Raw genomic sequence first — 57,671 nt, forward strand, 5'->3', positions numbered from 1 at the left:
CTTTTATAGTACTAATGTCATTATTCAATAATTCTATATTATAATTGACACTTTTCTCTATATCATCTTTTACTTTAGTTTCAAGCTCTTCAAACTTATCTGATAATATATCAACATAGTTCATGCTGTTCTTTAAATCATTTAAACTATTTTCCAAATCTTCTAATTTAGAGAAATCATTTTTAAGTGAATTAAATGAATCTTCTAATGCCTGTCTTTCCAATACTAACTGAGAAACAGTATCATCTTCTTTCAAATTATCTACTTCTTCAGTTAAGTTATCTATTTTTTCTAATAATAATGATTTATCTTCAGACATTAAATCTTTCAAGTAATTTACATCGCTTGACATATCTAATACATCTTCAAAATCAGTACTCAATTCTTTATATTTATCTTTAACATCAGCTATTTCTGAATCTAATTTTGAATTAATATTATATATTTCATTATCTATTTTAGAATTAATAGAGCTTAAATGCATTTCTAATTCTGCTATATACTCTTTATAATCAAATAATCTGTCTGATGATTCTTTTTCCAATTTGGCAACTACGTCATTTATCTTATTATTTGATTCTTCATCAAATTTAGATATAGCATTATTCAAATTAACATTCAATGTATTAAATGAATCTTTTATCATCTCATCCAACTGAGTTTTAGTGTCATCCAATATATTGATTTTCTCAGCCATTCTGTCATCTAATTTTTGAGAATATTCTTTTAAATATTCATCTATATAATTTTTCTCATTAGATAAATGTTTATTTTCTGATTCCTCTCTTGCTTTCTCTATTTCTTCTTTTATTTTGTTAGTATAATCTGATAAAGAAGATAATGAATTTTTGTATGCTGAATCTATCAAATTAGAATAATAATCATATCCTGATTTTATATCTTCCAATAATTTATTTCCTTCTTCAGCTCTAACATGTTCTATATTTTTTATCTCTTCATCATATTTAGATACAGCTTTATTGATTATATCATGTACCTCTTCCAAACCTCTTGCCATATCATCTGATATTTTAGTGTCTGCATCGGATAATCTGTTTTCTATATCTTCTATTTTGGAATCTATTTTTTCATATATAGAGTTTTCTTTTTCTTCTATTTTAGAAAGTATATCTGAGAATATCTCTTCTTTTTTGTCTTCTGAAGATTCTAAATAGCTGTTTATACTATTCTTAGCTTCTTCTAATTTAGATAATAACTCATTGATATTGCTCTCTTTCCAGCTTGATATATCATCATTCATAGATAATATTTTATTAGTTAAATCATTTAGATAATCAGCAAATTTAGCTTCTGTTTCTTTTTGAACTTCCTCTAATTCATTTCTCATTTCAGCAGCATATAAGTTTCTTATTTTAGAACTATCAGACCAAGTGTCCTCAAAATAAGTTATGCGTTTTTCTAATCTGTCTTTGAACTCTGCATTATCCGTTTTGAAATTATTGAAAAGCTCATCCAATTTATTCACTTCTTCTGTAAATAAATTCTCCATACTCTCATTTTTACCTAATACATTAGATAAATTTTCTCTTATAGAAGATAATTTATTTTCTAATTCTTCTTTTTCTCTAAGTATATTATCTTCCAATTCTGATGACTTATCCATAGATTTAGATATGCTGTTTCTAATAGAGTCCATATCTCTATTTAATACTTCAATATTATAGCTTATATTATCTTTTACTCTATTCTCAAGCTCTTCAAACTTATCAGTATTTTTTAATTCATTTAAGCTATTTTCCAAATCTTCTAATTTAGAAAAATCATTTTTTAGTGAATTAAATGAATCTTCCAATGCCTGTTTTTCCGATACTAATTGAGCAACTGTATCATCTTCTTTCAAATTATCAACTTCTATTCTTAAAGCATCTATTTTTTCAAGTAATGATAATTTATCATCGGATATTAAATCTTTCAAATAATTAATATCGCTCTCTGAAGTATTTACTCTGTACAATAGATCATTAGTGAAATCTTCAAATGCTTTTTCTATCTTTTGCTTCTCTTCTTCAAATAGGGTAGGTATGTCCTCTTTGTTTGAGATTAAAACTTCTTCTTTGAAATTATCAAAGTCTGTTTTTAATTCATCTATTTTTGAAGATAATAATTCTTTTTCAGTTTTCTGAAGTTCTATTAATTCATCTCTATCTAATATAGAACTTTTTACTATATCTAAAGCATCTTCAAAATCTATAGTTAATTCTTTATATTTATTTCTTATATCTGATACTTCTGAGTCAAATTTTGAATTAATATTATATATCTCATTATCTATTTTAGAATTAATAGAGCTTAAATGTGTTTCCAACTCAGCCATATATTCTTTGTAATTGAATAATTTATCTGATGCTTCTTCTTCTAATCTTGAAACAGCTTCATTTATTCTCATATCTGCTTCTTTATTGAATTTAGCTACAGCATCATTTAAATTAGAGTTTAATGTATTAAATGATTCTTTTATCATATCATCTAACTGAGTTTTGCTTTCATTTAATATATTAATTCTCTCAGCTATTTTATCATCTAATTTTTGAGAATACTCTTTTAAATATTCATCTATATAATTTTTCTCATTGGCAACATGCTTATTTTCTGATTCTTCTCTTGCTTTCTCTATCTCTGCTTTTATTCTGTTAGTATAATCTGATAAAGAAGATAATGAGTCTTTATATGTTGAGTTTATCAAATTAGAATAATAATTGTAGCCTGACTGTATATCATCTAATAATTTGCTTCCTTCTTCAGCTCTGAGATGCTCTATATTTTTTATATCCTCATCATATTTAGATACAGCTTTATTGATTATATCATGTACCTCTTCCAAACCTCTTGCTATATCATCTGATACTTTAGCATCTACATCAGATAATCTGTTTTCCATATCTTCTATTTTGGAATCTATTTTTTTATATATGGAATTTTCTTTTTCTTCTATCTTAGAAAGTATATCTGATAATATCTCTTCTTTTTTATCTTCTGAAGATTCTAAATAGCTGTTTATGCTATTTTTAGCTTCTTCCAACTGTGATAGAAGATCATTTATATGTCCGTCTTTCCAACTTAATATATCCGTATTAATATTATCTAATTTTGATTTGAAATCTAAAATCTGCTCTTCTTTCCAATTAGATAAACCGCTGCTTATAGATTCTACTTTGCTATTAAAGTCATTAAAGTAATTATCTAATTTTACTTCTGTTTCTGATTTTATACTCTCTAATTCTTCTCTTAAATCTGAAGCATATAATTCTCTGATTCTACCGCTGTCAGACCATATATCTTCAAAGTAATCCATTCTCTTTTCTAATCTGTTTCTGAACTCTATATTGTCAGTTCTAAAATCACCAAATAGTTCATTTATCTTTTTAACTTCTTCTTTGAATAGACCCTCAATATTTTCATTGCTGCCTAATACATTAGATAAATTTTCTCTTATAGAGGATAATTTACTTTCCAATTCTTCTTTTTCTCTAAGTATATTATCTTCCAATTCTGATGATTTTTCTATAGAATCTTTTATATTATTTCTGATTCCGTCAATATCTTCTGTTAATACATCATATTTGTTTTCAAATTTACTGTATAAATTCTTAACATCTTCTTCAATATTATCTCTTAATTGATAAATAGTATCTTCCAATTCTCCTAATTTAGAAAAATCTGATTTTATTGTATTGAAAGAATCCTCTAATGACTGCTTCTCAAATACTAACTGAGCTATTGTATTATCTTTTACAGAACTTATCTCTGACTGCAAATCATCAATCTTTTCTAAAAGAGCTGATTTATTTTCAGATATGGCATCCTTAACATTATTTATATCCTTCTCAGAATTATTTACTCTCTCTAAAAGATTATAGCTTAATTCATCAAACATATCCTCTATTTTCTCTTTTTCTTTTTCAAATAGGGCAGGTATATCCTCTTCATTTGATTTTAATAATTCATCTCTAAATGAAACAAATTCTGTTTTCAATGAATCCATTTGTTCTGATAATAATTCTTTTTCAGAATTTTGTAATTCAAGCAATTCATCTCTTTCAAGCAAAGAGCCTTTTATCATATCCAATGCTTCATCAAAATCAGTACTTAAATCTTTATATTGAGATTTAATATCAGTAATTTCTGTATCTAGTTTAGAAGAAATATTATAAAGCTCATTATCTATTTTTACACTGATAGCTCTTAATTGATCCTCTAATTCAGACATATATTTCTGATCATTAAATAATTTAACAGCAGCTTCTCTCTCCAATCTCTCAATAACAGAAGTTACTCTATTATTAGCATCTTCATTAAATCTATTAACAGCCTCATTCAAATTAGAATTCAATGTGCTGAATGATTCTTTTATCATATCATCTAACTGAACTTTGCTTTCGCTTAATATATTTAATTTATCATTAACTTGTTCTTCAACTTTAGAAGAGTACTCTTTTAAATATTCATCTATATAATTTTTTTCATTAGTTAGATGTTTATTTTCTGATTCTTCTCTTGCTCTTTCTATCTCACTTTTTATATTTTCAAGATGAGTTTCAAGTTCAGCAACAGCATCCTCATATATCTTATCTATCATCAATGAATATTCTTCATAATCCTCGCGTATACTGTTTCCTAAATCTTCAATATCAGATATAAGCTCTTCTGTTTCATTCGCTCTATGATGCTCTATTCTTTTTATCTCTTCATTATATTTTTCTACGGATTCATTTATTCTATTATGTATATCCTCTAAACTAGTTCCTATAGCATTATTTAATTTTTCATCTATAGTAGAAAGTTTCTTTTCTGCTTCTAATATTCTTTCATCTATACGTGAGTATATTTCATTTTCTTTATTCTCTATAGTACTTAGCATATCAATAAGGAATTGATTTTTCTTGCCTTCAGATCCCTCTATAAAGCTTTCTATACCTTTTTTAGCTTCATCCAACTGAGAAAGCAAATCATTCAAATTACTGTTTTTCCAATCATATATTTCCTGCTCTATTTTATCCATTTGTTTTTTAAGCTGTGCTATATGATTATCAAATTTAATATCAGCTTCTTTTCTTATGTTTTCAACTTCTTCTCTTATATCAGAAGCATATATACTTTTTATTCTAGTATTGTCAGACCACATATCCTCAAAATAAGATATTCTTTTTTCAAGTCTGTCTTTGAACTCTTCATTATTTGAAGCTAAATTATTAAATATAGAATCTAATCTCTCTTTTTCATCATTTAACATTTCTTTAGCTTCATTCTTATTCAAAAGGCTAGACATGTTATTTTTGATGCTGTCTATTACAGAATCTATAGTATTTCTTTCTCTTGTTATTCTATCTTCTATTATGGAAGTTTTATTTATAGAATCTAATAAACTCTCTCTTACTGTATCAAAGTTTCTATTAAGAGTTTCTAAATCTCTATATATACTGTCAGAATCTTTTTCTATTTTATCTTCTAAATTTTCTTTAAATCCTTTTAATTTTTCAGACAAATCTTTAACATCATCTTTTAAACCAGAATCAATACCTTCCATTCTGTTTTTTAGATTAATAAAGTCTTTTTCTAAATCTATAATTCTTCCAAAATCATCTTTCAAAAGATTCAAAGAATTTTCTAATACAGCTTTTTCTTCTGATAAAACTTCAATAGTATTGTCATCTTTTATAGCATCAACATCATTTCTCAAAAGTTCTACCTGAGATATTAAATGATTTCTCTCTTCAGATAAAATGTCTTTAATGTAATGTATATCGCTTTCACTGTCAGCAAGTCTAATAAGAAGGTTTTTACTAAACTCATCAAACATATTTTCTATTTTTTCTTTTTCTTCATCAAATAGGGCAGGTATCTCTACTTCATTTGTTCTTAATATCTGATCTTTGAATAATTCAAATTCTTCTTTTAAATCATCTATTTGATTTTTTAGTAATTCCTTCTCACTGTTTTGAAGTTCTATTAATTCTTCTCTGTCAATTATAGAAGATTTTATATCATCTATTATATTATTAAATTCTTCTTTATCATCTAATATTCTTGATTTTAAATCTTCTATCTCACTAGATAATACATCTTTAACATTTTCTATTATGCAGGCAATATCTCTCACTTGCTCTAATCTGTCATTATGCTCATCCAATATAGCAAGTACATTTTCATTGTTAGAGATTAATCTGTCAGCCTGTTCTCTTAATTTATCATCAACATTATCTTTCAATGATATAAACTCATTTCTCAAATCTTCTAATGTTAATCCAATACTATCTCTAACTTCCAAAGCAGCTTCAGATATAACTTTTTCAGCATGCTCTTTTATATCCTCTATAGATTTTAATGCTTTCTCATCATTATCTCTTCTTATATTGGCTAATATATAAGAGAAGCCTTTATATAAAGTATTGAATGAGTCATTTAAATTTTCATTTAAGCTATTAACTTCTTCATCTATTTTTGATGATGTTTTGCTTAAATATTCATCTATATAATTGGCTTCATTATTAAGATGTTTAGCTTCAGATATTTCTCTAGCAGCCTCAATCTCATTTTTTAATTCTTCAGCATAATCATTTAAAGAAGATTTTTCATTATTGTAGAGGTCTTCAAGCATATTAGTATACTGTTCATAATCTCTTCTTATTCCAGCACCAATATTTTCAATATCCTCTATTATATTTTGGTTCTCTTCAAGTCTGTAAGTTTCTATCTCTTTTATTTCTTCTTTATATCTGTCTATAGCACCGTCAATTAATGTTCTAAGCTCGTCTAATTTTTTGAAAGTATCTTCTTCTACATTGGCAAATATATCTTCACATCTTTTATCAAGTGCTTTCTTTTTATCTTCTATATAAGAATCCATTACGCCAGTTTTTTCATCAATAACAGACTGCATATTATTAGCATTATCAATTATCTGACTTATTCTCTCACCCAAATTCTCTATACGAATTTTATATTCATCAGTCATTAAAGAAGCATGATGTTTTAATTCCTCATAATCATCTTTTAAATCATTTGAATACTTTTCAAGCATAGCATGATACTCGGCACTTATAGCATTTAAATCAGCTCTTCTTTCATCGAGTACTCCATCTATTCTCTTTCCTAAAGAGTTATACTTATCTTCAATATCAGACATCAACTCTTTTTCTTTATCTTCAGCATTCTCATAAACTTTATTTATAGTACGTTCAAAAGCATCTTTTCCGCTTTCAACTCTATGCATAATATCTTCTATTTCATCTTTTATTTTGCTCATGCTATCTCTTTTTTCATTTAAAAGATTGTCAAAAGATTCTGTAGCCTGGCGAAGTTCATTATGAAGCATATCAACTACTTCATTTTTGTTTTTGTCATTGATTCTTATATTTTCATCTATAACATTATCTATTTTATTTTTAAACTCATCCAAAGAGTTTTCCATATCGTTTATAAAAGCATCATGTCTTTTTTCGCTTTCATCAACTTGATTAAGTACAGAATCAATACTGTCTGTTATAGCTTTCATTTTTGTTTGTTCATAATTATCCAAAACATCTTTTAAATGCTTTTTCAAACTATCTATATAAGCTTCGCTGTATTCTGACAATTCTTTCTTGATACCGTCTATTTTATCTTCAGCATCTTTCATTCCAGTATCTAATCTTTCATTAGCTCTGCTTACTAATCCGTTTATCTCAGTTGATGATTTTTCTAATATTTCTAAACGTTTTTCTATATTTTCTTTTATATTATTTTCTGTTTCTTTACTTAAAGTATCTATATCAGATGAAGCTCTGTCATACTGTTCTTTTAAGCTTGATAATTTTTCATCCATAGCACCTAAATCATGAGCCGTATTTTTGATATAAGTATCTATATTTTCTTCTAATTCATTTTTTATAGTGCCGAATAAACTATCAAGTTCTCTTACTTTATCATTTGCCTGAGCTTCTAAATCTTTATATAAATACTCTTTTTGCAAACTTAAAGAATCTAGTATTTCTTCCTGTTTATTATTAAGTATAGATATTATCTCAGAAGTTTGATAATGAGTTTCATCTATTTTATCTCTTAAAAGATTAGTTTCTGTTTCTACATCATTTCTAAGCTCATTGATTTCAGCTATTAAAGAACTTCTGGCATTATCTATAGAATACTCCATATCATCCTGAGCTCTTGCCAATATATCATCTTTTAATTTATTGATATCATTAACTATATCATCAAATCTGCTCTCAGCTTTAAGCATAGTTTCTTCACTCATGCCGTCTATAGATATGATCAAGTCATTAAGTTCTTTAGTTTTATTTCTGTAAAGAGTTATAACTCCATCATCTTCATTTTCAAGTATATTTCTTATATGATTAGAGAAATTTTCAACTTCAGCTATAAATCTGTTATTAATATCATCTTTCAATGAAGTGAACTCATTTTCTAACTGATGAGCTTTTTCAGCATAATCCTGACTTATATAATCAGCCTTATCTTTTATATCATCTATAGATTTTTCTAAAGAATGTGCTTTCTGTTCTATAGAATCTAAGAACTCTTCTCTGTCCTGAGTTATTTTTTCAAGTCCTTCTTTTAGGGTAGAGTAGAGCATCTCTTTTGTTTTTTCCATCTCATCTTTGAACTCTAATACGCTTGATTCTGTTATAGAGTTCAATCTGTCATGTATAGTATCTCTTAAATTGTTTAATTCTGTTTCTAATCCGTCTTTAGACTGACTTAAAGTTTCATAACGGTTTTCTATATCTTTAGATTTTATATCGATTTCATCAGCAAATGATGAATATTTATTAATAAGTTCATCTCTTCCTTTCTCAAATAGTTCAGCTAATTGTTCTATATTATGACGGGCTGTTCTTTCAGCAAGCTGAGTAAGCTGATTTGTAAATAATTCTTCTTTTTTAGCAACATGAAGTTTGAATTCCTCTGTAAGAGCAGATATTTTTTCTTTTTCCTGTTCTGCCATAGTACTGTAATGGGCATCTCTTGCTAAAAGATTAGTAGTAAGAGCATCAAATCTCTTATAAAGTTCGCTTTCAAACTCATTTAATTTAGAATTATAAGATTCTATAAGTTTGTCCTGTATAGAACCTACATTTTTTTCTAATTCTGTCATTTTAGATTTGACATCAGATATTCTTTTATATGTTTTTTCTATGGTATTACGCTCTTTTAATACAGTATCTACTTTATTAAGTATTTCAAGATATGCCTCTTCAAGAGAATCAACCTGCTCCTGATACTGTGATACAGCAGCTTTATAGTCTTTATATGATTCTATTCTTTTATTTAATTTAGCTAAATCTTCTTCCATAGATTTGCTTATAAATCCTGCTTTTTTAACAGCTATTTCCAAATCTATGGCATTATCCCTAACTTCAGATATTTTTTCTTCAACAATACCCTCAATAGCGGCCTTTTCTTCAGCAAATAAATCGTTCAAATCGTTTCCATAAGGATTTTTTTTCTTATCTATTATTCTAGTAATTCCGACAATAGCAGTAGGTACAACGAATATTAGTACAAGATATAGGATAGACATAAAAACTCCGTGAATATAGTATATTAACATAATTCTATATTATGTTAATATATATGTCAAGGGTTCTATTATGCTTAAATTTCTGTATATAGAAAAATTTTCAAAAAAATAAAGAATTTTTACTAATTATCATAATTTTTTCTTATGTAAACTTTGATTTTTTAATTATTTTTGTTATATTTATTGTCATATTAATAATATATTTTGATATCGGTACTATTATATATTCTTATGAATATAAATTAATATTAACTATAATATTAAGAATTTCAAAGAACAATTAAATACTTATATATATTAATATTTATAAGCATATATAAGATTAACTTAATTAGAGTTATTTATAATTATAATATAGAAAATATAAATATTATAGTATAATATAAATAAAAGGCTATATATATAGATATATAATGGTATATAAAAAACAAAAAATATATGTTCCGATAATGTATATTATGTTAACTTATACATGTTATTTTTTTATACTTTATTATTATAATTAATAATAAGCCAAACAATAAAAAACATAACTAACATAATACCAATATATACTAGAATTTTACATTTTTAATCCTTAAAGTTGTTAAGTGTACGGCATATATATGCTAATAATTTTTATTGGTAATTGAAGTTTTTTATATATTATAGTATAATCTATCATTAATAAACAAATAAAAATTATGGGTATACAATTAATGAAAAAAATAATACTTTTAATATTAAGTTTAACAACGATTATAATATCATGCAAAAATGACGGCGGTTCTATATACGCTATGGAAAAAAGATATAAAAATTTCTTGAATATATTGCCTAATGATATTAGAAATGATTATACTTTAGAATCTGATAAATACGGTAATATGTATAAAGAATGGATTAATGAGTTTAATACTTGGACTGAAAATACTCTTAATACAGAAGTACAGAAAGAACAAGAAATATCATCTAGGATTACACCAGATAAGATAGAATACGCACTTGAAACTTTAACTAGCAAAGACTATGAAAGAAATTTGCCTGTAGAACTTATGTCTAAAGTAAAAGAACATACTGATGAATTATCATTAAAAATAGAAGAATTAGAAAAAGATGAGGCTTTCTCTAATGCTATGGTAAAACTAAAAAAAGATGAAGCTGTAGAAAACTTTACTACAAAAGATACTATATTTTACTATGTTTGGGATTATTTAATAACAATAGAAAGACCAAGACGCTTTCAATAATGTTAATATTTATTAGTTATGATTAAATATGTTTTATGTTTTAATAATATTTTTTAGTATTATTTTATACAGTTATATTTTTGTATAATATATAATAAAATACTGGTATAAATAATGTAATTGTTAGCATCTATTGTTTTTTAATCATTACTTATATTATTATAATATATATGTCAGCTCTATAAATCATATACTTTAAATTTTCAATTTCATTTATAGTCATTTTTATCTTTATAAACTTTACAATTTTAAAACTAATTTTATTTATAATTGTATTAACTAACCTACTCTACCAACTATATAAAAATATTATAAAGAAGCAAAAAAAATTTATTATACAATATACTTATTTTAAAACTATTTAATAATTAAAAATATGATGCGGCTTTGCTGAAAAGCACTAAGTCAAGAAGTATACTAAGAAGTAAAGAGTATATATTTATACAATAAAATAATAAATTATACAACATATAAAATATTATATTTAATCTTCTCAAGTATTTTTAAATTATATAAATATAACTAATTAATTTAATAAAAAAGGCTTCTCATAATATGAAAAGCCTTTTATTTTATTATAAACTTTTATTATGGTATCACATATCCTGATTCTTCTTCTCCATACATATCCCTATACTGAACCCTAATATTAAGACCTCTAAACTGCCCAGACTGAGATATATTTCTAAAACTATTATAATATATAAAATATCTTCCAAAATCAATATTCTTCATTCTATTAAGTTCACCAGTATAATCTATAGACAAATCAGCATTTATAATATAACCGTAAGTATTCTGAGTCATTAAATCTAAGAAATAATTAGATTTATTAGTACCGATATAAACTTGATTCAATGATACAGCATTATTTTTAGCAAAGCTTGCAATATCATTAAAGTTCATCATATCAAATACTCTGTCGTCAGGACTGCTTACTGTAAAGTGTATAATAGCTGTTTTCTTAAAGCTATTTCCTGCAAGTCTTACAGCTTCATAATAAGCATCATCCAATGCAGATATTCCGCCAGTAAAATGGAAAGTATTGGCATTTTCAAGTATTCTCAAATTTCTAGCATCATAATTGTCAGACTTATAAACCTGATCATTATAATGTATGACAAGAACTTCATCATTATTAGTTAAGCTTCTTGTAAAATTGCTTATCTCCTCTTTCATTCTAGCTTCATAAGGTCTTGCCGCTGCACTGTCCTCTATCAAATATATAAATCTATATTCATGAAGTTCAGGAGCATCGTATAATCCTGCTTTCAAATCAACAGTTCCATTCTCTGTAACAAAGAAATTTTCAGCTGTTAATCCTACTACTGGATTAGTAAGTCTATCTCTTACAGTAACAGAAGCTACTACAACAGGAAATCTATTTAAATATTCTCTATCTACAAATACATCTAAGTTAGCGTAATACTCTTCTTTTCTAGTATAAACATCTACCCTTCCAGACATAAAATCAGTAAGATATATATCACCATTAGGTCCTTCTGATACATAAGTAGGCGTAGCTGTATATCTTTCAGAGTTATTAAATAGTGTAAAATTCTTAGAATTTATATCATAATAAAAAACTCTATTTCCATCAGCTATATATAAATTTCCGTCAGAAGCAAAAGAAAGCCCCCTAGGCTCATTAAACATTTCATGTCTTATAGTTTCTACATAATTTCCGCTTAAATCAAATTTCTGTATTCTTTTATTGCCCATATCAGCAACATATATATTTTCATTATTAACTACAATACCAGCAGGTGAAAAGAACTCTCCCTCATTCTCTCCAAGTCTTCCAAAATTATATAAAAAATTACCATCAATATCAAATACAGCTACCCTATTGTTTCCAGTATCAGAAACATATAAATTTCCTTCATTATCAATTACAACAGAAGAAGGTCCTAAAATCTGACCATTGCTAACCCCAGATACACCTATATTAGTTATATAACTGCCATTAGAGTCATATTTAAATATCTTATCTCTTTTTGTATTAGCTATATAAATATTTCCGTTTCTGTCTATAGTAAAACCTCTAGGATTTTCAAGTTTTTCATAAGGATAAACTCTAGCTATAAACTGCAAAGCTTTTCTCCACCAGCTTGTCTGAGGAGTTTCTAATCTTTTTCCATGAGAAATTTTACTAATCATATTTCCATTTATATCAAATCTCTTTAAAGAAGAATCACTGTAATCAAGTACATACAAAGTTCCGTCAGACATTACCTCAACCTGTATAGGCTGATTAATATTTTTTAAGAAATTTGCATTAGTAGAAAAAGCTTTTAAATAAATAAAATTACTAAGTACTTCATCTTTAGTTTCTGTCATATTAGCAGAATCATATTTATTAATCTTAGAAAGTACAATAGGATCCTCATATCCCATTCTTGCAATATTAAGCCATTCATTAACAGCCAAAGACATATATCCTGCTTTATATAAAGACTTGCTGTACCAATATCTTATAAACTTATCAGTAGGATTTGTATTAAGAGAGTTCCTAAAACTAGCTATAGCAGCATCATAACGTTCTTGATTATAATAATGCACCCCTCTTAATAACTCTCTGTATGAGTCATAAGTTTCTGTGTTTACATAATACGGAGTTTTATCGAAAGTGTATGAAAGCGATACGGTCATTAAAAATAATACCATAACCGCTAGAAGTTTTATTCTCATAAATCCTCTTTTATAATATATGATATTTTTTTTGTGAACAAAAGCCCGCTATCGGGATTGAACCGATGACCCTCACCTTACCATGGTGATGCTCTACCTGCTGAGCTAAGCGGGCGATTTGTAAAACATTATAAAATTACAGAATAAAAAAGTCAAGCAAACATATAAATATTTTATTATGTTAACTCTATTTTATGTATCCTATAATATTTTTAACATAATTTTTAGTTTCTTCAATATTAGGAATTCTTTGAAGTCTATCAACTAAAGCAGGACCTGCATTATAAGCTGATAATGACAAATCAAGTCTTCCATCATATCTGTTTAACATTTGAGATAAATATCTGCTTCCAGCCATAATATTAGTATATGGATCTTTAAGCATTTCTTTATCTGTGATGCCTAAACCAACGCCAGTTTGCGGCATTATCTGCATCAAACCGACAGCACCCTTATGACTAACAGCATCGGGTACATAATTTGATTCCTGTTTTATAACTGCCTTAATCAAATTTTCAGGCAAAGAATATTTTTCTGCAGCTTCCTTTATTATATCATCATATTTAGTAGGGAAATTAGCTGCAGAAGCCTTTTTATAAGCATTAAGAGCCTTAGCAAAATTATTTGTAGAATCATCATATACTCCAAATGAAATTTTACCATTAAACCCTTCGCTGTCTATCACCTTACCATTATCTAGTTTTTTATTACTGCCATTAACAATAGAACCATCTAAATCTACATTATTAACTTTATTTTTACTGCTTGCCATAGCTTCATTTAAATGTTCAGCAAAAGGCTTTACAGGAAGCTGAGTATTAATAGGAGCAAAACCAAGTTTATTAAAAGTTTCCTGAATCTCCCCTATTCTTGCTTGTATTCTTTGTACAGATTCTATCATAAATAACATCCTCTTTATTTATACTTTAATATTCATAAGCATCACTGGAAACATACTCTTTCTTCCATTCATCCAGTTTAGCCTGTTCTTCTTTATTCATCATTTTCTTATATTCTAATAATTTCTTCTCTTTTAAAAGTTCAACTGCCCTTCTCTGCCTTGAAGCCTCTTGTAAAATTTCCTGTCTTTTTCTAAGTTCTATACTAATTTCTGCCATATTATCTTCATGTATCGCTATCTGTGAGTTTAAAGCATTTATATACTCACCTAAATATATACTCATAGAAAGCATTTCATCACTATTTTCCATATTATCAACATACTTTATTCCGTCATCTATCTTTAATAAGCAGCTTTCTTTTCCATCTCTCTCTTTATTATATTCAGCAGAAACCTCAGCTACCTCAGCCTGTCTTTTCTTCTCTATATTTTTTCTAAGTTTATATAAAGGCTCAAGTTTAAAATTAAATCTCTTCATAATATTACCAACAATTACTTATAGTTTTACAATATAACATCATTATTAGCATACTCTACATTGTCGGAAATATTTACTCTGTCATCTGCTTTTTTTACATCTCCGCTGTTTACTAAATCCTCTTCTATCTCTTCCTGCGAATAGAACATAGATAGAAGAGCCTCTTTACTGTCAGCAAAACTTGAAACTTCATATACATCCTGCTGCAAATATCTGTCCATCATAGGCTTATAATCAATAGCCCTATCAACATCAGGCATGCTTCCCTTAGCATAACCTCCAATCATTATAAGTTCTTTAGCCTCATTATAATCAGCACTCATCTTTAAAAATTCTCTAGCCGCCTTTTTATGCATATTAGAAACAATCTCAGTCATAATTCTCGATATGCTTTTATTAACATCAATAGCAGGGAAATGACCTCTGTTAGCCAAATCTCTCGATAAAACAATATGACCGTCTAATATACCTCTTACTGTATCAGTGATAGGTTCATCCAAATCATCCCCTTCCACCAATACATTATAGAATGCTGTAATAGTTCCTTTATTAGAAGTACCTGTTCTTTCCAATAATTTAGCAAGCTCTGAAAATACGCTCGGAGTATATCCTCTGGTAGTAGGAGGTTCGCCTCTTGAAAGCCCAATCTCTCTTTGAGCCAAAGCAAAACGTGTTACAGAATCAACCATAAACATAACATTTTTGCCTTTATCTCTAAAATATTCAGCTATAGTAGTAGCAGTATAAGCAGCACGTACTCTCAGAAGCGGGGCATCATCGCTTGTGGCAACTACCAATATACTTCTCTTTAATCCCTCTTCTCCAAGATCCCTCTCTATAAAATCTCTTACCTCTCTTCTTCTCTCACCAATCAATGCTATAACATTAATATCAGCATTAGTATTTCTTGCTATCATAGATAAAAGCGTAGACTTACCGACACCAGTACCGCTCATTATAGCCATACGCTGACCTTGTCCTACTGTAAGAAGTCCGTCAATAGCTCTCACACCAGTTTGTATATGCTTGTTTATTCTAGGTCTGTTCATAGGGTTTACAGATGAATGAGAAACAGGAACAGGGGTTTCATAAAAATTATGTCCGCCTCCAGCAAGAGGTTTGCCTCTAGCATCAAGTACTGTTCCTAATATTTCATCGCAGCACATAACTGATAAAGGCTTATCAAAAGAATATACCATGTTTCCGAAAGTTATTCCATTTACAGGTCCGTAAGTAGCCAAAAGTATATCCTGATTTCTAAAACCTATAGCCTCAGCATCAACATAGGAATTATCATTCATATATATACGGCACATATCGCCAAGTTTACAGAAAGGTCCTTCGCTGATAACCAGTGAACCTATAACCTCTTTAACTTTTCCGTAAGATTTTAACAAAGCAATATCATCTACAACTTTTCTATATTTTTCAAATGTTTTTTTTACTTCTTTATTAAAATCTACATTCTCTTCTTTTATCATAAATTAAACCCTATAATAAATATTAATTATTAGAAACCTTTTATAGGCTCAACTTCTTTAATTGCTGTTTCAATTTCATTTAACTGAGTATTTATTCTAGCATCAATATCGCCGAAGTCTGTTTCTATCATACATCCGCCTACATCAACATTAGGGTCTTCAAGAACTGTTACACCTTCAATTTTATCAAGCATTTGATAAAACTCATCTTTATGCCTAGCAGAAACTTCCAAATCATCAATATTAACTCTAATAGTGATTTTTGTTCTGCCTTTAATTCTTCTTAAAGCCTCCTGAATATTCCTTATAACTATTCCTTTATCTCTTTCTGTAAGCATTTTTACAACACGCTTAGCTATAAGTACAGACACTTCAATAACCTGTGCCTCTGCTGCATCTATTATTTCATTTCTTTTATTAATAGTTTCAGCAAGTATTTTTTTCATTTTCTCTGTTAATTTAATCAAATCATTATTGCTGTCAGAAAAAGACTTTTCAAATCCTTCATCATATCCTTTAGCATAACCTTCTTTATAAGCAGCATCTTTTATAGATTCTGATTCGCTTTGTATCTTTTCTTTTTCTGCATTGGCATTCTGTATTATTCTGGAAGCATCAACCTTAGCCTGTTCAGAAATAACATGTGCCTCATTTTGTTTAGATTTAAATATCTCAAAAGCCTGTGTCTTAGCATCTTCAATTATTCTTTCTGCCTCATCAACAGCCTTTCTTCTCATATCTCTTAAATCATCTTCCCATTGAGCTCTAAGTCCTGCAATCTCTGCTTCAATCTCTTCAATGGAAGGACCTTTATATTCTTCCTGTGCTTCCTCATAATCCAATTCTTCCTGAGATTTATGATGCGGTACAGCAATATTTACTTTTTGAGTAAGTTCTACAATACTTTTGGATTTAAAAACCTTTTCCGGCATAATTAAAACTCCTAATTAATAATCAAACATATATAGTTAACATCAAACAACCATTTCATCTTCACCAGCACGGGCAACAACAATATCGCCTTGTTCTTCAAGCTTACGTATGATATTAACGATTTTTTGCTGAGCTTCCTCAACGTCTTTAAGACGAACAGGTCCCATAAAGTCCATATCCTCTTTAAGTAATGCAGCAGCACGTTTGGACATGTTTCTATAAACTTTATCCTGAGCATCCGTATCAACACTCTTAAGTGCTTTTGCTAAGTCGCTTGAGTCAACCTCACGAAGTACTTTCTGTATAGCTCTGTCATCAAGTAAAACGATATCTTCAAATACAAACATACGTTTCTTAATCTCTTCTGCAAGTTCAGGATCATCCTCTTCCAAGCTCTCAATAATACTTTTTTCTGTGGATCTATCAACACTATTAATGATTTCTACTATAGAGTCAATACCTCCAGCAGAAGTAAAGTCTTCACTGGCAAGAGTAGAAAGTTTTCTTTCAAGTACCCTTTCAACCTCTCTTAGTACCTCAGGCGATGTTCTGTCCATTATAGCAATACGTTTAGCTACATCAGGCTGTATTTCTGTAGGCAAAGCTCCTAATATACTTGCTGCCTTTTGTGCCTCTAAATAAGCCAAAATAAGTGCTATAGTTTGAGGGTGTTCACCTTGTATGAAGTTAAGTAAGTGTGCTGGGTCTGTACGGCGTATAAAATCAAAAGGTCTAACCTGTAATGAAGATGTTAATCTGTTGATTATATCGCTTGCTTTCTGACTTCCTACAGATCTTTCAAGCAAATCTCTTGCATAATCTATACCGCCTTGAGTTATAAAATCCTGAGCTATCATCATCTCTTGGAATTCTCTGAATACTGCATCCTTATCGGCTGCTTCTATATTTTCAAGTCTAGCAATGTCAAATGTTATTTGCTCTATTTCTTCCTCACGTAAGTGTTTGAATATTTCACTGGATGTTTCCATACCAAGTGATACTAGAAATATAGCAACTTTTTGACGTCCGCTTAAAACACGTTGCTTTTTATCTTTTTCTTTCTCTGCAGGCATAATCTTACTCCTAATTATTTTTTATTTATAACTCAATTTATATTTTAACTCTTATCATCAGCCATCCAAGTACGCAACAACTGTGCTACATCTTCAGGTCTTTCATGGCTTACACGTATAACTTCGTCCATAAGTTTCTTACGTGCCGCATCTTCCAAACTCATCTCGCTTATAGGCTCTTCATTAGCATTCATCATAGCCTGTCTGCGCATTTCCATTTGTTTGCGTTCAAGCTCTTCTTCTCTAAGTCTGCGTCTTCTAGCAAGTTCTTTCTGTATAGCTCTTATTGCCAATGCCAATACAAACAATATTAGTAAAGAAATCATTGTTATTATCAAAGTTTTCTTTATAAATCTATCACGCATAAGTTTAGCATCTTCAGCATTGAATCTGTCCCAATGGTCAAACTGAATATGTGTTACACTTACTTGGTCGCCTCTTTTCAAATCATAGCCAATAGCAGCCTGTACCAAAGATGTAACGTTATTTATTTCTTCTGTTGTTACTGGGTGATATTCTCTTACATAACTGTTACCGTTAGTAATTACAGGGTCCCCATTAACATCATAAACTTTTGTCCATCTTCCATCTAAAGCAACAGCAGCTGATATTTTTCCTATTTGATAACTTCCTTTTTTGATAGCTTCATATCTTTTGCTTAATTCATAATTGTCCTGAGCATCAGTTTTTGTATATGTCTGCCATCTGTCGCTTTTATCTTTATATCCAGGAGGTACATTCTCTTCTGCTCCTGCAGCACCTTGAGGTATAAATTGCTGTCCTTTCCAGTCTTCTGTTACTGTACGGCTTGATACTTGAACCTTATTAGTAAATTGACTGTCATCATAAGGTGTTGTAGGATCATCTTCTTTTAATATTATTGGAAGAACTAAATTATTTGTTATACTAACATCATCCCAAATAAGTTCTAATGCTATTGTTGTTTCTACTCTGTTAGTATATATTCTTCCTAATGTCTGTCTTATTTTATTTTCTATCTTTTTTCTTTCTCTGTCAACTATTTTTAACTCTTCCTGAGCAACTTTTAATTTCAAGTTTGCAGCTTCATCTGTAAAGTCAGTTAATACATAACCAGTACTGTCTGTTATTGTAACAAACTCTGGTTTTAATTTATCAACACCCATAGCTATTAATTGCTGTAATCCTCTAACTGTTTTAGGATCTCTTAAAACATCTTCTTTGAAAGGCTGAGCCCTAATAACTACTGAAGCGGTTACTGGAGAATCTATATCTGTTAAGTATTCCTTCTTTGGGAAGGCCAAATCAACTGTAGCTTCCTGAACAAAATCTAATTTAGTTAAAAGCTGAGTAATAGCTTTAGTTAATGATCTTCTTTTGTTTATATCAAGTTCAACATCTGTTATACCAATACGAGGAGCATCAAATAATTCCCATCCGTCTACTCCTGTAGGCATTCTTCCCTCTTTTACTAATTCTAATTCTGCTCTAGCTTTATCATTTAAATTATTAAGAGTTATGAAGCCATTTCTGTACTGGTATTTTATGTTATTAGCATCCAAAACTGCTATAACATTTCTGGCATCCTCTTGAGTTAAAGCATTCTGAAATAGTAATGTTCCTGTTCTTCTTGATGTCAGCATTATTGTAGCTATTATTGCACCAAGCCCTATAACTAAAACACCAATTAAAATTGCTTTTTGTAATGTTGTTGTTTTAGCAAAAATATTTTTTATTTGACTTGTCAATTTATTTATAAAGTCCTGCATTAGAATACCACCTAATAAAAGTTATCTTTAGAATTTATCGGTTATAGTTATGTTTACTTTATAAAAAAATTATGTTTATATAAAGGTTACATAATTAATTTATCTTTTTTATGAATATTAGTTTACATAATTATTTTTGTCAAGGAGTAAACATAATATTTTAGACTTTATTGATTGACTTTTTACATTTTTTTATTAAATTTACTATTTTCAAGTACATGTTAGTATAGACTAACATTTTTTTATGAAATTTAGAACCAAATCCAAGGCAAAGCATACACTTTTTTCTCTTACATCATCCCTATTTCCGCTGAATATATTTTTATAAGCCTTTATATAACCATCTGCTGACAAACATATCCATACCAAACCTACTGGTTTATCTTCACTTCCTCCAAAAGGTCCTGCTATACCGCTTATTGCTATTGAAATATCGCTATTCATTATTTTTCTGCTATTTTCTGACATCTCCAAAACGCATTCTTCACTAACAGCACCATATTTTTTTAATGTTTCTTCTCTGACATTTATGATTTTATGTTTTATTTCATTGGAATATGTTACAAAAGAACCTTCAAAACATCCTGATGAACCGCTTACTGATGTTATTGATGCTGCAAATAGCCCTCCTGTACATGATTCTGCTGATGTTATTTTTAATCCCATTTCTATCAATAATTTTACAGTTTCATTAGATTTTTCTTTTATTTCATTGTTAATATTCATAAGCATTAAACTCTTTTTTATATTTTTTATATTAAAACTATATTTTTATTGCTTAGTCAAAATATATAAACCTAAAACTATATTTGTTACTGCTAATTAAATCTATTTTATAATACATTACTGTAAATAATCACTTTTCCAGAATCTATTATTTTTTTGAAATCATTACTTATATTATTATAATCTATTATATCAACTCTGTAAGTCAAATTACTTTCTTCAAAATCATACTTTAAATTTTCAATTTCATTTATAGTCATTTTTCTATTTATATCAACAGCTAAATCCAAATCAGAAAATTTTTTATTAGTATGTTTATATCTAGAACCAAAAACATAAACTTTACCATATTCTATATTATCAGATAAAATCTTATTTATTATTTTCATATCATCATCAGGTACAGATATCATTCTTTTCTTTCCATTAAATTATTTAAAAGATATTCCGCATATTTTGGAAACTTTAATGCATACTCTAAAACTTCATTTGATAATTTTCCAGAGTATCTATGTGAAGTATTATTCCTCGCATTATGAAATTCTATCCATATATTTACATCGTCTATTAAAAAATACTCTCCAGCAAGTCTGAATAATCCTTTTCTTGTAGTTTTATGAGATATATCAGCAGATACATTTTCATCAAGCCATCTGCTTATTAATTTACAGCTGTTTTCATAGGCTATTTCAAAATTTTGTATTACTCCAGATGATATAGTATCAACCAAATCGTAATTTTTGTCTGTTTTATAGCTATAGTATACATTGATAGATTTTTCTAAAGCTGTAATTGATTTTTCTAATGATTCAATATTCAAAGACATATTAATCCTATTAGATTATAAAATAAAAAATATTCAAGAATTACCCAAAAAGCTGCTTCCTATCCTAACCATATTTGAACCATGCTTTATAGCAAGTTCATAATCTGATGACATACCCATAGAAAGAACGGATAAAGTATTATTATATTTTTTATTTATATCTTTATATATTATGTTAAGTTTCTCAAATTCTTCTTCAATAATAACTGTATCTTCTGTATCTTTTCCTATTGCCATTAATCCCTTTAATGATATATTAGGCATTTTTATAATATTATTATATACATTTATATAGTCATCTAATATAAATCCGCCTTTTTGATTTTCATCGCTTATATTAAACTGAATTAATATATCCTGTATTTTATTATTTTTTTGAGCTTCTTTATTTATATATTCTGCTATCTCAATAGAATCAACACTCTGTATCAAATCTGCATATTTTACTATATATTTTACTTTATTGCTCTGTATGCGTCCTATAAAGTGCCATTTAACATTATCTTTTAAATTCGCAATCTCCCCTGCCCTATCTCTTAAACTCTGTGCCTTACTCTCTGCTAATGGCAAATCTATATTTAATGACAAAAATTCTTTTATAGTTTCAATGGATGAATATTTACTAACTGCTATTATATTTATATCATAGCCTATATTATACTTTTCTTTTATTTTTTTTATATTTTCATTTATTGAATTATATCTTAACAAAATCTCTTCTTTCTTCATTGAAAAACCCAACATAAAAATTATAAATCTTTTATTTTTTTTTGCAATAAAATATTATACTAAAATTAATAAACATTTATAGTATTTTATTTTTATGATTTTCTTTGAAAGGTTATAGATTTTAATTATCTACTGTAAAGATATATTTATTATAAAATCGTACCTAATACAACATATAATACATTATTTTATCATTAAATTGTAAAACATCCATTGTATTAAGATAAAAATAAAATAATAAAGCAAAATTATAAAAATACGATTTATAATATATTGAAATTTTATCTGATTCATGTTAAGTTAACATAATATATTTTAAGTTAACATAACTTTTGAAATTATGGAGAAAAAAAATGAGAGTTCAAGAAAGAATGAATAGAGAGATGAATTTAAACAACATATTGATGACCTCGCCTGAAGCATCAATGAAAGTATCTGTAGCTTCATCTCCATTCGCTGCTATGCTGGAAGAAGACAAAGAAATAAAAAAGTATTCTTATGAATTAGATGAATTAAAAAGACAAATATATGATGCAGGTAATATTTTAGACAGAAGTGCAAATATAAAAGATTTTCAAAGGTTTAGAGATTTAATAAGATCATTGACAGATAAATTAATAAAAGATGCATACAGAGTTAGAGAAGTTTCTGTATTTAATAGAAGCAGATCAATGTACAGCAGCAGACAGTATAAAGTAGTTGCCAAAATTAATGAAGAACTTGACTCTCTTTACACATTAATCATGGAAGAACAAAAAAATCATATAGCAATAGCAAATAAAGTTATGAGGCTTAAAGGTTTAGTACTAGATTTAATGTCATGAATATACTAGCATTTGATACAGTATCAAGCAATTTCTCAATAGCTCTTCAAAAAGATGATGATACAATTATAGAACATAATAAACAAAATATAAAAAACCATAATGAAATATTGCTGCCTTCTATACAGTTATTACTTGATGAAAACAATGTGTCATTGGATGATATAACATATATAGCATTAGGAATAGGACCTGGTTCTTTTACAGCCCTTAGAATAGCATTTGCAACAATAAAAACTATATGCTATGCCAAAAACATACATATAATAGGCATACCAAGTTTAGATGCATTATATGAAAACATAAAAAACTATGATGGAATAAAATCATCTATGATAGATGCAAGAAAAGGAAGCATATATGCTAATATATATTATAATAATGAAAAAATAAAAGAAAATATGGACCTAACATATAAAGAATTTATAGATATTATTAATTCAATAGAAACTACAAGTAAAAATATAACATTATGCGGAGATGGTTTTTACAATAATAAAGATTTTTTTATTGAAAATCTAAAAAATTACAATATAAAATTATTAGATAATGATGCTAATATCATAAAAGCATCAAACATAATTTCTTTATCAAAACATAAATTTGATAATAAGCAATTTGATGATATACATTCTTTATTACCTCTCTATATAAGAAAAAGTGAAGCAGAAAATAAAAAAAATTAGATTTTTAATATATAATAAATGCATTTAAGTAAAAAATAAGTATGAAATACACGATAATTTATACAATATGTAAGAAATATATCTTGACTTCGTAAAAAATATTGTTATTATATATAAGAATAATATTATAAATAATATTTTTTCATGTAAATAATTTGTTGGAGTTTGAAAGTGAGAAAATTGCAATCATTGAAGGTGAAAATACCGTTTTTCGTAATGCTTCTTGTTACAGTGATGACAATTATATTGGTTACACTTCTTATTAGAATAGGTTCTCAAGGTATTAGAAGTTCTGCCATATTTGGATTTGAATCTACTACCAAAGTATATTCTAGAATGATAAATGTATGGCTAGAACAGTCAATATTTACATCTGAAGCTATAAGCAGAGGATATCCTCAATTAATAACATTCCTTCAAGATAGAACACCAGAAAGTAGGGCTGCTCTTGAAACAAGTCTTAAAAATGTTGTGGCAAATAACAGTAATATACAAGGTATTGTGGTATTAGATGCTAATGGTAGTGTTGTATCTGATAGTTTAGATGGAAAGGTAGTTAATTCTTCAAGCACAAGAAATTTTAGCGGAACGGAAATATGGCAGAAAATTATGTCAGGGCAGTCTGCAGTACTTCCTACAGTGGATCCTTCTCCTGCTGATAATAATAAATATGTAGTAAAAATTTTCTCCCCTATAAAAAACTCATCTGGAAATGTAGTTGGGGCAATATCAACAATGATAGATTGGCTTGGTTTTATAGACAAGGAATTAAATCTTGTTAAATTTGGAAATACTGGACACCCATTTATTGTAGATCCTGACAGATGGGTTATTGCTGACCCTGTTCCTTCGCATGTAAGAAGCGAAGTTTTAAGAAATGCTGATTATATACAATATGCAGTTGCAAATGAATCTGGATATTATGAGTTTAAATCTCCTTTCAATGGCAAAGATTCCATAGCAACATTTTATAAAGAACCTATATCAGGATGGTCTGTTGTTATGAGTATAGAATCTGATGAGTTATTCGCACATATAAATACTATGAAAAAATACGCAATTATAGGTACAATAGCAATACTTATTTTAGCATCAATAGTAATAGTATTCTATATAAATAAAATAACTACTATACTTCATCTATTGGCTGTTGATTTGAAAAGTCTTTCTAAAGGAGATATTAGTTGGTCTATTCCTGTTGGACTTGATAAAAGAAAAGATGAATTTGGAGAGATAGCAACTTCTATCGGAGAAGTATTAGATCAGTTAAATGATAAAGTAAGATTAGTATATGATAGTGCTTATACAGTAAAAGCATCAGCTAATGAGGTAGCACAAGGCAATATAGATTTATCGAATAGAACTGAAAATCAGGCATCAGGACTCGAAGAAACAGCTTCTTCTATGGAAGAGATAGCTTCTACAATAAAATCTTCTGCTGAACATACTTTAGAAGGTAATAATATGATGATTACTTCTAAAAAAGCTATTGAAGAGGCTGGAAGAATCATAGAAGAAAGTACTCAGAATATTGAGGCAGTATATGAATCAAGTTCTAAAATTAGTGCTATTACTAAAATAATTGAAGATATAGCATTCCAAACTAATATACTTGCTCTTAATGCTGCTGTTGAAGCTGCACGTGCAGGAGAACAAGGAAGAGGTTTCGCTGTTGTTGCTTCTGAGGTTAGAAACTTGGCTCAAACAACTCAAACATCAGTAAAAGATATTACAAGTTTGGTAGCTGATTCTGAAGAAAAAATTGCTGCTGCTACAGAAACAGCAAGAGAATCTAAAGAAATATTCCAAAATTTGAGAGTTCAAATAGAAGAAACTGCTAAAATCATGCAGGATTTAAGTTCTACTGCTATGGAACAGCAGGCTGGGGTTGATCAAGTTAATATAGCTATTACTCAAATGGATATGACTACTCAGCAGAACGCTGCTTTAGTAGAGGAATCTACTGCCGCTTCTGAAGCTTTATTCTCACAAGCTGAAGAATTGGTAAGAGCTATGGAATTCTTTAAATTGAGAGGAACAAATACTAAAAAGAACATACAAAAAGTAGAAAAAAATAAAAAATCTGATACTGCACCAGTAACTCCTACTACAGATAAAAAGGCTGTTCATGAAAGCAAACCTATATCACCTGTTAAAAAACCAGAATTAAAAAGTCCTTTGAAAAAACATCATGAAGAAAAGCCAGCAAGCAGTATACCTGTTAGTTCAACCCCTGTTAAAACTGTAAAAGATAATGAATTTGGAAATACATTTGATACTTCTAAAGATACTTCTGATGGTTTTGAATCATTTTAATATTAAGTAAATCAATAAAATAAATAAAATCGAAGGTATTTTACCTTCGCTTTTTTATATATTAAATATTTCAAATATTTACTTTGCTCAACATCAATTTAACAATATTATCAAAATCCTGATTATCACATTCTACTTTTATAACTTTATCATCCTGTATGCTGAGTTTATACGCCTTATCATAATAATAAAGCATATTCAATACACATTCATACATATTGCCGTTATCAAGCAATTCTAATGATTCTTTTAATTTTTCTCCTCCCAAACGGTTTTTTATTTTCATAATGGATTCTTTCAAATCATCAATACTATATTTGCCGTAAGTATTAACAATATACTCTGCCCTGCACTCTTTTGGTATGTCCAAATATATTATTTTTTCACTATCCCTCATCCTATTAAATAAAGCTTTGGGTATAGCTCTTTTACCTATAAGCAAACTCTCATCTTCAAACCATAATATAGAATTAATATCATATTTTAGTAATTCTGCAGATAAATTATTCTCAAATTGTTCCTGACTAGGCTGTTCGCCCTCATTTATCCATCCGAATGCTGAACCTTTATGCTTAGCTATTTTTTCTAAATCTATAACATTATAACCGTATTCTTTGAGTTTATTCAATATCAAAGTTTTTCCGCTGCCTGTTCTTCCAGTAAGCAAATATATTCTATAATCCCTATCAAATGAATCTAATACATAATGCCTATATCTTTTATAACCGCCATCCAGTACGCATACATCATATCCGTAACTGGAACAAAGCCATGCTACCGATTCGCTTCGCATTCCTCCTCTAAAACAATGCATAAGTATTTTATTAGTATTATTATAATTTTTAGCTATATTATCAATAGATTTCAATATATCAGTCATTCTCAAAGACACATACTGCAAACCTCTTAATACAGCTTCCTTTCTACCTATTTGCTTGTATATAGTTCCAACATCTTTTCTCTCTTCATCATTAAATAAATAAACATTATAAGCATCAGGTATATGTGCATGTTCATATTCTATAGGCGAACGTACATCTATAATTGGCAATCGTTCTTCCTCTTTTAGCTTAAAAAACTCATCTATATTAATACGCCTAACCATTTATACTCCATATATATTAATTAGATTTAATATATAATATAAATAAAATAAAAAATGTAAAGTCATTTATACTTAAAAATTATAGTAATCTTCCTATTACATCGATATCATTCCAATCTATTTCATGTTCTGTAGGTATAGGATAGGATTCCCAATCAGCACTTACTGAAGGAAGCCATTCGCTGCCTCTGCCATATCCATTTTTTCTCATCCAGTGACGAAGCCTATCTTTATAATCTGATGAGTAATTTTGTGCTATATATAAAACATCATCTTTAACCATTAATCCTATGGACAAATAAATACTTCTATCTGGAAAATTTCTGCTTATATAATATGAAAGTTCTGTATATAATCTATCATAAACATTCTTTTTTACTGTATCTTCATATAAGTTGAATGTAGGAAGACTTTCTATTATATAACTTTTAAGCGTTGTATTTTTATAATAAAATGCCTGATTTTTTTCTTTCATCAAGAATAATGTATACTTTATAGGAGATTTATATCCATATACGGTTAAAGTCATATTTGATTTATCATCAAATCTATATATATTTTGGTAGATATCAGATGCCATTTTATTTTTTACAATATTTTTCCAATAATCAGCATTATTAGTTTTTAAATAAATTTCTGGCGTACTTAAACATGATAATGTCATAAATAATAGCGGAAATAAAAAAAACAGCCTCATAAATAATTACACATAACCTTCAAACATATATAATATACCCTAATATTATATTTATCAATATATTTTTATAATTTTATACTATATAAAAAAATAATGCTTGCAATAATATCAACTTAAAAATAAAATATATTATCTTTAAATTATGTTAAAATAAAGTAGATTTGGAGTGTATTAATGATAAAAAATATAGCCCATGTAAAATTTAGGGGTTCCAATATAGGTAAATTTGAGCACTTACATATAGAAGATGTAAAAGTAAAAGATACATGCGTAATAGAAACGGATGAAGGTATAGAAATTGGGTATGTTCTAAATTTTGAAGATATAGATGTAGATTCATTAAATAATGAAGAAAATCAAAATAGTGATTCTAATGAGAATAATGAATCTATAGAACAAAATGATGAGGATGATAATAATGACGGCGGTGCTAATGAAGAAATATCTGAAGAATTAAAGGACATAGCAGCAGATGAAGAACCTAATATAAAAACAAAAAATAATAAAAATAAAATATTTAATATACTTAGAATAGCAAATGAGAAAGATTTGGAACAGCATAGAATAAATATAGAAGATGCTGAAGAAGCTTTTAAGATATGCAAAGAAAAAGTTAATAATCATAATTTAGATTTAAAATTAATCAGTTCTTATTATTTTCTTGACAGGGCAAAGCTTTTATTTGAGTTTATTGCTGAAGAAAGAATAGATTTTAGGGAATTAGTAAAAGATTTAGCGGCACATTTTAAAACAAGAATAGAATTAAGGCAAATAGGAGTAAGAGATGAAGCCAGATCTATAGGCGGATGCGGAATATGCGGAAGAGAATTATGCTGTAAAGTTATAAAAGGCAAATTTGAAACTATAACTATAAAAATGGCTAAAGAACAGGGAATGCTTTTGAATACAATGAAGATATCAGGACAATGCGGAAGATTAATGTGCTGTTTGGGACATGAATATAAAGCATATTGTTCATTAAAAAAAGATTTGCCTAAAGTAGGAACAAAATTAGTATTTAATAGTGTACCTGCTGTAATAAAAGAGGTAAATCCATTAAATAAAAAATTATTAATAGAAACAGAAGATAAAAGACTTATATACATTAATGTCAGCGACTTGAGAAGTGAAGAAGGTTTTCTTGTCGCTAACATAAAAGCAGAATAAAAACTATCAAAATAATTTACGGAGTTATAATATGTCAGAAAAAGTTATGTTAAGCGGAATACAGCCTACTGGTTCTCTTCATATTGGTAATTATTTAGGGGCATTAAAGAATTGGGTTGATATACTTGATGAGTATTACGGATTTTTTTGTATAGTGGATTATCATGCTATAACAATAGAATATGATGTTTCTCAAATGCAAAAAAGAATAATGGACGCTGCTGTAGAATACCTTGCATGCGGACTTGATCCTAAGAAATGTTCTATATTCGTGCAATCAGATGTAAGAGCTCATACTGAACTTGCTTGGATATTTAATTCTATTATTCCTGTAGCGGAGCTTGAAAGAATGACGCAGTATAAAGATAAGTCAAGAAAGAATGCTGAAAATATTAATGCTGCTCTTCTAACCTACCCTTCTTTAATGGCTGCTGATATTTTGCTTTATCATCCTGATATTGTACCTGTAGGAGAAGATCAGGAACAGCATGTAGAATTAACCAGAATGATAGTTAGAAAATTTAATAACAGATACGGAGAATATTTTAAAGAACCTGATACCTATCATGGAAAAGTTTTAAGAATATTAGGATTAGACGGTCAAAATAAGATGAGCAAATCTTTAAATAACCACATAGCTTTACGTTTTACTCCTGAGGAAACAGAGAAATTAATTTTACAAAAAGCTATGACTGATACAAACAGAAAGCTTAAAACGGATGCTGGAAATCCTGATATATGCAATGTTTACAGCTATCATAAAATTTTCTCTTCAGAAGATGAACAAAAAGAAGTTTGTGAAGGATGTAAAAATGCTTCTATTGGATGTGTACAATGTAAAAAAATGTTAGTAAAAAACATAAATAATGAACTTGCACCTATAAGAGAAAATATTGAAAAATTATCTAATGATAAGGATTATGTTTATGATGTTCTAAAAGAAGGAGCAAAAAAGGCATCTGAAGTTGCTGAAAAAACATTATATGAAGTTAGAAATTTAATGGGGCTAGTAGACGATAAGAGAAAATAATTTATATAATAAAAACTATACTATAAAAAAGACTGTTAATTTTTTATTAGCAGTCTTTTTTTATAGTATTTAAGCATATTCAATTTCTATAAGAGATCTCAATGCATTCTTTGTTTCATTTAAAAATCTCTGATTAGGATCAACTTTATAATCCTCGCCTATTTTAAATATCTCAGTACCGCTTTCTGATTTTAATTTTAAAAATATAGTATATTCGCCAGGATTGCTGGATATAGCATTTTGTAAGCATAATAAATCCATGTCATCGAATATATTTTTATTAACATGCAAAGATAATTGCTTTTTACCAGTATTTGAATGCTTAATTATTATATTATTATTAGTAAATGAATCGCTGGAAACAATATTATCAGAACGCTTTATATCTGATTCTTTATTTGAATTTTTAAATGGTGTATCATTTTTATTAGACTGAATTTGTACAGTTTCTAATATATTATCCCTTTTTATATTATCTCTTTTAACTTCTTTAAGTTTTATATTTTTATCATTCAAATAATCATCTAATAATTTTACTTCTATTATATTAGTATACATTTTATCAGAGAATCTGTTTTTTTCTCTTCGTCCTTTTATTAATATGCCTGTCTGTTCATTAAGTATATCTTTATATTTATCTATTTGATTCTTAGCTGTTATATAAAACATATACTCAGTAAACAAATCCATAACTTTTAATGTAATCATAGGAGTATTTTTCTTTGTAGTTGTTTCTGCAGCCGACATAACAACACAAGGAAGAATAAATTCATCTTTATCTTTTAATTTATCAATATCCAAAATATTATTAAAGTATTTATAATCAATTTTAGTAATATATCTTGCAAAAGGATGATATTTTAGAGAAAATCCTAAAACTTCTTTTTCATTTTCCATTAAAATATTATTAGAATATTCAATTTGTTTTTCTATAACTAAAGAAGCACTTCCGCTGTCATCTTCAGACATAGAATCAAAAAGCATAGTTTGTCCTGATAAAGTTTCCTTTTGATAATTAGATGCATGTGCAAGTATGGCATCAAGAGAAGCAAGCAATGCACTTTCAGTATGACCGAATTCAGCAAAAGCACCGCATTTTATTAATGTTTCATATACTTTTCTATTTACAAGATGAACATCAACACGTTTTACAAAATCTTCTAAATTTTTGAATTGTCCGTTTTTTTCTCTCTCTTCCTCAATAGCCAATGCAGCATGAAGACCAACACCTTTAACAGCATGCAAAGCATATACTATTTTACCATCTTTTTGAGAAAATAAAGCATCGCTTTCAAAAACGCTTGCTGTAACTATATCTATATTTTTTTGTTTGATTTCATTAAGATATAATGCTATTTTATCTGTATCAGCAATAACCGTGTTAAGTAAAGCAACATAATATTCCATTGGATAATGTGCTTTTATATAAGCCTCCTGATAAGCTATCAAAGCATAGCAAACAGAGTGCGATTTATTAAATCCATACTCAGCAAAACCTTTCATTGTATCGAAAAGGTAGGTTAATAACTCTTTATCATAACCTCTCTCAAGTCCGCCTTTAATGAATTTCTCTTCCATAGAGTTCATTTTCTCTACGATTTTTTTACCCATAGCCTTTCTTAAATCATCAGCTTCAGCAGCAGTAAACCCTCCTATAACTCTGCTTATTGCCATAATCTGCTCTTGATATATTAATACTCCCTGACTTTCTTTAAGTATAGGCTCCAAATCTGAATGTTTGTATACTATCTCTTTTCTTTTGTTTTTCCTGTCGGCATAATCTTTATCCATACCAGAGTTTAAAGGACCCGGACGGTATAATGCAACGCTGGAAACCAAATCGTCAAAACCTGTAGGCTGAATATTAATAAGCATCTGACGCATACCAGGACTTTCAAACTGGAATACTCCTCCAGTATCAGCTTTTCTAAATATTTCATAAACAGCTTCATCATCTAAAGGAATTTTATCTATATCTATTTCTATTGCGTATCTTTCTTTTATATCTTTGACAGCATCTTTTATGAGTCTTAAGTTCTTAATACCTAAAAAGTCCATCTTTATAAGCCCTGCACTTTCAACATAATTCATCTCATACTGGCAGGCTCTTGTACCTGTTTTAGAATCCTGATATACAGGAGCTAAATCCATTATAGGATGAGAAGATATAATAACGCCAGCAGCATGTAAACCTACATTCCTAACCAAACCGTCAAGTCTTGCAGATATTTCATACATATTTTTTAATTCTCTGCTGCTCTCTATTTCTTTTATAAACTCTGCACATTCAGGATCATCATATATATCAACTATCCTTATATTATTAGGTATACCTTTAGCAAGTCTGTCTGCAGTAGCTAAATCTATACCCATAACACGGCAAACATCTCTTATAACAGAACGTCCGCCCAAAGCACCGAATGTAGCAATCTGAGCAACATTGTCTTTACCGTATTTTTCTTTTACATAATCTATTATTACTTCTCTCTTATCGTCTTGGAAGTCAACATCTATATCAGGCATGCTTTTTCTCTCGGGATTTAAAAATCTCTCAAAAAGCAAATTATAATCAAGAGGATTAACCTTAGTAATTCCAGTAGCAAATGCAACTATTGAACCAGCCGCACTTCCCCTTCCAGGACCTACAGCAACATCATGATTTCTAGCATAGTTAATAAAATCCTGAACAACCAAGAAATAACCTTCAAAACCCATTTTAGCTATAACACCTAATTCCATTTCAAGTCTTTCCATAGCTTCTTTTGGTATATCATTATTATAATGTTTATTAAGACCTTCTATACACATCTTCCTTAATGCTGTAGTTTCAGTTTCTCCATTAGGAAGTTCATAATTAGGCATATAATAAGTTTTAGTCATTATATTCAAATCTTTGCATTGCTCTGCTATTTTTACAGTATTTTCAAATGCTTTAGGAATTTTTGAAAATGACTTCATCATCTCTTCTTCGCTTTTTAGATGAAACTCATTACTTGGAAATTTATACCTTCTAGGAGAATCTAAAGTGGCTTTAGTCTGTATTGCCAAAAGTATCTCATGTGCTTTAGCATCTTCTTTTGATACATAATGAACATCATTAGTAACTACAAGCTCTATATTTTCATGCTTAGCAAGTTTGTACAAATCATTATTAAGCTGCTTTTCTTCAGCTATTCCATGATCTTGAAGCTCTATATAAAAATCTTCTCCAAATATAGATTTATAATACTTAGCCAATTTTACAGCCTGATTATAATCTTTTTTTCTTAATGCTATAGGTATTTCTCCTCCCATACAGGCTGAAAGACAAATTAATCCATTATTATATTTCTCTATTAATTCATGATCTATTCTAGGTCTATAATAAAAACCTTCAGTATATCCGAAAGTTACTAGTTTACATAGATTATCATACCCCTCTTTATCTTTAGCAAGAAGAATTAAATGCATAGCACTTTTTTCTTCAGAGTTTTCTATCTTTTTATCGAATCTTGTTTTAGGGGCAACATATACCTCGCATCCTATAACTGGTATAATACCTTTATCTTTAGCCTCAGAAAAAAATTCCATTACCCCAAACATATTACCATGATCCGTTATTGCAATAGCAGGCATTTCCAGTTCTACTGCTCTGTCTATCAAACCAGGTATAAGTCTTTTCTTTTTATCCTTTTTGGAATAAAGAGATTTTATACGGGCAGCTCCGTCTAGTATGGAATATTGTGTATGTACATGCAAGTGAACAAATGACATATTAAACCCCTATTTACTTGTTTTATTCTATACCATTTAGGTTAAATATCAAGTTAAATTCATAAAAAATATATAATTTTCACTATAAATATTTACGGTATTTATATATAAAAATTAATATACTTATTTAATAATTATTATATATTATTTTAGTATTTTTATTTTGAAATTATAAATTCACCAGTAAAAATATGATAGACTTACTCCAAAACTACTTGAGAAGATTATATTAAAATTTTTATATTTATAAATTATAAAAATAATGTTGTATAGTCGTCATTTTGATATATAAATATGCAGTCACGCTTCGCGAGGCGGAAGTGGAGTTCCAAAGGCACGAATGTATGCTTTGAAGCAAATCCCAAACTATAATAAAAAATATTAAATCAAAAAAATATAATGTATTAAGAAATTGAGTTTTGAAACAAATCTAATATTACCTGCTTTTTAATTTAGGATGAAGTATTTTATCTAAAGCAAAGCCCAAAAATGCAAATGACATACCTAAAACAGCAATCAATATTCCTGGAGGTATTATCCACCACCAAAGCCCAGATAAAACGGCAGAACCTTTCATAGCATCATGCAGAATCTGCCCCCAAGTAACTATAGAAGCATCTCCAAGTCCAAGCAAAGATAAAGAAGATTCATAAACTATCGCAGAAGGTACAGCCAAAGCCATAGAAGCAAATGAGAAAGGTAAAAGTAATGGAGCTAAATGATTAAATATTATTCTAAAATGCCCTGCCCCTATTGTACGTGCTGCCTCAATATAAGTTTCTTCTTTAAGCTGCATAGCCATAGAACGAACTGTCATAACAGAACCTGTCCAAGAGAAAAATATCATCATTGTTATCATAGTCCATATACTTGGCTTGAATATTGCACTCATAACTATCATTACTGGGAGAACTGGAATACCTATAAATATCTGATAAATAAACTGCATAATATTATCAACTATTCCTCCGAAATATGCTGACACTATTCCATACATTACTCCAATTATAACCGATATAAAACTAGTTGCTATTCCTATAAATAATGCCCACTTAAGCCCAGATACAAGTCCAGAAAATATATCACGCTTCATATTATCCGTACCCATTAAACCAGACATAGAACCAACCAACACCATATACGGTTCATCAAAACTAGCATTATCTACTGAAAAGCTGCCTGTAACTTCAAATCTGTAAATGCCTTTTAATGCTTTAAAATCTTTAGCCATATCATCTTTTTTAGTATTAAAAAGTATTTTCATAGGATTAGTAGTAAGAGTATCAATTTGCCTTGCAAGTATTCTAGGAACAGAATCTCTATAAAACCTAAATATTCTGTTCTTTGAATCATTAAAAGCTGATATCCTTAAATCACCTTTTATATTATGTAAACTATCTGATAATGTAATAATTGCTCCGTCTGGTCTTGTAACATTCCATACCAAACCAGTAGAACCATTAACATTAGCATGAAAAATTAAATCCATAGGAGATTTATCAAATTGATAATCATATTCAAATACTGCTTTATAAACTAATTGATTATCTATATTATTAGTTTCAATGCTTATAGCTTTAATATCTGTTGTAATAGCTGACTTTTCTTTTTGAAAAAAATTAAGCCACTCTGGAGCTGCTGAAGCTGGATTATCCTGCCAATATGTTATATCTCTCCAGCGTTTAGGAGATTCTTTATAAGTTAAAAGTAAAGGCTCGAAAATAGATACTAATATTGCTAAAATTAATATGCATAGACCTATGACACCTGTTTTATCTTTTTTGAACTCTTCAAAAAACTCTATTAATGGAGCAAGTTTTTTACTTAAAATATTTTTCATTATAACTTGCCTCCTACTTTTATTCTAGGATCTAAAAATCCGTAAGATATATCAAGAACTACGAGTCCGAATTGATAAAGTGCCGTTGTTATAGCTAGATTACCCATAAGTACAGGTATATCATTTTGCTGAACTGATATCCAATATAAATTACCTAAACCAGGCCAAGAAAATATACCCTCAAATATAATAGAACCAGCAATAGAACCAAGAAGACCTAATAATGTTATAGTAACTATAGGAGGAGCGGAACTTCTTAAAGTATGTCCAAGTAAAACAGATTTTTCTGATATTCCTCTAGCACGTGCTGCCATTATATAATCTTCCTGCAAAGTAGACAATACTATATTTCTCACTACAAATGAAAGCCCCCAGAAACCTATTAAAGTTAACGTAATTAAAGGCAAAGACATGTGCCATAACATATCCAAATAATACATTATACCTGTAGGAACTGGTATTGAATGAACACCTCCAGAAGGAAATAAATTAAACTTATAAACAAATATCATTATAAGTATCATAGAAAGCCACCAAGTAGGCATTCCATATACTATCATAGTTATAATGCTTGTAGTTCTGTCGAATATACCTCCTGCTTTTCTTGCTTTTATAAGTCCTATTATTAAACCTATTATCATTTGTATAATAGAAGCTGTTGTAAAAAGTATTATAGAACGCGGCAGTGCTTCTCCTATTATTTTTATAACATCTCTATTACCATTTGAATCCATCATAATGGCTGATTTTCCGAATTGAAAAGTTATCGTATTAATTGCTCTTATAAATATTCTTTCACCTATGCTTCTATTAAGCCAATATATATCATAGTAATATGCCCTTCTCTCTTTAATAAAATTATCCACATCTTCAGTACGCATATTGCTAAGCCCTCTAACCTCGGCATTTATACTTTCTTCAATCTGAGATTTTAGAGTTTTTTCACTTACAGTATTGAATATAGCAGAAGACATAAACATGAGTATAACAAACATAATTATGCCTTTTAATATACGTTTAATAACAAAATAAGTAAACATAATATAATCCTTTCAAAATATTATACTAAAAAGAAGAAAAATTGTAAAGTATTATTATGTTAATTCATAAAAAAGAGAATATAATTATTACAAAAGATGCATTTGAACTATAATAAATTATCAATAAAAATTAAAGATAATAATTAATAAATCATTGCTTTATAACCTCTCTAAATTTTGAAACATCAAACATTCTTGTTGTCTTGCTCTTTTCAAGAGAAGCTCTTATTATAAGCATATTTGAATCAATTAAATTATCATATACATAATTTGAATCTAAAACTATAGAACTTAATCTGTTTTCACCTGCTTTGCATTCCAAATTATCAGGTAAATTATCATCAAATCTAAAAAAAGTTTTATGAGTGCTGAATACAAAATCTTTACTATTCCAATCTATTATTACTTCTTTACTGTTATTTTCTTTATTAATCTTTACAATTAAATATGTATCCTCACTCCAAGAAGATAATTTGTATGCTAATAATTTATAAGTAATGGTACTTCCATTATCTTCAATTATCCAGTCATTGCACTTTATCTGATAAACACCAGGATCCATTATATCCTTATCATCCATATAAATCTCCAAACACACTATTAATATTTATTATTATTTAGTTATATTTACTTTATACTATATTTTTAATTTAAAGTAAACCTTTTTAAAAATATTTTTCTAGTTTTATTTTTATCTTTATAACCATAATATACAGATGATATAATACCATTATTTTCTACACACCAAGGATAACCGCAATCTGTACTTTTCATATAAGAATCCAGTATTATCTCTTCATTATTAGCTTTATAATTAATTTTTTCTATATCAAATATTTCATTAATATTATCAAACACAATAGCTCTTACGCCATAAGGTTTTAATCTGTAACCATAAGTTAAAATAACTTTTCCATTTTCTAAAATTAAAGGATTTAAAGGATAGCCCTTAATATCCGTGAATACAGGCTTTGAAAAAGTTTTTCCTTTGTCTTTTGAATAACTTATTGAAGTTAATCCATATTCATTATTAATATGAGTACGGATGAATGCTGCTAGATTGTTTTTATAACTAAGCAAAGAAGGTTCTACATATTCTATCCTAGATTTTTCACCATCAATTTTTTTAAATTCAGTTTCACATAATAAACTTTTTAATTTCCAATTAATTAAATCTCTGCTTGAAATAACATAACATTGATATTTACAATCTTTTTTATTGATATTTTTTTTATATGCATATACCGACACAAGTATTTCATTTCCAATTTTGCACATACTTCCTCTAACAGCAAAGTTTTTCATAATAATATTATTATCATCATAAACTTTTATAACATAAGGCTTTGAGAAACTATCGCCATTATCATAACTGACACATATACCTATCCCGTCAAGCAATGCTATAGTATTATCATATTCTATAAATGTATAATCATTAAATAAATCTTTTTCATTCATTGGATGGAATGTATATCTAAAGTAATATGCTATTATAGTTTTTTCATCAACTCTAAATAGCTGTGCATCCTGTTTAGCGGCAGAATCATCTTCAGCAAATTCAAAAATTTTATCTGTCTTATTTTTATTTATAACAGCAAGCATTGATTTACTTAAAGAATGCAGATGAGAATAATTTTTTTTAATTCTAGGAGCTGTTCTGAAACTTACTAATAATCTTTTATCATCAAGCTTAATAATACTAGGAAAAGCAGGATATAAATTTTTATCTTCAAAAACTATAGTTTCATCTAAAATATTTATTTTCATTTTATATCCTTATAATTAATATATAATAATTTTCGGTATAAAAAAGTCCGCATATACAAAAATATACACGGACATTTTCTAATTATTAAATAATATTAAAATCTCAATGTTATTCCTATTCTAGGCAAGAATAAAGCTCTTATATTAGCATAAGTCTGATACTGTTTGAACTGAGCAAATTCAGGAATATTAAATATTGAAGATGACCAAGGAGCAACATAATAACCTATATCAAATAAGGAAATATCTAAGCCAACCTGTACAGGCCAATCAGCACCTGTTTTTGGAAATAATTGTATTCTCCATCCAAGTTCAAGAGATAAATAAAATCCTCCATGAGAATATATATCTGCTATTGATGCTTCTCTTAATGCACTTCCGCTTATGGAAAGGGCTGTTCCTCCAATTCTAGGGGACAAGAAAAATCCAAAAGGAGCATTCTTTCCAAAGAAAAATTTAACATTTAATGACCATGGAATTGTACTAAAAGCGATATCATATTTATCCATTTTTATCTGACCTACAGAAAATCCTATATCAAGCCCAACAGTCATAAAATTAAGAGGTGCAAAATCATAGCTGAAACCCAAGCCAAATGCATAATGCTTTAATTTAGTATCAATATAATTATCAGCCTGACCTTGCGTCATATCATTAATTGTTTTCTGAATAGTAGGTTCTGCCAAACCAATACCTATATCAAATAAACCTGCATATAAAGTAGGACCGAAATTAATGCCGAATAAACTTCTGCCATGCATATAATCTAAAAATTTGTTTCCAGTAGGCTCTCCTATATTTTGTGCAAATAAAGATGCCGAGCTAAAAATGAGTATCAAAGATGCAATAACTTTTTTAAATTTCATAATATATCTCCAATTTTTTTAATAAAATATACACTAAAAAATAAAAAAGTCAATATTATATAAAATTATTTAAATATATCATTAGTGGCATCATACCAAAATACAAAATCTAAATATTCCATGGGTATTTTTTCATCCTTTGAATATTTAACTAAATTTTCTTCGCATCTAAGATAATTATTTTTAGTCAAGCTTGTTTTAGGTGTCATACCTTCAGGAAGAATGCTGAGTTTATCCATTACTCTCATTATATGTCTGTCTAATATACCTATTTTCTGACCGAAACCTATATTTCTAAGAAAATGACTAGCCTCTTTAAGTCCATATCCTTTAACTTCCTTTGCTAATTCATTTCTTAATTCAACCATAGTATCATTCTTTAAAGCCTCATTTATTCTGTCTTTCAAAATAAATTGCTCTTTAGGGAAATATAATTGTCTTGCCAAAACTATATTCTCAGCCTTCATATTATGAAATCTTACATGCTTAATTAATATAGAAGCTATTTTTTCAGCACTCCCTTTAAAAAGCAAATTATGATTATACAAATCAATTATAGCAGCTGCACCGCTTCTAGCCTTTGTCTGAGGAGTACATATACAAAATGCAAGTTCTGCAAAGAGTCTTTTATCATTATCCCTTTTATAAACTCTTTCAAAATATTCAAGTCTTCTCTTCATCCTTTCATGAAGTACTTTATCTTTATATATTCCCATCAAATGCTTAGCATATTCTTTATCCATAACTATTCAACCCTTGTAAAATATTAAGAATTATATCGATAATACTACTATATAAATTAAATTTCAATCTATAATTACAATATTGATTAATTAAATATTTAATTTATAATATAAAAATACAGTTTTTAATTTAAAGAGAATTTTATTTATGCCTAAATTATTAATATCAAGCGATCTTCATCTCAGCATACAAGAAAAAGAATATTCACTTTCTGTACTGGATGAAATAATAGAACATGCCAAAGATTATGATGCTTTACTTCTTCTTGGAGATACTTTTAATACTTTTGAAGATTTGCAGGAACTTAAAGATATTTTTTCTCAAAAATTAGAAAATTATCAAAAAAATGTGCTGCTTCTCAAAGGCAACCATGAAAACCTAAAATCAAAAGGCATTACATTAAATAAATTAAAGTTTCCAAATAATGTTATAGTAATAGAAGACATATCATTTTTCAATGTTGATAATTTGGATATTATAGCTTTGCCATATAGCGATAAATATATAATAGATAATGAATTAAATAAAAAAATAGAAAATTTAAATGCGTCAAACAGAATAGTTATAGGGCATGGTATAGTAGAAGGCACATTATGGGCTATAGAAGAAAATGAAGAGCTTGCAATTATACCTATAGATATAATAAAAAAAATAAATCCTAATTTGGCTGCAGTAGGTCATATACATAAACAGATGGAAATAAATATTGACAATATAGAAATAATATATACAGGTTCTGCAAGAATCTGGAGAAAAAGCAAATCAGAAATGGGGGCAAGAAGATGTTTGGCTCTTGATATACAAGGCTCTTCAATAAATAAAAAGTTTATTGATATTAAATCTGCAGGGGAATACAAGGTTTACGAATATAATATTCAAGGCATAGATTCAAAATTAGAAGAGGCTTCAAAAAGATGGGATGCAAATGATATTATAGAAATAAATATATACGGCATAGCAGAAGATGAAAATGAAATTGAAGATAAAAAAAACAATATAAAAAATAAATATTCTAAATATGTACGGGATATAAATATAAAAATTAATGAATTATTTTTATTAGAAAATGCATACAATGAAAACATAATAAAAGAATTTATAGATATAGCCGCTGAATATGAATTTGAAACTAATAATGAGGAAGATTTGGAGATAGTTGAGCTTGCAAAACGTTTAGGTATAGAAAAAATATCCGCTGCTCTATCAAATAAAAAAAGATAATAATTAAATATGGGAATAACTTTATGATTTTAAATCTAAATAAATTTGGAAAGTTTAAAAATAAATCATTTGAAATATCAGACGGACTTACATTATTCTACGGAGAAAATGAGTCTGGAAAAACTACAATATTTGATTCTCTAATGCTTCTTCTCTCAGAGAATAAAAAAACTTCATCATTTGCCAAACAAATAAAATCAAGATACGGTGATGATATAGATATTTATCTTGAACCAGAAATAGAACCTTCAAAAAAAATGCATCCTCAGTCATACAATAATCTATATGCTATAAGGCAAAGCGAAATAATATTTGAAATGTCAGACAGCAAAAAAGATTCTAAAGATTGGGAAAGTGAAATTAAGAAGAAATTATTTTCTTCGGATATTGATATAGGAAAAATAATATCCGAAATAAAATCCGAATACTCAGGAAAATCTCAAAACTCAATACCTTCTATATTAAAAAATCTTAAATACAGAAAAGAAGAAATCAAAGATGAATTAAATGAATTATATTCAAAAGCAAATACAGAAGTTAATAAGAAGGATAATTTAAAAGAACTGAATGAAGAATACAATAAAAATGATATTCTAATAAAAGAAAAAATAGCAGAGTATACAAAATTAAGCGAAACTATAAATTCACAGAAAAATTCAGAATTAAAAAATGTAAAACTAGAACTAATAAAGTTAATAACTGACTTCAATAAAAAAGATAAATTCTTAAGCGAAAACATATACTTAAAAGAAGATCATTCTCCTAAAATAAATGATATAACTAAAAAAATAGAAGATTCCCAAAATAATATATCATATATTAATGGAAAAATAGAAGCTCTAAAAAAATCAGAAGAGGAAAAGAATAATACTGATTATGAAAGCAGAAAAATCAGAATAGACAGGGCAATAAAAAAAATAGATGATTTAATTAAAAAAAATTATAAAATACCAAAAGCAGTTTTTTTAGGTATTATTGTTATTATAGCATCATTTCTTAGTTTTTATTTTAAAAATCCGTATTGGTTTTTAATAATACTGCCTTCTATACCATTTATGTTTATAAAAGATTCAAATAATGATAAAACTATAAATGATATATTATATGCTTTGCCTGAACTTAATATAGACAATTACAATTTAGATATTTCATCGCTTAAAGATATTCTAACAAAAGAATTGGTAAAAATAGAATTGATACTTTCAAAAAATGATGATGAAGAATTAAACAATTATATAAAAGAACTTGAAGATAATATGCAGAAATTAGAAATATATAATAAAGAATTATCTAATTTTTTTAGAAAGATTAATGTAAGGGATAAAGAAAATTATTATGAAATAAAAAGCGATTATGATTCTGTTTATAAGAGTACAGAAGAATTATTTTCAAAACTAATGACAGAAGCAAAAAAATTAGGATTTAAAGATATAGCCACATTAGAGGCTGATTGTTTTAGAGTTTTAAAAGAACTTGATGATAAGGGAATAAATCCAGAAACTTTTAATGAAATGGAATTAAGAAACCTTGAAAACAGATTAAAAGAACTTGAGAAAGAAATAAAATATATAGAAAACAACATGAATAAAATACTATCCAATATGTCCTATATCAAAGGAGAACTCAGCAGTGCAGATGATGTTCACAGCAATATAATAGAACTTGAAAGCGAATTAAAGAAGAATGATGAAGAAATAAAGGAATTAAACAAAAAAAGGAGTGCTTTAGAATTATTAGAAAATATGCTCTCTAAAATAAATAAAAAAAATGATGACATATTTGATTCATTATCTAATGAAGCTAAAGTTTTATACAATCATATAACAGGAAAAGATTTATCAGATGATGGAATTATTATGTCTGGATTTGATAAGAATAAAATCATGGTGAAAGATAAGCAGAATGAAAGCAGAAATGTTGAGCTTCTTTCTTCAGCTACTAAAGATGCTGTTTATATATCTATGCGTCTTTCTATATTAACTAAAATACATGAGGCTGGAAGATTAATATTATTGGATGATCCTTTTATAACATTTGATAATAACAGAACTAAAGAAGCATTATCATTTATAAGGGAATATTCAAAAAAATATAAAATACCTGTGGCAATATTCACAAAAGATATTTTCATAAGAGATACAATGCGTGAATATGAAGAGGCTGTAATACATGAATTATCTTAAACAAAAAGCACTAAGAAAATTAGCTGTATAATTTCAGATATAAAGCAAGATTTTACTGAAAGGCTTATCTGCTGCCAGAATATCAATATAATTATTCTCTAGGGTAGAAAAATTATATAACATATATTATACTATATATAGCTATATTAAAGTTATGTAAACTATCACTTAGGACTAAATTCATGAAAAAATACAAACCAGCAACAAAAGAAGAACTCAAAAAATTAGTATTTACTGACGGCATAAAACTTGATTGTGTAGATACTAGTCTTATAACGGATATGAGCAAGCTTTTTCATGAAAGTAAAAGGAAAGATTTTGAAGGCATAGAAGATTGGGATGTTTCTAATGTTGAGGATATGTCTTATATGTTTGCATATATGGACTTTAATTTTATTTTAGAATTGTCAAGAATAGATTTTAATCCCAATTTAAATAATTGGAATGTATCTAAAGTTAAAAATATGAGTAATATGTTTGCCTATTGTTCTAATTTTAATCAGCCTTTAAATAATTGGAATATATCTAAAGTTGAAGATTTATCGAATATGTTTAGTTATTCTCATATTTTTAATCAGCCTCTTAATGATTGGGATGTTTCTAATGTGAAAGACATGAGAGGTATGTTTAAGTTGGCAGAAAGTTTTAATCAGCCTTTGGATAAATGGGATACTTCTAATGTTGAAAATATGCATGAGATGTTTGTACAATGCAAAGCTTTTAATCAGACTTTAAATAGTTGGAATGTATCTAATGTGAAAAATATGGAAGCTATGTTTTGTGATACTGTTTCATTTAATAAGCCGCTTGATAAATGGGATACAAAAAACTTAAAAAAATTGACTCAATGTTTAAATATGTTAAAAGCTATAATTGTTATTACTCATTGGCAAATTGGGATTTAAATAAAATATTAAATATGAGTGATTTATGCGATGATAAAGAAAAATTGCCTTTAAGAATTAGAGCATATCTTCAGGCATTTTATGGTTCTTATCAAAATTATTTAACTATCACAAAAGATAATGTCAAAGAAGTATATTATTCAATATCAAAAGATACAAATAAAAAAATTGTAGTATTAAGAAAAAGACTTGAAAGTGATTTTTCTTCAGAACTTTCATCTGTTACTGATGATTATAATTTCAAAACTATAGAAGAAGCAGAAAAGTATCTTGAAGATAATTATAATAAAAAAGATGATAAAAAAGTAATCTTTATAAATAATAATAATTATAAGGTTTTAATAAAAGATAAATCAAGAGAAGTTAATATTAATGTTATAAAGCATATATACTTGGAATATTTGTCTCTTAAAAGAGATGTGAAAAGATTAGTAAAAATTGATAATATGGTTAATTTGCTTGATAAAGAATCATTTATAGAGTTTATTAAAAATATTTATGATGAAACTAATAAAGAAGCAGCCGCTTTTATTTATATAATATATGGAGGAGATGAGGCTTTAAAAAATATATATAAAAAAGCACATGATACAAAACTTTTACTTATAACAATTAAATTAAATAATCAAAGTAAATATGCACTTAAATTATTATATAAAATATTTATGACTACGAAAAAAACAGAAGTTAGAATCGAAGCAGAAAAAATAATTAATGAATTGCTTGAAGAAATGAATATTGATTATACGGAATTTAGATTAAGATATGCTCCTGATTTCGGATTTAATTCTGAAGGTGAAAAAGCATTGAATAAAAATTATAAATTAATTTTGAATAGTGATTATTCTTTGAGCTTGTTTGATATAAAAAATAATAAAGAATTAAAAAAGATTCCTCGAAGCTTTGATGAAAATTTAAAAAAAGAAATAATAAAATTAAGAAAAGAAATAAAAAAGTTTATTAAAAAGAATTCTAATCTTTTAGCTATTACATTAATAAACGGCAATAAATACAGTTATGATATATTTAAATATATTTTTATTGATAATGTTATGATGAATAGATTTGCTTTATCTTTAATATGGAATCTATATGACAAAGATAATACGTTTATAACAACTTTCAGATATTCAGGCGATGGAAGTTATTCAAACTGTGAAGATGAAGAAATAAAAATTTATGATAATAGTTTTGTCAGTTTAGCAAGTCCCGTAGAAATGGATGATAACACTATAAAGAAATGGAGAAAACAGCTTGAAGATTATGAAATAGCACAGCCAATAAATCAATTAACAGTTATAAAATTGGATAAAAACAATTTGGAAAAAGAAATAAAAAAAATAAAAAATATAAAGGCAACTTATAGTGCTTTTAAGTATTTTAGTAAAAAATATGAAATGAATATTAGTAATGTAATCGGATACGATGGTATTGTAACATATGCCTTTACATCAAATGACGGAGATATTTTTACTATGACTTCAAAAATTCAAGGAGAATATGATGAGCAAATAAAGATTACCATTGATTTTAAAAAGAGTGAAAACAAAAAAGAGATATGTAAAAGATTTGTTTATACTTTATTAGTATTAATGATCTGGGATTTTAGATTGACAGATTTATTTTAATATAAAGACTATACTTTTATTAAAATATATGCTGTATGTAAAAAATAATATATAATTAATTTTGACAAATAGTATTTAATTTAGTATAGTATAATACCATATATACATGTATTAGAATTATTTAAACTTATTATTAGGATATAAGATTATGAAAAAATATAAGCCAAAAACAAAAACGGAATTAAAAAAACTAGTATTTACTGACGGTATAAAACTTTATGATGTTGATACAAGTCTTATTACAGATATGAGCAAACTTTTTTATGAAAGTAAAAGAAAAGATTTTGAAGGAATAGAAGGTTGGGAAACTTCTAATGTTACAAATATGGATATGATGTTTGCCTATATGGGCTATAATGCGTTGGTAAGATATTCAAATATAGATTTTAATCCTGATTTAAGCAGTTGGAATGTATCTAAAGTAAAAAGTATGAATAATATGTTTACTCATTGTTCTAATTTTAATCAGCCTCTTGATAAATGGGACGTTTCTAATGTTGAAGATATGTCATTTATATTTTATGGTGCAAATGAGTTTAATCAGCCTTTAAATAACTGGAATGTATCAAAAGTTAAAAATATGCGAGGCATGTTTCAGGAATGTGAAAACTTTAATCAGCCTTTGAATAAATGGGACACTTCTAATGTTGAAGATATGTCTAATATGTTTACTCGTGCAAAAGTTTTTAATAAGCCTTTAAATAAATGGAATACTTCTAAAGTTAAAGATTTATCAAGTATGTTTGCATATTGTGATGTTTTTAATCAGAATCTTAATGATTGGGATGTTTCTAATGTTACAAATATGGATTCTTTGTTTAGGCAATGCGAAAAATTAAATCAGCCTTTTGATAAATGGGACACTTCTAATGTTGTAAACATGGAAAAGACATTTTTCTCATGCATGAAATTTAATCAGCCTTTAAATAGTTGGAATGTATCTAATGTAGAAAATATGGATATGATGTTTTATATGGCTCAAAGTTTTAATCAGCCTCTTGATAAATGGGATACACAAAAACTAATCACTGCTGCAGGACTATTTAGATTTGCTTATAAATATGATTGTTATGAATCTTTAGAAAATTGGAATTTAGATAATTTAGAAGAAGTTGGTACTTTTTGCGATGATGAAGATAAGTTACATACAAGACTTAAAGTATATATGCAAGCCTTTTATCCTAAAGAAGATTATATAACTATAACAAAATTTAATGTTAAAGAAATATATAATCTTATTGCAAAAGATAAAAATAAAAGAATTGTAAGATTAAGAAAAAGAATTGAAAGTGATTTCTCATCAGAGCTTTCATTTGTTACAAAAGATTATAATTTCAAAACTATAGAAAAAGTAGAAAAGTACGCTCAAAAAAAATATAATCCCAAAAAAGAAGATAAAAAACTTGATTTTATAAAGGATTGTCATGTTCTAATAAAAGATAAATCAAGAGAAGTAGATATTACAGTGATAAAGTATATATATTCAGAGTATTTATCTTTGAAAAGAACAATTAACAGATTAGAAAAAATTGATAATATAGTTAATTTGCTTGATTTTGAATCATTTTTAAAGTTCATTAGAGAAATTTATTTAGAAAATCAAAACACAGAGATTGCAGGTTTTATTTATGCTATGTACGGAGGAGATGAAGCTTTAAAAGAGATATCTGAATTGATATTATTAGGTATTGATTCAAAAGTTTTCCTTATAATGATAAAATTCAATATAGAAAGCAGATATGCTCAGAGTTTATTATATGAAATATATTCAGATACAAAGAAAACCGAAGTTCGCAAAGAAGCTGGAAAAATGATTAATGAATTACTTGAAAAAATGAATATAGGTTATACTGAATTTCGATTAAGATGTACACCTAATTACGGATTTAATTCTCAAGGTGAAAAAATATTAAACGATGATTATAAATTAATTGTTAATAATGATTATACTTTGAGCTTTTTTAATATAAAAGATAATAAAGAATTAAAAAAGATTCCTCAAAACTTTGATGAAAAACTAAAAGAAGAAGTAAAAGAATTAAAAAAAGAAATACCAAAGTTTATTAATCATAGTGCTAGTATTTTAAGTATTACATTAATAGATGGTAATATATACAGCTATGATTTGTTTAAAGAAGTTTTTATTGATAATTATTTAATGAATAGATTTGCATCTTCTTTAATATGGAACTTGTATGACAAAGATAAAAACTTCATAACAACTTTTAGATATTCAAATGATGGAAGCTATTCAAATTCTGATGATGAAGAAGTAAAAATTAATTCTGACAATTTTATAAGTTTGGCAACCCCCGAAGAAATGGATAATAAAACCATAGATAAATGGAGAAAACATCTTGAGAATTATGAATTAGTACAGCCAATAAATCAATTAACACTTGTAAAATTAGATAAAAAGAATTTGAAAAAAGAAATAAAAAAGATAAAAAATATAGAGGCAAGTTACGGAGCTTTTAAGGCTTTTGCTAAAAGATATGATATGTATACAAATGATGCATTAGGATATAATGATACTATAACATATACATTTCCTGCAAATGACGGAGATATTTTCACAATGTCTGCAAAAGTGGATGCCGATATAGAATATGATGAGCCAGTAGATATAAATATTGATTTTAAAAAGAGTGAAAATAAAAAAGAAATCAGTAAAAGATTCGTTTATACTTTTTTGGTATTTATAATTTGTGATTTTAGATTGACAGATAATTTCTAAAATTAAATAAAAAATAAAAAACATTTGCACATATAATAATTATTGTGCAAATGCTTTTAAATATATATATAATCTTATTTAATTTTAGCTATAAATATATCTTCTATTTTTTCAACTTTTTCTATAGCTTCAACTATAGAATTTATGCTTGAACCTTTAAGTATGAACATGAAGTTTCCATTTCTTTCAACGCTTTTTTCAATATTAATATCATAAAAAGCCTCGTTAAAAGCAAGTAAATCATTATTTTTAGATTTAAACCTTACATAGAAAGTTTCATTCTTATCTTTAAAATCTTTTAATTTAAGATTTTTATTTTCATTAACAAAACCAAGTATAGGAACTCTAAGCTCATCAGTTATCAAAGTATTTCTAGCTAATGTAACAGCATCAGAAACTATTGCACTGCTTGTAGGTCTTCCTCCTGCACCAGAACCATAGAATACTGTATCACCAGAACGATCTCCTACAACAGTTATAGCATTAAAAGCATAATCAACCCTAGAAAGCATATTATTTCCATTAAGCATTGTAGGTATAACATATATATAAGCATTGTCATTATCATCCAAAACAGCTTCAGCTATTAATTTAATAGTGAGATCAAGCTCTGATGCAAATACAATATCATCTAATATAATGTTTCTTATTCCTCTGATAAATATTTTATCAAAACTTATAACATTACAAAAAGCAATAGAAGAAAGTATGCAAAGTTTATGAGCCGTATCTATTCCATCAATATCAAATGTAGGATCAGCCTCAGCATATCCTTTTTCCTGAGCATCCTTAAGCACAACATCAAAATCCAAATTATTTTTAGTCATGTTTGTTAGAATATAATTACAAGTACCATTTAATATACCATAAACGCCTTCCATTCTATCTGAAACTAAACTTTCCTTCATAGCCTTTATTATAGGAATAGCACCGGCAACAGAAGCCTCAAATGCTATATCTGATTTTCTGTTCTTTATAAGTTCTCCGAAACAATTAGCAAGCAATGCCTTATTAGCTGTAACAACTGGTTTTTTTGTTTTCATTAATAATTCTTTAGCTGTATCCATTCCGCCCAAAACTTCTATAACTATATCAATCTCATCATCATTCAATATATCATTTAAATCTTTAGTTTTTATTTGAACTTGATCCAAAAATTTATCATTTTGCACCTTATCAATATTTCTGCTAAAAATGGTTTTAATGGTTAATTTTATTCCTGTTCTGTTTTCCATAATAGAATTGTTTTCAATAATAGTTTTCACTGTATCCTTACCAACATGCCCATATCCTGCTATTGCGACTTTAAATTCTTTTTTCTTGTCCATTTTTAACTCCTTAAAAATAAAATTAACCTTAAAAATTATTACAAAATTTAGTAATATTAAATCATATTTTAACATTTATTAAAAAATTTTACAAGATAAATAATTTTTTAATAACGAATGAATAAATCACTTTATACAGATAAAAAATCACATTATCAAACAAGTGAAACGTTAATATATAGTAAAATAACAACAAATAAATATAAATAATAGATATTGATTTCATTATTCATTTATGTTATAATACTCTTACAGTTTAATTTTTATGGAGGTCAATTATGCCACGTGTTATAAATAACGATTGTGTAGCTTGCGGATCATGTCTTCCTGAGTGTGCATTCGATGCTATTAGCGAAGGAGATATCTATGTGATTGATCCAGAAAAATGCACTGATTGTGCTGCTTGTGAAGCTGTTTGTCCAAGCAATGCTATACATCAAGCTTAATTGCTGCTGATGGCATAGCGGGGCGGGTTTTTACCTGCCCTTTTTATTTTTTATTTTAAGGAAATATATTGCAGGCTTTTATACTTTCATACAATCAATATAAAACCTCTTCAATAATAGCATCTTTTTTAACAAATAATTCAATACTTCAGGCTGTATGCTATAAAGCAAAAAAAGACTCTAAAGCATTCGGCTCTGATTTAGAGAGCATATCAAAATTAAACATAACAATTTATGATAAAAAACCGCCTCAATTATCTATATTAAAAGAATCTTCAATTATAAAAAATTATACTCTATTAGAAAAATCAATATATTCCTCTTTAGCAGTATTTTATATAAGAGAAATAATGCTTTACTTTGCTAAAGATTTTGACAGCAGATATTTTATTTTAATGGAAAAAATTTTAGATGCATTAGAAGTTTTAGAAGAAAATTTTAATGATAGTGAAGAAAATAAAAAAAAACATATAGATATATTAATAACAGCATTTGAAATGAAAATACTTTATATAGCTGGTATATCGCCTCATTTGGATAAATGCGTATTATGTGAAGATGAGAGTGCTTTATTCTACTCTATAAATGAAGGCGGATTAATTTGCAGTAAATGCAAAACTATGATTAGAGATTCTATAAATATAACAGAGAATGATAAAAATTTTATGAGAATAATAAAACATACTTCATTAATGGATATAGTCAATAACAAAGATATTATAAATATATACGATAGTTCAAAAGATAATGTTAAAGATATAATGAATAAATCATTGTTCAATCATATTAACAGAAAAATAAAAAGCAAAAAAGTATTAGAAGAAATTTTATTTAGTTAATATACTAAAAATTTCATAAGCATTATTAACTATGTAAGATGCATTTTTAAACTCTTCTTCTTTTCCAAAACCATATCTAACGGCTATGGAATCTATACCTACATTTTTGGCAGCATCTATATCATCTATTCTATCACCTATCATAATTGTTTTACTCTTATCAAAATTTTCTTTTTCTACAGCTTCTATTAATACATCCAATTTATTTTTTATTTGTCCTCCAATAGAAGGAGCATAAAAACCATTAAAAAATTTCTTAATATCAAAATATTCTATTATTTTAATAGCTGATTCTATAGGCTTTGCAGTTGCCAAAAATATTTTATAGTTATTTTCAAATAATGTTTTAATTAAATTGTATATACCATCATAAAGAGTACACTTAAATAGTCCTCCATTATCATTATAATCTTCTCTGTAAAATTTAATAAACTTATATGATAATTTTTCATCATCACAACAGTATTTCCTAAAACTTACATTAAGAGGAGGACCTATAAACTTTCTAAGAGTTTCATCATTAGGAATACTTAAATTCAAATTATATAAATTATTAAGTTTATTAATAGAATATACAACAGCATTTGTTATACCTAAAGCAGAATCTGTAATAGTTCCGTCAAGATCAAATAGTATATTATTATATTTAGACATAATTATCTATTGACTAATATGTAACCAGAAGCAGGTATTATATTAAAATTTTGTTTTGTTTTTTCTTTTACAGCTTTAAATAATAAATTAATTCCCAAACTATCACTAGACATATGACCCGCACATACTACATTAATATAATATTTTCGGCACTCATCTAAAAGCCTGTCAGATATATTCATCACAATAATAGTTCCTATATTGGCTTTGGATAATGCTTCTATCATAGCAGAATCAAAAGAAGCCCCTCCCGTCATATCTACAATAATTTTGCCAGCCTTAGAATTATTAGAGCCATTAAATATTTTAGGCGGATTATAACGCATAGCAGATATATTATATTCTTCTATTGAATAGAGTATATCGATTATATCTGAAAGTTTATAAGGTTTTTCTGTTTTCATTTTTTCAGCTAAAAAACTCTCAACAAAATTATCAGCAACGGTATGCATACACATATAATTTAATTTAAGGAGTTTAGCCGCATCAACATCTCTAAAATGATTTGCTCCGTAAACAGAACGGCTTACTTCATTAAGTCTTTTATTAGATAAAGCCTCAGATACATTTATAGGCACATCATGCAATGCATTCTTATCAGACTGCATAGATATAACATCATAAAAATTAACAAATCCGTATCCATTAGGATGATGTGTTATAACTAAATCTATATTTGCATTTTTCTCATTCAGTCTGTCGGCAAGAAGAAGTTCTGGAGTATTCATATCTATACCGCATAAAATATTTTTTATATCTTTATCTTCTGCAATATTTAAAACTCTAGTATCAGAATAAGGATTAAAAAGTGTATCCTTATCAAAGTGCTCCTTCTTTTTATCATCTAATTTATCATATTCTTTTTTTGTACTTTCTAATTCTTTTTCTACTAAATCCCTTCCTCTTGGGTCAGCATCTATACCGCATTCAATAACTGCAGCATAAAATTCTTTTATACTTAAAGACATATAAACCTCTTATTCGTCATCCTCTCTCTTATTCTCATTCTTTGGCTCGCCTCTGTATTTTTCTGTTTGAATCATTCCGCCGTCTTCAAAAAATGTTATAGCCTTATAGCTTTGTCTTATAGCAAACTCAGCACTTCCTATTGTAAGCTGTACACCAGGAAGCATCTCTTTACCAGCACTTACAGTAGATTCAACTTTTTCTATTTCCATTTCCTGTAACAAAGCTTCTCTATTTAATACAACCTCTTCCCTTCTGCTATTAGCCTGTTCTAACTGTTCTTTATAACTTTGCAGCTGATCTTTTTTCTCATCATCCAATTTCTTAAGTTTAGCAGCCTGCTCTATAGATTTTATATTTCTTTCTGTTTCTTCAATAGATATATCCAACTCTTCTTTCTCTTTATCCAATTCATCAACAGCACGTCTTTTTGCAGGGCTTATTCCTGTTTCTATTATAGTTTTAGCACCAGCCTGAGAACCTAATACTTTACCATTAACTTCTACTAAAGCTCTGAGTCTTCCGCCGCTTGCAGATGCTCTCTTACCTATAAGTATTATTCTATTATCCGCATCAATATTAGAGTTCAATATAGCCTCAGTAACAACAACATTATTTCCAGCCTGAACATTGGAGAACTGTATAAACTTAGCAATAACATCCCCTCCAGCTTTTACAAAACTATTTTCATTGCCTTGAATACCAAGTTTAACCATAATGTCACCCTTAGCCTCTAAGTCGCATTTACCTACAGTTCCATGAACATCTATATTTCCTTCCGCTTTAACAGAGTAATTATCGCTTACACTTCCTTTAACAACAACACTTCCTATGAAATTAATGTTTCCAGTTTCAGGACCTACATCACCAGCCACTTCAAATATAGGTTCAACACTAAGCAGCTTCCCTTTAAGAACAACTTGTCCGCTTATAGAAGCAATTATATATTCATTGTCATCAGACAGCTCCACGTTATTGCCTAATATCTCTTTAATATCTATATCTTTTCCAGGTTTAGTTTCTATTTTCAATCCAAGTACAGTTCTTCCTGTTTCTCCGTCTGTAGCAGGAAGTTTTCTAGCTAACTTTTGTCCCTGCTCAACATTTTCAACTATACTTAAATCCTTATAGTCAATACTTTGATCCTCTCCTATATATTTAGGTATAACTTTTTTATTTACATTAACTAAATATTCTATCTTAGCATTCTGACCATTAACAGGAGGACGTCCTTCAGCAGCAAGTATAGGCACATTGAAAGTTCCTTCATCCAAGCATCTTGAAACATTCTCTTCTTGGAAGCCGAAAGTAATACTGCTGTTTTCTAATAATTCTTTTACATCCTGCAAGTCCATTTCCCTTCCGCCTCTAGTAGGCTTTGTAACTGTAACATAAGCACGCATCTTATCATCACTGAGAGTGTAGCTAATCTTAGCATTATTAGGAGATTTAGATATATCCCATTCAGCAATTTTTTCATACTGCCCTGTTTGTTCATGAAGCATTTTTTTTGCCAAATGAGAATCATATTCTTTTATGCCAGCATCTATTAACTTTCTTTCTAAATCCATCATATCTTCAATTCTTTTACCTTCAGCAACAGGAGGCATAACTTTTAAGAATACTCCATCCCTCTTAACTCTTAAAATTATTTCTGTATCTTTGTTGAATACTACTTTCTCCTGAGCATTTTCTCCCGTATTTCCAGTGCTATAATCAACACCGCCTCCAAGAGAAATATTTGATTTTTCATATTTAATATGAGTATATCTTACAAGAAAAGGCTTTGCTCCTATATTAAAAAATCCTTTGCTTCCCTCTTCAAGTACTTTATAACTTAATTCATATATAGGACATTGAAATACAGCAGCAGCTTCCTGCATGCCTCTTTCCAAAGAATTAACATATAAATCAACAGAACGAGTATTTTTATTATTATAAATTTCTTTATAAAAATCACTTTCTAATATTTTTCTTTTTAATTCATTCATAAAAATCACCTATTATAATAATTGTTTTTTTATCTCTGAAAGAGAACATCTTAATTCCTGTATGGCCTTGCCATGCAGCTGCGATATTCTGCTTTCTGATACATCCAAAACTCTTCCTATCTCTTTTAATGTAAGATCATCATAATAATATAATATCAAAACCTGTTTTTCTTTTTCAGGCAATCTCTTTAAAGCATCAACTATCTTATTTTTAACATCTTCTCTCTCAGCTAAATATTCAGGGTTAGTCTTATCATTAGATTTTAAAGTATCTATAACAGATATCTCATCAGAGTCATCGCCTACATACCAAACATCGCTCAAAGAAGTAGGAGAAGCCTCTATATATCTTTTCATAGTTTCATTATATTTACTCATTGTAATTCCTAACATATCAGCTATCTCCTGCGGTTTAATATTTCTGCTAAGTCTTGCTTCCAGTATCTCCCTAGCCTTTTCTATCTCCTTAACATCCTTACGTATAGACCTAGGCAGATAATCAAGTTTTCTAAGTTCATCATATATAGCACCTCTAATCCTAGTAACTGCATAAGTTTTGAACTTAATATCTCTATTGGGATTATATTTATCAATAGCATCCATTAAACCAAAAGTACCAAAACCTACTAAATCTTCAAATTCAATATGTTTATGAGAACCCATTTTTACAGATACTTTACCAGCAACATATTTCACCAATTGAGCATATTTAATAATTAATGCCTCCCTTATAAAAGGGGATTGTGTCTTTTTGAACTCAAGCCAATGCTCCTGTTCATTCTCATTAGTAATATTTGGTATTTTGCCTTTGTCTTTCTTATTCATTTTCATAGTAATTCACTCATCAATTAATTTACTTATTCTCTTTTTCATCTTTTGCTATCATAGTTCTAACAGCTTTAGCCACTTTTTCAGGATCCTCATGAACTTCTTTAATTATCTCGCTCTCTTTTACCTTTTTATCTGGAAACATGCTGCTTGAAGAACTATAACTTGATGGTGCAGTATTAGACGATGCACTATTTGAACTTCCAAAAACTATACTTCCTATATCATCTCCTGAACTAGAATAATCCATTTTCTGATTTTTATCAACATTAGGAACAACATCAGCATCATTATTATTAGAAGAAGCATCATTAGGTAAAATTGTATTGGTAGGATGTTCATATCCTGCCATAGTGTTGTCATCTATAGCACCATAATCTATATCCAAATTAGAAGATGATGAAGCCGATGCTGATTCATCTATCACATCTCCTAAATATTTTTTCAATACAGTACCAAGTAAAAATAATATTCCTGCCGTTATAACAGCTGATATAATAGCCTTAACTATAGAAATATCTATCCTATTTTTATATAGAACAGAAAGTATAAGCGTTATTACAAATGATAAACCTATTATTAATCCAGCCAATTTACCAAAATTAGAAGAAAAATATTGTTTAACTTTTTCAACTACATTATTCATGATTACCTCTAATATTTTATAACAATTCTATTATTATTATTTTTTACTAACAAATGATAATAAAGATTCAACAAAACCGCCGAAACCTTTTATATCTCTGCCGTCATCATACTCCATATCTATTATCTTTTTAGCTATATTATATATAGATATAGAAGCATGACATTTATTATCATACTGATAAAAAGGAAGCTGCTGTGAAACCGCATAAGGAATGGTTTTATCTTCCAAAATATGCCCTAAATATTTAACATCCATATCTAAATATTTTTTACTAGTCATTATTATTTTATCTCCAACCTCTTTCCCTTCAGAAGCCTTAGTAACTCTATTAACCAATATTTTTATATCAGCATTTGCATTTTCTGGTGCTATAGACTTTATAACCCCATAAGCATCCAATATAGCAGTAAGTTCTGGAGTTGTTACTACAATACTTTCATCTGAAGAAAGCAAAAAGTATAAAACAGTATCTGATATGCCAGCCCCTGTATCAACTATAACTATATCAGCATCATTTAAAGAATCCATACTATTAACTAATTTACTTAAAGCCCTTCCTGATAAATTAGCTAAAGAAGAAAATCCTGAAGCACCTGCAATATACCTTATTCCATAATTAGTTTCAAGTATAACCTCATGCAGTTTTTTTACTCCCTTTATCACATGATATAAATTATATTCAGGCATATTTCCAAGTATTACATTAACATTACCAAGTCCAAGATCTGCATCTATCAAAAGCACATTCTGTCCCAACTGCTGCAATGCTATTGATAAATTAATTGCAATATTCGTTTTACCAACACCGCCTTTGCCGCTGGCTATACTAATAATACGCTGAGGACGTTTATCTTTAACCCCCATCATCTTTCTTAATTCATCTGCTTGATCTTTCATAACATACCCTTAATGTTCTTAATCCTTTTAATAAAAATTATTTTGTATCGCCAAATAACCCTTCCATTATTTTATACCCATATTTTTTAGCAGTAGATATGTCTTTAGGAACACCCTGACCATGAGTAATATAAGTAATAGGCAGCTTTTTCTTAATTATAGCACATATCGATGAAGCTAAATAATCTGTTTCATCAACTTTAGTCAA

The 57,671-nt window shown here is 27.9% G+C and carries 39 protein-coding genes, 1 tRNA gene and 2 pseudogenes (1 of these 42 running past the window's edge); 12 read left to right on the top strand and 30 right to left on the bottom strand.

Annotated elements, in window-relative coordinates; translation table 11 throughout:
• Positions 1–9,538 (bottom strand): annotated as a pseudogene (locus tag Q0J69_RS07935) (hypothetical protein); the annotation flags it as partial.
• A 698-nt stretch (positions 9,539–10,236) separates the two neighbouring features.
• On the opposite strand from Q0J69_RS07935, the gene Q0J69_RS07940 reads away from it, so the two are divergent.
• A complete protein-coding gene (locus tag Q0J69_RS07940) occupies positions 10,237–10,767 on the top strand; it encodes a hypothetical protein (protein WP_297205908.1) in 531 nt (176 codons plus the stop codon).
• A gap of 588 nt (positions 10,768–11,355) precedes the next feature.
• Here Q0J69_RS07940 and Q0J69_RS07945 read toward each other — a convergent pair.
• From Q0J69_RS07945 to Q0J69_RS08000, 12 genes are all read right to left on the bottom strand, one after another.
• On the bottom strand, positions 11,356–13,458 hold the full coding sequence (locus tag Q0J69_RS07945; protein WP_297205910.1) for a 6-bladed beta-propeller: 2,103 nt from the start codon (positions 13,456–13,458) through the stop codon (positions 11,356–11,358).
• Between the two features lie 42 nt (positions 13,459–13,500).
• A tRNA-Thr gene (locus tag Q0J69_RS07950) sits at positions 13,501–13,573 on the bottom strand.
• 72 nt (positions 13,574–13,645) lie between these two features.
• The gene (locus Q0J69_RS07955; protein WP_297205912.1) at positions 13,646–14,359 is read right to left on the bottom strand and encodes a lytic transglycosylase domain-containing protein; all 714 of its coding nucleotides are present in this window, start codon (positions 14,357–14,359) and stop codon (positions 13,646–13,648) included.
• A gap of 25 nt (positions 14,360–14,384) precedes the next feature.
• The gene (locus Q0J69_RS07960) at positions 14,385–14,837 is read right to left on the bottom strand and encodes a flagellar FliJ family protein (RefSeq protein ID WP_297205915.1); all 453 of its coding nucleotides are present in this window, start codon (positions 14,835–14,837) and stop codon (positions 14,385–14,387) included.
• A 26-nt stretch (positions 14,838–14,863) separates the two neighbouring features.
• The gene (locus tag Q0J69_RS07965) at positions 14,864–16,318 is read right to left on the bottom strand and encodes a FliI/YscN family ATPase (protein WP_297205917.1); all 1,455 of its coding nucleotides are present in this window, start codon (positions 16,316–16,318) and stop codon (positions 14,864–14,866) included.
• A 29-nt stretch (positions 16,319–16,347) separates the two neighbouring features.
• A complete protein-coding gene (gene fliH / locus Q0J69_RS07970) occupies positions 16,348–17,250 on the bottom strand; it encodes a flagellar assembly protein FliH (RefSeq protein ID WP_297205919.1) in 903 nt (300 codons plus the stop codon).
• A 42-nt stretch (positions 17,251–17,292) separates the two neighbouring features.
• Positions 17,293–18,324 (bottom strand): flagellar motor switch protein FliG, encoded by a 1,032-nt coding sequence (gene fliG, locus Q0J69_RS07975; protein ID WP_028328554.1) that lies wholly within the window; start codon positions 18,322–18,324, stop codon positions 17,293–17,295.
• 44 nt (positions 18,325–18,368) lie between these two features.
• Positions 18,369–20,072 (bottom strand): flagellar basal-body MS-ring/collar protein FliF, encoded by a 1,704-nt coding sequence (fliF, locus tag Q0J69_RS07980; protein ID WP_297205924.1) that lies wholly within the window; start codon positions 20,070–20,072, stop codon positions 18,369–18,371.
• A gap of 231 nt (positions 20,073–20,303) precedes the next feature.
• Positions 20,304–20,798, bottom strand: coding sequence for a CinA family protein (locus Q0J69_RS07985; protein ID WP_297205927.1), 495 nt, complete (start codon positions 20,796–20,798; stop codon positions 20,304–20,306).
• A 107-nt stretch (positions 20,799–20,905) separates the two neighbouring features.
• Positions 20,906–21,211, bottom strand: coding sequence for a nucleotidyltransferase domain-containing protein (locus Q0J69_RS07990; RefSeq protein WP_297205930.1), 306 nt, complete (start codon positions 21,209–21,211; stop codon positions 20,906–20,908).
• A complete protein-coding gene (locus Q0J69_RS07995; protein WP_297205934.1) occupies positions 21,208–21,624 on the bottom strand; it encodes an HI0074 family nucleotidyltransferase substrate-binding subunit in 417 nt (138 codons plus the stop codon). Before Q0J69_RS07995 ends, Q0J69_RS07990 begins: the two co-directional genes overlap by 4 nt.
• 33 nt (positions 21,625–21,657) lie before the next feature.
• Complete coding sequence (locus Q0J69_RS08000; protein WP_297205937.1) at positions 21,658–22,353, bottom strand: YggS family pyridoxal phosphate-dependent enzyme; 696 nt, start codon at positions 22,351–22,353, stop codon at positions 21,658–21,660.
• A 353-nt stretch (positions 22,354–22,706) separates the two neighbouring features.
• On the opposite strand from Q0J69_RS08000, the gene Q0J69_RS08005 reads away from it, so the two are divergent.
• The 3 genes from Q0J69_RS08005 (at position 22,707) to Q0J69_RS08015 (ending at position 26,179) form a co-directional block, all read left to right on the top strand.
• Positions 22,707–23,177, top strand: a complete 471-nt coding sequence (locus Q0J69_RS08005) for a YaaR family protein (protein ID WP_297205940.1) — start codon at positions 22,707–22,709, stop codon at positions 23,175–23,177.
• The gene (tsaB, locus tag Q0J69_RS08010; RefSeq protein ID WP_297205943.1) at positions 23,174–23,863 is read left to right on the top strand and encodes a tRNA (adenosine(37)-N6)-threonylcarbamoyltransferase complex dimerization subunit type 1 TsaB; all 690 of its coding nucleotides are present in this window, start codon (positions 23,174–23,176) and stop codon (positions 23,861–23,863) included. The genes Q0J69_RS08005 and tsaB overlap by 4 nt, the downstream gene beginning before the upstream one ends.
• A gap of 171 nt (positions 23,864–24,034) precedes the next feature.
• Positions 24,035–26,179, top strand: a complete 2,145-nt coding sequence (locus tag Q0J69_RS08015) for a methyl-accepting chemotaxis protein (protein ID WP_297205946.1) — start codon at positions 24,035–24,037, stop codon at positions 26,177–26,179.
• Between the two features lie 70 nt (positions 26,180–26,249).
• On the opposite strand, the gene mnmH is transcribed toward Q0J69_RS08015, so the two are convergent.
• Both mnmH and Q0J69_RS08025 read right to left on the bottom strand, forming a co-directional pair.
• Positions 26,250–27,284, bottom strand: a complete 1,035-nt coding sequence (gene mnmH, locus Q0J69_RS08020; RefSeq protein ID WP_297205949.1) for a tRNA 2-selenouridine(34) synthase MnmH — start codon at positions 27,282–27,284, stop codon at positions 26,250–26,252.
• 79 nt (positions 27,285–27,363) lie between these two features.
• The gene (locus tag Q0J69_RS08025; RefSeq protein ID WP_297205951.1) at positions 27,364–27,948 is read right to left on the bottom strand and encodes a hypothetical protein; all 585 of its coding nucleotides are present in this window, start codon (positions 27,946–27,948) and stop codon (positions 27,364–27,366) included.
• Between the two features lie 207 nt (positions 27,949–28,155).
• Here Q0J69_RS08025 and ricT point away from each other — a divergent pair, with 207 nt between their 5' ends.
• On the top strand, positions 28,156–29,148 hold the full coding sequence (gene ricT, locus Q0J69_RS08030; RefSeq protein WP_297205953.1) for a regulatory iron-sulfur-containing complex subunit RicT: 993 nt from the start codon (positions 28,156–28,158) through the stop codon (positions 29,146–29,148).
• Between the two features lie 31 nt (positions 29,149–29,179).
• Complete coding sequence (gene trpS / locus Q0J69_RS08035; protein ID WP_297205955.1) at positions 29,180–30,178, top strand: tryptophan--tRNA ligase; 999 nt, start codon at positions 29,180–29,182, stop codon at positions 30,176–30,178.
• A gap of 69 nt (positions 30,179–30,247) precedes the next feature.
• Here the strand turns inward: trpS and dnaE are convergent, their stop codons facing one another.
• From dnaE to Q0J69_RS08070, 7 genes are all read right to left on the bottom strand, one after another.
• On the bottom strand, positions 30,248–33,931 hold the full coding sequence (dnaE, locus tag Q0J69_RS08040) for a DNA polymerase III subunit alpha (protein ID WP_297205958.1): 3,684 nt from the start codon (positions 33,929–33,931) through the stop codon (positions 30,248–30,250).
• A 436-nt stretch (positions 33,932–34,367) separates the two neighbouring features.
• Positions 34,368–35,771 carry an ABC transporter permease gene (locus Q0J69_RS08045; protein ID WP_297205961.1) on the bottom strand — a complete coding sequence of 468 codons (1,404 nt, stop codon included), beginning with the start codon at positions 35,769–35,771 and terminating at the stop codon, positions 34,368–34,370.
• A complete protein-coding gene (locus Q0J69_RS08050; protein WP_297205964.1) occupies positions 35,771–36,811 on the bottom strand; it encodes an ABC transporter permease in 1,041 nt (346 codons plus the stop codon). The genes Q0J69_RS08045 and Q0J69_RS08050 overlap by 1 nt, the downstream gene beginning before the upstream one ends.
• Positions 36,812–36,962: 151 nt before the next feature.
• Positions 36,963–37,391, bottom strand: coding sequence for a hypothetical protein (locus Q0J69_RS08055; protein WP_297205967.1), 429 nt, complete (start codon positions 37,389–37,391; stop codon positions 36,963–36,965).
• A gap of 65 nt (positions 37,392–37,456) precedes the next feature.
• Positions 37,457–38,581, bottom strand: a complete 1,125-nt coding sequence (locus Q0J69_RS08060; protein WP_297205969.1) for a sialidase family protein — start codon at positions 38,579–38,581, stop codon at positions 37,457–37,459.
• Between the two features lie 95 nt (positions 38,582–38,676).
• A complete protein-coding gene (locus tag Q0J69_RS08065; protein ID WP_297205972.1) occupies positions 38,677–39,447 on the bottom strand; it encodes a hypothetical protein in 771 nt (256 codons plus the stop codon).
• A 65-nt stretch (positions 39,448–39,512) separates the two neighbouring features.
• Positions 39,513–40,190 carry a transcriptional regulator gene (locus tag Q0J69_RS08070; RefSeq protein WP_297205975.1) on the bottom strand — a complete coding sequence of 226 codons (678 nt, stop codon included), beginning with the start codon at positions 40,188–40,190 and terminating at the stop codon, positions 39,513–39,515.
• Between the two features lie 148 nt (positions 40,191–40,338).
• On the opposite strand from Q0J69_RS08070, the gene Q0J69_RS08075 reads away from it, so the two are divergent.
• The 4 genes and pseudogenes from Q0J69_RS08075 (at position 40,339) to Q0J69_RS08090 (ending at position 48,865) form a co-directional block, all read left to right on the top strand.
• Positions 40,339–41,412 (top strand): metallophosphoesterase, encoded by a 1,074-nt coding sequence (locus Q0J69_RS08075; protein WP_297205978.1) that lies wholly within the window; start codon positions 40,339–40,341, stop codon positions 41,410–41,412.
• A gap of 23 nt (positions 41,413–41,435) precedes the next feature.
• The gene (locus Q0J69_RS08080) at positions 41,436–43,595 is read left to right on the top strand and encodes an AAA family ATPase (protein WP_297205981.1); all 2,160 of its coding nucleotides are present in this window, start codon (positions 41,436–41,438) and stop codon (positions 43,593–43,595) included.
• Positions 43,596–43,777: 182 nt separating this feature from the next.
• Positions 43,778–46,128 (top strand): annotated as a pseudogene (locus Q0J69_RS08085) (BspA family leucine-rich repeat surface protein).
• 148 nt (positions 46,129–46,276) lie between these two features.
• On the top strand, positions 46,277–48,865 hold the full coding sequence (locus Q0J69_RS08090; protein WP_297205983.1) for a BspA family leucine-rich repeat surface protein: 2,589 nt from the start codon (positions 46,277–46,279) through the stop codon (positions 48,863–48,865).
• A gap of 74 nt (positions 48,866–48,939) precedes the next feature.
• Here Q0J69_RS08090 and Q0J69_RS08095 read toward each other — a convergent pair whose 3' ends face one another.
• Entirely contained in the window at positions 48,940–50,193 is a 1,254-nt protein-coding gene (locus Q0J69_RS08095; RefSeq protein ID WP_297205987.1) for a homoserine dehydrogenase, read from the bottom strand.
• Positions 50,194–50,471: 278 nt separating this feature from the next.
• Here Q0J69_RS08095 and Q0J69_RS08100 point away from each other — a divergent pair, with 278 nt between their 5' ends.
• Together Q0J69_RS08100 and recO are read left to right on the top strand one after the other, a co-directional pair.
• Entirely contained in the window at positions 50,472–50,639 is a 168-nt protein-coding gene (locus Q0J69_RS08100; protein WP_297205990.1) for a 4Fe-4S binding protein, read from the top strand.
• Positions 50,640–50,704: 65 nt separating this feature from the next.
• Complete coding sequence (gene recO, locus Q0J69_RS08105) at positions 50,705–51,478, top strand: DNA repair protein RecO (RefSeq protein WP_297206053.1); 774 nt, start codon at positions 50,705–50,707, stop codon at positions 51,476–51,478.
• Here the strand turns inward: recO and Q0J69_RS08110 are convergent.
• The 7 genes in view from Q0J69_RS08110 to Q0J69_RS08140 are tightly spaced (at most 37 nt apart) and all read right to left on the bottom strand, a layout consistent with a single transcriptional unit that may run on beyond the window.
• A complete protein-coding gene (locus Q0J69_RS08110) occupies positions 51,467–52,132 on the bottom strand; it encodes an HAD hydrolase-like protein (RefSeq protein ID WP_297205992.1) in 666 nt (221 codons plus the stop codon). The two genes, recO and Q0J69_RS08110, sit on opposite strands and share 12 nt — an antisense overlap.
• Before the next feature lie 2 nt (positions 52,133–52,134).
• Positions 52,135–53,100 carry a hypothetical protein gene (locus Q0J69_RS08115; RefSeq protein WP_297205996.1) on the bottom strand — a complete coding sequence of 322 codons (966 nt, stop codon included), beginning with the start codon at positions 53,098–53,100 and terminating at the stop codon, positions 52,135–52,137.
• 9 nt (positions 53,101–53,109) lie between these two features.
• On the bottom strand, positions 53,110–55,089 hold the full coding sequence (locus tag Q0J69_RS08120; protein ID WP_297205998.1) for a FapA family protein: 1,980 nt from the start codon (positions 55,087–55,089) through the stop codon (positions 53,110–53,112).
• A 12-nt stretch (positions 55,090–55,101) separates the two neighbouring features.
• Entirely contained in the window at positions 55,102–55,920 is an 819-nt protein-coding gene (gene whiG, locus Q0J69_RS08125; RefSeq protein ID WP_297206000.1) for an RNA polymerase sigma factor WhiG, read from the bottom strand.
• 22 nt (positions 55,921–55,942) lie between these two features.
• Entirely contained in the window at positions 55,943–56,563 is a 621-nt protein-coding gene (locus Q0J69_RS08130) for a hypothetical protein (protein ID WP_297206002.1), read from the bottom strand.
• Between the two features lie 36 nt (positions 56,564–56,599).
• On the bottom strand, positions 56,600–57,463 hold the full coding sequence (locus tag Q0J69_RS08135; protein WP_297206005.1) for a MinD/ParA family protein: 864 nt from the start codon (positions 57,461–57,463) through the stop codon (positions 56,600–56,602).
• Between the two features lie 37 nt (positions 57,464–57,500).
• Positions 57,501–57,671: the 3' end of a flagellar biosynthesis regulator FlhF gene (locus Q0J69_RS08140; protein WP_297206007.1), read on the bottom strand. Its footprint extends 1,860 nt past the window's final position; 171 of the gene's 2,031 nt are visible here — the last part of the coding sequence; its start codon lies off the right edge, out of view; it ends in the stop codon at positions 57,501–57,503.

Origin of the sequence: uncultured Brachyspira sp., from assembly GCF_944388875.1 — a bacterium.
Lineage (GTDB): Bacteria > Spirochaetota > Brachyspiria > Brachyspirales > Brachyspiraceae > Brachyspira.

What these genes read in the sequence shown, in the direction of transcription:
- Q0J69_RS07940 (WP_297205908.1), top strand. Translation starts at nt 10,237, where the DNA reads ATGAAAAAAATAATACTTTTAATATTAAGTTTAACAACGATTATAATA.
- Q0J69_RS07945 (WP_297205910.1), bottom strand. Translation starts at nt 13,458, where the DNA reads ATGAGAATAAAACTTCTAGCGGTTATGGTATTATTTTTAATGACCGTA.
- Q0J69_RS07955 (WP_297205912.1), bottom strand. Translation starts at nt 14,359, where the DNA reads ATGATAGAATCTGTACAAAGAATACAAGCAAGAATAGGGGAGATTCAG.
- Q0J69_RS07960 (WP_297205915.1), bottom strand. Translation starts at nt 14,837, where the DNA reads ATGAAGAGATTTAATTTTAAACTTGAGCCTTTATATAAACTTAGAAAA.
- Q0J69_RS07965 (WP_297205917.1), bottom strand. Translation starts at nt 16,318, where the DNA reads ATGATAAAAGAAGAGAATGTAGATTTTAATAAAGAAGTAAAAAAAACA.
- fliH (WP_297205919.1), bottom strand. Translation starts at nt 17,250, where the DNA reads ATGCCGGAAAAGGTTTTTAAATCCAAAAGTATTGTAGAACTTACTCAA.
- fliG (WP_028328554.1), bottom strand. Translation starts at nt 18,324, where the DNA reads ATGCCTGCAGAGAAAGAAAAAGATAAAAAGCAACGTGTTTTAAGCGGA.
- fliF (WP_297205924.1), bottom strand. Translation starts at nt 20,072, where the DNA reads ATGCAGGACTTTATAAATAAATTGACAAGTCAAATAAAAAATATTTTT.
- Q0J69_RS07985 (WP_297205927.1), bottom strand. Translation starts at nt 20,798, where the DNA reads ATGAATATTAACAATGAAATAAAAGAAAAATCTAATGAAACTGTAAAA.
- Q0J69_RS07990 (WP_297205930.1), bottom strand. Translation starts at nt 21,211, where the DNA reads ATGATATCTGTACCTGATGATGATATGAAAATAATAAATAAGATTTTA.
- Q0J69_RS07995 (WP_297205934.1), bottom strand. Translation starts at nt 21,624, where the DNA reads ATGTCTTTGAATATTGAATCATTAGAAAAATCAATTACAGCTTTAGAA.
- Q0J69_RS08000 (WP_297205937.1), bottom strand. Translation starts at nt 22,353, where the DNA reads ATGAAGAAAGAAGAGATTTTGTTAAGATATAATTCAATAAATGAAAAT.
- Q0J69_RS08005 (WP_297205940.1), top strand. Translation starts at nt 22,707, where the DNA reads ATGAGAGTTCAAGAAAGAATGAATAGAGAGATGAATTTAAACAACATA.
- tsaB (WP_297205943.1), top strand. Translation starts at nt 23,174, where the DNA reads ATGAATATACTAGCATTTGATACAGTATCAAGCAATTTCTCAATAGCT.
- mnmH (WP_297205949.1), bottom strand. Translation starts at nt 27,284, where the DNA reads ATGGTTAGGCGTATTAATATAGATGAGTTTTTTAAGCTAAAAGAGGAA.
- Q0J69_RS08025 (WP_297205951.1), bottom strand. Translation starts at nt 27,948, where the DNA reads ATGACATTATCATGTTTAAGTACGCCAGAAATTTATTTAAAAACTAAT.
- ricT (WP_297205953.1), top strand. Translation starts at nt 28,156, where the DNA reads ATGATAAAAAATATAGCCCATGTAAAATTTAGGGGTTCCAATATAGGT.
- trpS (WP_297205955.1), top strand. Translation starts at nt 29,180, where the DNA reads ATGTCAGAAAAAGTTATGTTAAGCGGAATACAGCCTACTGGTTCTCTT.
- dnaE (WP_297205958.1), bottom strand. Translation starts at nt 33,931, where the DNA reads ATGTCATTTGTTCACTTGCATGTACATACACAATATTCCATACTAGAC.
- Q0J69_RS08045 (WP_297205961.1), bottom strand. Translation starts at nt 35,771, where the DNA reads ATGAAAAATATTTTAAGTAAAAAACTTGCTCCATTAATAGAGTTTTTT.
- Q0J69_RS08050 (WP_297205964.1), bottom strand. Translation starts at nt 36,811, where the DNA reads ATGTTTACTTATTTTGTTATTAAACGTATATTAAAAGGCATAATTATG.
- Q0J69_RS08055 (WP_297205967.1), bottom strand. Translation starts at nt 37,391, where the DNA reads ATGGATGATAAGGATATAATGGATCCTGGTGTTTATCAGATAAAGTGC.
- Q0J69_RS08060 (WP_297205969.1), bottom strand. Translation starts at nt 38,581, where the DNA reads ATGAAAATAAATATTTTAGATGAAACTATAGTTTTTGAAGATAAAAAT.
- Q0J69_RS08065 (WP_297205972.1), bottom strand. Translation starts at nt 39,447, where the DNA reads ATGAAATTTAAAAAAGTTATTGCATCTTTGATACTCATTTTTAGCTCG.
- Q0J69_RS08070 (WP_297205975.1), bottom strand. Translation starts at nt 40,190, where the DNA reads ATGGATAAAGAATATGCTAAGCATTTGATGGGAATATATAAAGATAAA.
- Q0J69_RS08075 (WP_297205978.1), top strand. Translation starts at nt 40,339, where the DNA reads ATGCCTAAATTATTAATATCAAGCGATCTTCATCTCAGCATACAAGAA.
- Q0J69_RS08080 (WP_297205981.1), top strand. Translation starts at nt 41,436, where the DNA reads ATGATTTTAAATCTAAATAAATTTGGAAAGTTTAAAAATAAATCATTT.
- Q0J69_RS08090 (WP_297205983.1), top strand. Translation starts at nt 46,277, where the DNA reads ATGAAAAAATATAAGCCAAAAACAAAAACGGAATTAAAAAAACTAGTA.
- Q0J69_RS08095 (WP_297205987.1), bottom strand. Translation starts at nt 50,193, where the DNA reads ATGGACAAGAAAAAAGAATTTAAAGTCGCAATAGCAGGATATGGGCAT.
- Q0J69_RS08100 (WP_297205990.1), top strand. Translation starts at nt 50,472, where the DNA reads ATGCCACGTGTTATAAATAACGATTGTGTAGCTTGCGGATCATGTCTT.
- Q0J69_RS08110 (WP_297205992.1), bottom strand. Translation starts at nt 52,132, where the DNA reads ATGTCTAAATATAATAATATACTATTTGATCTTGACGGAACTATTACA.
- Q0J69_RS08115 (WP_297205996.1), bottom strand. Translation starts at nt 53,100, where the DNA reads ATGTCTTTAAGTATAAAAGAATTTTATGCTGCAGTTATTGAATGCGGT.
- Q0J69_RS08120 (WP_297205998.1), bottom strand. Translation starts at nt 55,089, where the DNA reads ATGAATGAATTAAAAAGAAAAATATTAGAAAGTGATTTTTATAAAGAA.
- whiG (WP_297206000.1), bottom strand. Translation starts at nt 55,920, where the DNA reads ATGAAAATGAATAAGAAAGACAAAGGCAAAATACCAAATATTACTAAT.
- Q0J69_RS08130 (WP_297206002.1), bottom strand. Translation starts at nt 56,563, where the DNA reads ATGAATAATGTAGTTGAAAAAGTTAAACAATATTTTTCTTCTAATTTT.
- Q0J69_RS08135 (WP_297206005.1), bottom strand. Translation starts at nt 57,463, where the DNA reads ATGAAAGATCAAGCAGATGAATTAAGAAAGATGATGGGGGTTAAAGAT.